This is a genomic window from Streptomyces griseus (assembly GCF_001715295.1).
Taxonomy (GTDB): domain Bacteria; phylum Actinomycetota; class Actinomycetes; order Streptomycetales; family Streptomycetaceae; genus Streptomyces; species Streptomyces griseus_G.
This window is the reverse complement of the sequence record NZ_MDKB01000004.1, coordinates 520131-565203: the sequence shown is the minus strand read 5'-3', so window position 1 is coordinate 565203 and position 45073 is coordinate 520131. Positions and strand designations below refer to the sequence as shown.

Genomic DNA, 45073 nt, shown 5'->3' with positions numbered 1-45073 from the left:
CGGCGGCACCATGCCAGCCATACCCAGGACCCCTGGGCCGCCGATCCTACGAATGACCAGCTCAGACCCACAACTAAGAAGGTAGGACGCATCATGAGATACCAGCCGAACCCGCCGCAGCAGCCCACCGGGCAACAGGACCGTGCTGTGGACGTGGTCGGGATGTGGGTGACCGCGGACGGGCACATCCGCCAGGACCTGCGCGCCGAAGGCCGCTACGACGAGGGCCGCGGATCCCGCCGCAGTGCCTCCACCGTGACGGGCAGCCACCTCGACTACGTCGACGACACCGGCTTCACCGGCACCGGCGACATCCGCGACTGCGTCCTCTTCCACGAGCACCTCCTCCTCCACAAGGCAGACCAGGCATGACCACGCTGAACAAGATCCTCCTGATCACCGGCGTCAGCAGCGGCCTCGGCCGCGCCTTCGCCACCACCGCCCTCGACGCCGGCCACACCGTCGTCGGTACCGTCCGCAAGGAGGCGGACGCGACCGCCTTCACCGCTCTGCACCCCGAGCGCGCGCACGCCCGCATTCTCGACGTCACCGACCACGCGGAGGTCCGCGCGACGGTGGACGAGGTGGAGCAGTCCGTGGGCCCGATCGACGTGCTGATCGCCAACGCCGGATACGGCCTGGAAGGCACCTTCGAGGAGACCCCGCTGTCCGCACTGCGCGCCCAGTTCGACGTCAACGTCTTCGGTGCCGCCGCCACCGTCCACGCCGTCCTGCCCCACATGCGCGCACGCCGCCGAGGGCACGTCCTGGCCGTCACCTCCATGGGCGGCCTGGCAAGCTTCGCCGGCGTCTCCGCCTACTGCGGCAGCAAATACGCCCTCGAAGGCATCCTCGAAGCCGTCGGCAAGGAAGTCGCCCCCTTCGGCATCCACGTCACCGCCGTCGAGCCCGGCTCCTTCCGCACCGACTGGGCGGGACGCTCGATGATCCGTGCACCGCGCACCATCTCCGACTATGACGACCTGTTCGAGCCGATCCGCGCCGCCCGTCAGCAAGCCAGCGGCCGACAACTCGGCGATCCGGCCAGGGCAGCAGTCGCTGTCCTGCACATCCTCGACACACCGAACCCGCCCGCCCACCTCGTCCTCGGCTCCGACGCACTGCGCCTGATCCGCGCCGGACGCGACGCTGTCGACCACGACCTGAACACCTGGGAAAACCTCGCCCGTTCCACCGACTTCCCCTCGGAGGGAAAAGCGGACGAGTAGACGCCCGGACCACACTTCCTCGACGGCCTCGGTGGCGACTTCGGGACCTACGGCGGAGACCGCGTAGAAGTGCCGTTCGTCCGCGTCACGGTGACCTCAGAGGCTGGCGGCACCTCGTACGACCTCGTGGGCGGACCATACAAGCGCCGGCTGACAGCGAGCCGTCATGTAGGCACGACCGCACACGAGTCGGCGGCCAACGCTGGTACGTCATGGGCGCCGCCCGAACAGGGCGGCGCCCGAGCCCGGGGAGGACCGCCCGCGCGGCGACAGGCGGACCGGATTCGTCATCCACGCGTCCGGATGCGGTCCGCCATCCCTGCGTGTGCGGGGAGCAGTGGTCGCCACCCGCGGATGGGTGATCGGCGTCGGGGCCATCCCCGCGTGCGCGGGAACCAGTCCGGGCTCCTCACCGACACCGCATCCCCTCCATCCGGGTAATACACCGCGCTTTCCCGACCCCGACGCACCACAACCACCATCGGGGTGAGTAAGGTAACCGCATGACCGTCCCATACTCCCCCGATGACAGGGAAAAGGTAGTCGCCAAGCTGCCGGCGGCCCTGCGGCAAGAACTCAAGGTCAGGGCAGCCGAGTTCGGCGTCGACATCAAAGACGCCGTGACCGAAGGCGTGCAGGCATGGCGTGCCGATGACGCCGAACGCTCCCCCGTGGACACCACGGGGGGCAGTTCGTTCTCCACCTATCTCCCCGCCGGGCTGTACGGGGAGTTCAAGGACGACTGCAAGCAGCGCGGCATCCCCTTCAACCAGGGCATCGCCCAGGCGATCCGCCTGTGGCTCGACGCGCACCCCTCCCCCCGCAGGCCCACGACGCGCCCCAGTTGGGCCCGTCGGCTCATCTTCGGCAACCAGAAGGGCGGGGTCGGCAAGACCGCCACGTCGTCCGGTGTCGCACAGGCGCTCGCCGAGGTCGGCAACCGCGTTCTCCTCATCGACTTCGACCCGCAGGGCCACCTCACCAAGCAGCTCGGCTACGAACTGTTCGACATCGAGGCGCCCAGCCTGGCCAAGCACATGCTGGGGGAGGCAAAGGGAGAGCTTCGTGAACTGCTCGTCCCGATAGAGGACGGTGCATTCGGGGGTCGGCTGTTCCTGTTGGCGGCCTGCAAGGACGCGTTCCTGCTCGACGCCAAGCTCGCCACGAGCCGCTTCGTCCGCATCAAGGAGACCGCGCTCGAGAAGGCGCTGGAGCCGCTGGAGAAGGAGTTCGACTACATCGTGGTCGACTGCCCGCCCAGCCTCGGGTACACCATGGACACGGCCCTGTACTACTGCCGCACACGCGAGGGCGAGACGGCGGGCCTGTCCGGGATCTTCATTCCCGTGCTCGCGGAGGACTCGTCCGCCGACGCGTACGACATGCTTTTCGACCAGATCCAGGACCTGTGCGCCGACATGGAAGTCGAGATCTCGATGCTCGGGTTCATCGTCAACATGTACGACAGCCGCAAGGGGTACATCGCCACGTCGTCGCTGAACAGCTGGAAGGAGATCGGCGACCCGCCGGTCGTCGGTGTCATGCCTGAACTCAAGGAGCAGCGCGAGTCCGTCCGTCTCAAGCAGCCTCTACTGTCGTACGCCCCGGACTGCGAGCAGTCCGAGATCATGCGCGCCATCGCCCGGAAGGTCGCGTCATGAGTGTTGCCGACCGGCTCGGCACGGGCTCGTCCTTCGGGGGCGTACCGCGCGGCCGAAGTGCCCGTGGCCGGGCGAAGGCCGTGGTGCAGGGCGATGTACCGGCGTACGAGCTGCGGCGCCTCCCCTTGGAAGACGTCGCGCCGACGCCTCTCAACCCGCGTCGCAACTTCGGGTCGGAGGAAGACCTCACACGCTTCGGTGAGGAGTTGCGTGGCGCCCAGCTCGCAGCGTGCGTGGCTGTCTCCCGCTCTGCCTACCTGCGGCTGTGGCCCGAGCACGAGGCGCAGATCGGTGCCTGCGCGTTCGTCCTGGTCAACGGCGAACGGCGATTCCGCAGCGCGGTGCACGTAGCCCTGGAGGCGTTGGACTTCGTCGTGCGCGACGACCTGGCCGCTTCCCGCGAGGAGTTCGTCGACCACCTGCTCAAGGAGAACCTTGAGCGCGAGGACTTCGATGTGGTGGAGCGCGCGCGCGGCGTCCTCGAGCTCGTGCGGGTGTGCAGCGAGGAGTCGGAGAAGGGCGCCCGTGCCCGGGCGGCCAAACGTCTGGGGCGGGACCGTTCCTGGGTCACCAACCAGCTCGCTCTCCTCGAACTCCCCGCTGAGCTCCAGATGATGCTCAGCTCCGGTGCTCTCGCCGAACGTGACGGCCGTCTGCTCGCGCGGCGCCTGAAGGAGGAACCAGCACTCGACGGGGCAGCTCTGCTGGCCCATCTCAAGGAGACCCGGGAGCAGGAGGCCCGCGCACGCGAGGAGGAGAAGCTTCTCCTCCAACGGGCCAAGCGGACGGCGGTGGCACCGACCTCTGATCCGGCCGACGGCGCAGGATCGGTGGACCACTCGCCCGCCCCCGGTTCTGTGGTGTTGTCCGCGGACAACACACCGCACGAGACGACGGCCGGCGCACCGACTCCGGCTCCGGGACCAGGAGCCGCTCTTCCGGAATGCGCTCCCGCCGGCGAGCGTCTGTTGTCCGCGGACAACACGAAGGCCCCCGAGGCGCCGTCATCGACGAGAACCGTCCCCGTTCCCGCGGCGGTGTTGTCCGCGGACAACACCGCCGACGTCGCCACGACTCCGCAGGAGACAAGACACCAGGAACGCGAGACAGGCGAACTGACGAACGCACGCAGCCTGCTCCTGGTACGCCAGCTCGGCGCGTCTGCCGAGGAGCAGGCGCGTACTCTCGCGTCCGGGCTTTCCCCCGAACAACTGACGCGTCTGATCGAAGAGCTCCGCACATACGTGTGAGGACGCTTCGTAACGGTGTGCGCCGGAGGTCTGTCGACCCCGGCGCACATCTGCTTCCAGAGCTGCGGGGGTGCAGGACCGGCGGCCACGCGATCCACTCCCGCGAGAGACACGGATCTGCGATCTCCTCCGACCTGACCGGTTCCGAACGGCGCGCCACATCGTCACAATGCAAAGGTGCTCTGATACGGCGCTAGAGGGTAAGTATGATCTTTCCCCGGGCGTGGCCGGTCTCGCTCAACTCGTGTGCTGCAGCCGCGCTCTCGAGGGTGAAGGCGGCCGCTACCGGCACAGTGAAGCGGCCCTGCTGGGCGAGAGCGGCGGCCGCGGCGAGTCCTTCGACGGCCTGCGGGTCGGCGCCGGGGCCCGCCGTGCGTGACAGGTGGACCCCGTACTTCGCCGCGTTCAGGTCGGCGACCGTCACCACCCGCTCGGGGCTTCCTGCGAGGTCCACCAGATCGGGCAGAGAGCCGGATCCCGCGCAGTCCAGGACGACGTCGACTCCGTCCGGCGCCAAGGCGGTGACCCGTTCGCCCAATCCGGGGCCGTAGGTGGTCGGTGTTGCCCCCAGTCCCGCGACGAACGCATGGTTGCGTGCGCTGGCCGTACCGAGGACACGCGCGCCGCGGGCCGCCGCGAGCTGGATGGCGACAGTACCGACCCCACCCGCGGCGCCCTCGATCAGCAGGGTCGTGCCGTCGGTGACCTTCAGCCGGTCGAGGGCGCGCGTGGCGGTTTCGATGTTCGCGGCGGCGCCGGCCTGCTCCCAGCTCAGCGCGCTCGGCTTCGGAGCCCAGGTTGCCAGGACGGCGTACTCGGCGTTCGCACCGCCACGCTCAGCGAGATCGACGATGCCGAAGACCTCGTCGCCCGGCCGGACACCGGTGACGCCTGGGCCGACCTCGTCGACCACACCCGCGGCGTCCACGCCGAGGACGTGGGGCAGGCGCAGCGGCATCATGTCGCGGAACCGGCCTGAGCGGAAGTAGCAGTCGGCGGGAGTGACGCCGGAGGCCTTTACGGCCACCCGGATGTGGCCTGGTCCCGCATGCGGTTCCGGCACGTCGGCGACCTCGAGGACGCTTGCGGGACCGTACTCGGAGAATTGCAGTGCTCTCATGGCGCCGGACGCTATCGGAGCAACCGGTCCGTTTAGCTAAAGTGAGAGCGGTGACGAACCGTTTGTCTCACTCCCTGCGCGCCGATGCCCGGGACAACCGTGAGCGCATCCTCGCTGTGACTCGCACGGTATTCGCTGCGGAGGGGCTGGACGTGGCGATGCGCGAGATAGCGCGGCGTGCCGAGGTCGGCGCCGCGACCCTCTACCGGCACTTTCCGACCAAAGAAGCGCTGGTCACTGAGGTTTTCACCGAGCAGATGGCGGCCTGCACCGCCATCGTCGACGAGGGGCTGGCCGATCCGGACCCATGGCGCGGCCTCTGCCGGGCGATTGAGAAAGTGTGTGAACTGCACGCACGGGACAGGGGCTTCACCGCTGCGTTCGTCTCGGCTTTCCCCCACGCGATCGACTTCACCGCAGCCCGGGAGCGGGCACTGCGCAAGGTCGCCGAACTCGCCCGCCGGGCCAAGGCGGCGGGCAAACTGCGCCCGGACTTCGTCCTGGACGACCTGATCATGGTGCTCATGGCCAACAGCGGCATCCGAACCACATCGCCGGCCGCTGCGGTGGTCGCCTCTCGGCGCTTCGCCGCGCTGCTCATGCAGGGCATGCAGACCGAGCCGGTTAAGCTGCCGCTGCCCCCCGCAGCGCGGCTGCCGCTGACAGTTGTGACCTAGTGCCGCGGCAGGCAACGTTTGCCCGTCAAGGAGCGGCGTCGGGTGCGTGCTCTCGGCGTGCCGGCCGGAAGTCCTTGTACTGGACGTACTTGGGCTTTCGGCCGGTGCGGCGAGAGTGCGTGCCGGGCGTCGCGACGGGGCGAACGTTGCCTGTTGCGGCACTAGCATCCACCGGGCGGGCACGCTCCGGGGGAGCGCCTGAGGGGGGCCCGCGTTTCCAGGCGGGGGCGCGACGACAGGTACGGCACCTCGCCGCCTTGGCGGACCCCCCTCCATCCCGTAAGCGGACGCCCCTCCGCCGTGCGACGCCCCGCATCCGACGCCGCGCACCGATCACCGGGAACTGCGGGGCAACCCTCAGGCACGGTCGCAACAGGGCAAACGTCGCCTGTTGGGACACTGGCAAGCGAGAGGCATTCCACTCGCTCAGGAGCCGCTCCCCGCCCCCTCGGGGATGGTCCCGATCTGGCCGGCAAGGGCTGGCCGACAACTGGGTCCTCCCCTCGCACGCGGGGGGACCTCTGATCACGGATCTGTTCGTCGAGAAGGGCCGCGTGCTCCCCCGCCCGTGTCAGGACCCCGGGCGTCCTGACACTGCGTAGGCCCATGCGCACAGACAGGGGCCTACCACGGGGGCGCCGCGCATCGTCTTGGCGTCCTGCTCCCCGCCCCCGTGCACCGCCCCACGGGGGCGGAAAAAAGAGCCTGCCGGGGGAGGGAGGAAGGGCCCTGGCGCCGGATCCCCCCAGCAGGCAGCCCGTAGACACGGGAGGGACCGTACTCCTTCGGTCCCTCCCCCCTTCAGTCCCTCCACAAAAGCCCAGGTCACAGCGATGTGCTCGAGACTGAAGGGACCGAAGGGACTCAAACTCCCTGTTCCACCTGCGTGCAGGCGCGCGTATGCGCGCGTACGTAAAACGTAGTACCTCTATCTCTGGTGCGCTCATAACTAGAGAAATGAGTCCCTTCAGTCCCTCCCTTCTGGCGTACAAGTGCTCTGACCTGCTGAAACAGCATGGGGACCGAAAGGGGACCGATGAGTCCCTCCGCCCCGGCAGGCTTTCAGTCCCTCGGCTGCCGGCCTGAGGGGCACGTCGCGCCGACCCCGCCCCGGTGTCTGTCGTGAGGGACCGAAGGGACTGACTCTGCAATAACCACTCATGCCTCCCACGGCGGCGCGTGCCCGTGCGCTAGGCTCTGGCCGCTATAAGGGAAAGTCAGTCCCTTCAGTCCCTCAGTCCCTCGTCCGGTCTTCTCTGACCAGGCGAAACGCACTGGAGGAAGCTGACGAACCGACCCTGGTCACCCAAGAAGGAACGGACCGACGAACAGTGCAGCGCCCCGCCGACATCGCCGCGTCCGGAGTCGCGCAGCCGCCGGCCCCCGTGGACGTGGCCCGCTGGCTCGCAAGCCGGCAGTGGCCGGTGCACCCGCTGGCCCCGGGACGCAAGACGCCGGCGGCCAACTGTGAGCGTTGCCGTGTGCGTAGACACGAACCCTCGCAATGCCCCTGCCACGAGCAGGGCCGGTGGTGTCACGGTTTCCACAGCGCGACCACGGACCTCGCCCTGATCGAGGCCTGGTGGCGCAGGGAGCCGCGTGCAGGCGTGGCCGTGTCGTGCGGGCCGGCCCATCTCGTGGTCCTGGACGTCGATGCCCACGCCGCGCAGGTACCTGACCGCAGCCGGCTCCTGCCGGGCATCCGTATCCCGGCACAGGTCGACCTCGCCGGGCTCGCCTCAGGCTTCGACACGCTGGCCCTTCTCGCGGCCTACCGCCGGGAACCGAATCCCGCGGAGGACTCCGGCACTCTGCGCGTCCGGACCCCGTCGGGGGGACTCCACATCTGGTACGCCAATCCCGAACCCGCCGTCCGTTATCGCTCCTCCGCCGGGTCGAGCCCCAGGACCGCGCTGGCGTGGCAGGTCGACGTACGGGCCCACGGTGGGTACATCGTGGCCCCCACCACGCGTACTACGGCGGGCGTGTACGCCCCTCTGGGCGCGGTGCGGGACCCTGCGCCCCTTCCCGCCTGGCTCGCCGCCGAATTGACGCGCACGGGGCACGTCACGCAGGCGCCATCGGTTCCCGTGCCCGTCCCGCGGTCGGGCGGACACGCCCGGGTACCTCGGAGCGGCGCCGCTCAGGCGCTCGTGCAGCCGCTCATCGAAACCGTTCGTGCTTGTGCCGCGTACGCCGAAGGCACCGGCTTCACGGAGAAGCTCAACCGGGCGGCGTTCACGGCAGGAGGACTCGCCGCGGCAGGTCATCTGAACCAGGCCGAAGCCCGTCAAGAGCTGGCAGAAGCCGCTCACTATGCTCGTCCCCACCAGACCCGCCGTAATGAGACGATCATCGACGCAGCCCTTTCCGCAGGCGCCCGCCGCCCGTTCCATCCCAAAGGACTCGCATGAGTAGCGCCGAGAGCAGCCGCTTCGATGCGGCCGCCGCCGCTCAGCAGATGCTCGACCTCGAGGGTGCGTCCCCCGCCTGGGTCCCTCCGCAACAGGTGCAGGCGCCTGTCCCGGTCGAGGCACCGGTCCTGCTGCCGCCCATGCTCACGGACCGGGGCAACGCAAAGCTCTTCGCCCAGCTCTACAGCGACCAGTTCCGTCACGTCGAAGGCCTCGGCTGGTACTGCTGGGACCAGTTCCGGTGGAAGCGTGTGGGCGGCGAGAAGGCCGCTCTGTGGGCCGCGGGCGACATGGCCGAGCAGATGTCCCCCACCGATCCCCGAGGCGTCTTCAGTGACCGGGAGATCGCCCAGCACCGCCGCCGCACCATGTCCACGAGCGGGATGAAGGCGCTGCTCCACCAGGCGAAGGCCGCGCCCGCACTCAGTCTCGACCCCGACGTGCTCGACGGGGACGCCTATTCGCTGTGTACCCCCTCAGGGGTCGTCGACCTGCGGAACGGCCGCCTGCGCAAGCCTGATCCGATGCGGGACCTCCACTCACGGGCCACTCAGGTGGCTCCCCAGGCGATGCCCACGCCGCGCTGGCAGGCTTTCCTCGAGGACACCTTCGGCGACGACGCCAAGGGGCAGGAGATGATCGACTTCCTGCACCTGCTGCTCGGGTACTCGATCACGGGCGATGTCGGCGCGCAGGTCCTGCCGTTCCTCTGGGGCAAGGGAGCCAACGGGAAGTCGGTCCTTCTGGACGTCATGATCCAGGTCATGGGGGACTACGCGGACGCGGCGCCGCCCGGCTTCCTGATGGACAAGGGCAACTTCGCCGAGCACTCGACGGAACTGACGGAGCTGCACGGCCGTCGCATCTTCGTCTGCAGCGAGCTCAAGCCCAACGACAAGTTCGACGAGGCCCGGGTCAAGCTGCTTACCGGCGGGGACAAGATCAAGGCCCGCCGCATGCGGCAGGACTACTTCAGTTTCACCCCGACCCACAAGCTCTGGCTGCTGGGCAATCACCAGCCCGAAGTCGGCACCGGGGGGCACGCGTTCTGGCGCCGAATCCGGCTCATCCCCTTCGAGCGCGTGGTCGCGGCCGACAGGAAGATCGACAATCTGGCCGGTGAACTCGTCGAGCAAGAGGGTCCCGGCATCCTGCACTGGCTGATCCAGGGTGCGATGCGCTACCTCACCACCCGCGACCCTCTGAGCGGGCCGTCCTCCGTGCGGCTGGCCACCGCCGCGTACGAGACGACGGAGGACCACATCGGGCGCTTCCTGGGGGAGTGCTGCCTGCGCCAGGGCCCGGACACCGGGGACCTCCGGGTGGAACAGGGCCTTCTCTACGCCACCTACACCGCCTGGTGCAGCTCCGAGGGCATCAGGGCCGACACCGCCCGGGCCTTCGCCGGCCGCATCAGGCAGGAGGTCGGGCTCGCGTCGCCCGCCGAGATGCTGAAGTCCAGCGGCAAGAAGTACTACCCCGCCCTGGCGTTGCTGAAGGACGACATCGTCCGTCCGGACGGTCCGGCGGGTGGGCGCTGATGAGGAACCACGGCTTTCTGCCCCGGATTTGGGCATCGTCATACCATGGGCACGTCCCGGATCACCGCACGGACCGGTCCGAACCGAGTATCCGCAAGCACCACCACATCACCGACAAGGAGCTGCGTCCATGAGCTCGCTGCTGCAGGAAAGCCAGCTCGCACACGAAGCGAACGTGGTGTGGCTGGAGGACCTCGACGAACTCGACTACGTCCGTCAGGCACTCGACAAGAGTGCTCGCCGCGCCGGGAAGCCCCGGTACGCACGCGACGGGCGCATGGTCGGTTATGCCGAGCTCGACAAGAACGCCGAGGCGAACCCCGACAGCGGCCTCTTCCAGCGCCGTACCTTCTTCCTTCTGCCGCACGACAGGCCGAACGACCCGGAGGGCCTCTACAAGGAGGGCGCCCCGGGCGAGGCGGTCGACCCGCGGACCATCGAGCCGAAGCGGGTGGGGGAGAAGACCCCGCGTTCGCAGGGGAAGCGCAGAACCGAGATAGTGCCTTCCTGACGCAGCTCTTCCCGTCCTGATCCGGCCGGCCGAAACGACCGTCGCCGGTGACACGTACCCCCTCGGGGACGGTACGTGTCACCGGCGAGGGCGTACTGGTCCCGCGGTCTACCGCGGTCTCCGCAGCTCTCCGACCGCGGCGACGGTAGTCAGGCACATGATCACCGTCCCACCGGAAGCGGACCCGCCGGACAGGGTCGCGTCCGCGAGCCCCACGCCACCGTGCGAGGGGTAGGCGTAGGTGTTCCGGCCGTCGACCCGGCGGTAGAGGGACGCGCCCGGGGTTGTTCCGGCCCGGGTGTCAGCCGGTGGCCGGGGCGGCGGCGTATTCCTCGTCGGTGACGGGGGTCATCCAGTGCACGACCTCGTGGTCGGCGTCCGCTTCGTTGACGGCGAGGTGGACCATGAGCCGGTTCGGGGCGGCGCCGTGCCAGTGCTCCTCGCCGGCTTCGAACAGGACACGGTCGCCGGGGCGGATCACCTCGACGGGGCCGCCGCGGCGCCGGCACAGGCCGACGCCTTCGGTGACGAAGACGGTCTGGCCCAGCGGGTGGCTGTGCCAGTGGGTGCGCGCACCGGGCATGAAGTGCACCAGGTTCGCGGTGACCCGGGACGGGGCGGGGGCGCCGGCGACGGCGTCGATGTAGACGTCGCCGGTGAACCAGTCGGCCGGCCCCTTGGCGGTGTCGATCGAACTCCGGGTGATCTGCACGATTGCTCCTCCTCTGTTCTGGGCGTCGTGGACGAACGGTGCGCGCCTGCGTCGGCGTCCTACGCGCCGACGCACGCGCAGGGTGCCTGGCACAGGACCGCCGTGTGCGCCGGTCAGGGCTTGAGAAGGGTCTTGATGGCGCGGCGCTCGTCCATGGCCCGGTAACCCTCGGCGACCTGCTCCAACGGCAGGGTGAGGTCGAAGACCTTGCCCGGATCGATGCGGCGGGTGAGGACGCGGTCGATGAGGTCGGGCAGATAGCGGCGTACCGGGGCGGGGCCGCCGCGCAGGCCGACGTGGGAGAAGAACAGCTCCTGCCCGTCGATCGCGACCTCGTGCGGGACGCCGACGAAGCCGACGTTGCCACCCGGGCGGGCCGAGTGCAGCGCCTGGCTCATGGCCTGGGCGGTACCGACGCACTCCAGCACGCTGTCGGCGCCGATTCCGCCCGTCAGGTCCTTGATCCTGGCTATGCCTTCATCGCCCCGCTCGGTGACGATGTCGGTCGCGCCGAACTCCAGGGCCAGCTTCTGGCGCGACGCGTGCCGGGACATGGCGATGATCCGCTCCGCACCCATCTCCTTCGCCGCGATCACCGCGCACAGGCCGACCGCGCCGTCGCCGACCACCACGGCGGTCGAGCCGGGCTTCACCTCGGCGGCGTCGGCGGCCCACCAGCCGGTGCCCATCACGTCGGAAACGGCCAGCAGACCGGGCCACAGCTCCTCGTCCGGAGTCTCGTCGGTGGCGACGAGGGTGCCCTGAGCGTGGGGGATCCGTACGTACTCGGCCTGGCACGTGCTCATGAACTCGCGGTTCAGGCAGTTCGACTGGAAGCCGTTGCGGCAGTTCGCGCAGGTGTTGTCCGAGGTCGCGAAGGAGCCGACGACGAACTGGCCGGGCTTCACCGACGTGACCTCGGAGCCGACCTCCTCCACGAAGCCGACGTACTCGTGACCCATCGGGTGCGCCTGCTCGGTCGGCTCCGCGCCCCGGTAGGGCCACAGGTCCGAGCCGCACACGCACGTCACAGCCGTGCGGATGACCGCATCCGTCGGCTTGAGGATCTTCGCGTCGTCCACCGTCTCGAAGCGCACATCGCCGGGGGCGTGGATCACTGCTCCGCGCATGGGGTAAGTCCTTTCGGTCGTTGCAGGGGCCCGAACCGAGGGCGCGCACGGAACTGCTGTCCTTCGCCTACTGCCTGGTCCGGCCCCGGGCGGCTGTGCCGCCTGGATGCCTTGTCTCCAGAAAACCGCTGATCAGGGCGGTGAGCGAGGTACTGGTGAGAGGTGTACCGGCAGTACATCCCTCTCGTGGTGGACAGGCCGTAGTGTCGAAGACATGGACAACCGCGAGGAAGTCCGCGAGTTCCTCACCTCGCGGCGAGCCAAGATCACCCCGGAACAGGCCGACCTGCCCGCCGGTTCCCGGCGCCGTGTGCCGGGACTGCGCAGGAGCGAGGTCGCAGCACTGGCCGACATGAGCGTCGAGTACTACGCGAAACTGGAGCGCGGCAACCTCGCCGGCGCCTCCCCCGCCGTCCTGGAAGCCCTCGCCCGGGCCCTGCGGCTGGACGACGCCGAACGCGCCCACCTCCTGCACCTGGCCCAGGCCGCCGCCGGCAGCGACGCCCTCACCCGCCCCCGTCGGCGTACCTCCGCCACCCGGCCGTGGAAAGCACACCGCAGCCTGCAGTGGACCCTCGACGCGATCACCGCCGGCCCCGCGGTCGTGACCAACGGACGCATGGACATCCTGGCCACGAACCCCCTCGCCCGCGCCTTCTACGCCGACCTGTTCGCCCACCCCGGGAACCAGGGAAATCTGGGCCGCTTCAACTTCCTCGACCCCGCCTCACGCAGCTTCTACCCCGACTGGGACCTGTTCGCGGACATGGCGGTGGCCATCCTGCGCCGCGAAGCAGGCCGTGACCCCCACGACAAGGACCTCCACGACCTCATCGGCGAGCTGTCCACCCGCAGCAAGGACTTCCGCACCCGGTGGGGCGCCCACGACGTCCGCCGCCACGGCACCGGCACCAAACGGTTCCGCCACCCGGCCATCGGTGACCTCACCCTTGCCTACGAATCCCTGGACCTGGCCGCCGAACCCGGTCTCGCCATGACCATCTACACCGCCGAACCCGGCTCGCCCTCCGAAGAGGGTCTACGCCTGCTCGCCTCCCTGGCCGCCACCGAGGAAGCCGCCACCTCGCCCTCACGGACGCCGTCGGCCGACTGACTTGCGGGCATGATCCGGACAAGCAGCGGCCTGCCACCTCGACCGGTGCGGGATCGGGCAACCTCTGCCCTGTCGACGGCGGTCCATCGCGGGACGGACCCGGCCGTGTCGCTTCTGTCGCACAGCGAAGCCGAGAATCTTGTGATGGACGCCGATCCGGGCCCCTAGCATCGACGCCATGGCAGACGACACGACGGGCAACGACCGCCACGGACAGTTCTGGAACGACGCACGGCGCCATCTGCTGCGCTACGGCGTCGCCTTCACCCCTGAGATCATCGCGAGCGCCGGTGGCAGCTTCGTCCACACCGCGGACGGCCGCAGGATCCTTGACTTCACCTCCGGTCAGATGAGCGCGATCCTGGGGCACAGTCATCCACGCATAGTGGAATGTGTCCAGCGGCAGGTCGCGAGCCTGGACCACCTCTACAGCGGCATGCTCAGCCGACCCGTGGTCGAACTCGCGCGGCGGCTGGCCGGCACACTGCCCGATCCGCTGGACAAGGTGCTGCTGCTCACCACCGGCGCGGAGTCGAACGAGGCGGCGGTGCGGATGGCGAAGCTCGTCACCGGCCGCCATGAGATCGTCTCCTTCGCCCGGTCCTGGCACGGCATGACCCAGGCCGCAGCGTCGGCCACCTACAGCGCGGGACGCAAGGGCTACGGGCCCGGCGCCCCGGGCAACTTCGCGATCCCCGTACCCCGGTCCCATCGCCCCGACATCACCCACGCCGACGGCACCCTGGACTGGCAGCGTCAGCTGGACCTCGCCTTCGACCTCATCGACGCCCAGTCCACCGGCAGTCTCGCCGCGTGCCTCGTCGAGCCGATCCTCAGCTCCGGTGGCGTCATCGAGCCGCCCGTCGGCTACTTCGCGGCGCTGCATCGCAAATGCCGCGAGCGCGGGATGCTCCTGATCCTGGACGAGGCACAGACCGGCCTGTGCCGCACAGGTACCTGGTACGCCTTCGAGCGCGACGGCGTCGTCCCCGACATCCTCACCCTGTCCAAGACGCTGGGGGCGGGACTCCCGCTCGCCGCGGTGGTCACCAGCGCAGAGATCGAGGAGCAGGCCCATGACCGCGGCTTCCTGTTCTTCACCACCCATGTGTCCGACCCGCTCGTCGCCGCGGTCGGCAACACGGTGCTCGATGTCCTCGAGACGGACCGGCTGGACGAACAGGCGCGTGCGCGCGGGGAGTTCCTCCACAAAGGGCTGACGGAACTCGCCACCCGTCATCCGGTGATCGGCGACGTCCGCGGCCGGGGCCTGTTGCTGGGTGTCGAGTTCACCGCCGAGGGCAGCGGCGCCGACTCGGAGGACGCCCTGGGGGCCCGCGTCACACGCCGCTGTCTCGACCTGGGTCTGCACATGAACATCGTGCAGTTGCCGGGGATGGGAGGGACCCTGCGTATCGCTCCGCCCCTGACCGCCACGGAAGAAGAACTGAGCCTCGGAGTGGCAATCCTGGATCAGGCCCTCACCGAGGTCGTCGCGGACGCGCCCTGAGGGTTTTCCCGCAATGCGCGGCGGGCGCGCGTCGACAGCTACGGCACCTCGCCGCGTTGCCGGGACGTCCTGCATTCAGTCTGCGGACGTCCCTCCGCCGTGCGATGCCCCGCATCCGACGCCGTGCGCCGATCCACCGGGAACTGCGGGACAACCGGTGGCGACGGCTCCGGGACCTTCTGCGGGGCCGCTCGGCACACGCGTTCGCACGTGCGCGGCTCCAGGCATCGCCCAGGCCACCGCACCGGTCACGGCGCAGCTGGAGCAGCGCGGCGGCGCCTTCGAGGTGCACACCTACGCGGACGAAGCCGCCGCCCGCACCGCCGTCGAGGAGCGCGAGATCTACGGCGCCGTCGTGGTGACCAGACAGGGTCCGTTGCTGCTGACCGCCTCCGCCGCCGGCCCGGCCGTGGCGCAGTTGCTCACCGACGCCGTCGGGAACAGGGAGGCCGGCCCGTGCCGACGAAGGATGTCGTCGCGCTGCCCGAGGAGGACCCACGCGGCGCCGCGCTCAACGCCGGCGTGCTGCCCATGGCGTTGGCCGGGATCGCCACGGGCGGTGCCGTCACCGCACTCGGCCTGCGTGGTGCCCGCGCAGCGACCGCCGTCCTCGGCACCGCCACCGCGATCGGGCTCGTCGCCGCCGGCATCGCGCACAGCTGGCTCGGCGTGCTGGCCGGTGACTGGTGGGCGGAGGCCGGTGCCTTCGCCCTCGTCGCCGGCGCCGGCGGTGCGACGGTCGCAGGACTGGCCGCACTGCTCGGCACCGGCGGAGTCGGCCTGGGCGCACTGCTGCTGATGCTGCTCGGCAACCCGTTCTCCGGCGTTTCCACCGCCCCGGAACTCCTGCCCGAACCCGCCGCGACTCTCGGCCGGTGGCTGCCGCCCGGCGCCGGTGGCCAGCTGCTCCGCTCGGTCTCCTACTTCGACGGCAACGCCGTCGGCGTACCTCTCGTCACTCTCGGCATCTGGACTCTGCTGGGGCTGTGCCTGATCTGGCTCGGCGCGCTGGTCGAGCGCCGCCGCGCCACGGGCGGGCCCGACTCGGTCGCCGAGCTGCGGCCTGCGGGAAGCCCCGTCTGACGCTTACGAGGGCCTCGGGCCTGGCAGGCGCGCCCGCTGAGGTGTCGCGTATGCGGCGCCGACGCGGCAGGAAGGTCACTCTGCGGGCTTGCCGTCCCATCGCGTCGTCCGGGAGCGCCTGTTCACGCTCCTGACTCGCCATGGCCGTTGACGCACCCGATGGCGGCCGGGCCACGCAGGGGCGTGAGGAGGCAGGGGGCTGCGCGGCGACCGGTCTCGGGAGCCGGTCAGCCCTGGATCGAGAAGAACAGCGTGTCCGCGGTGTGTCCGTGCCGGAGAGCGCTCCGCCATTCGTCGTGCTCGACCCGCATCTTGTCGATGAGCCTCTGGGCCTCATGGCTGAAGGCGCTGTCCATGCGATCCAGGACTGCGGTGTAGGCGTCGGCGAGTGGCTCGGCCCTGGCCAGCGGCAGACGGCCGATGGCCGGGTATCCGTCGACGGGCGCCGGTACGTGGAAGGGGATCTCGTCGGGTGGCCCGGCGAACAGGAAGTCGAGCGGCAGCAGGCCGGCGGGGACGCCGAGGCGTCGTAGCTCGTCGCCCATGCGCCCGAAGAACGTGGAAGGTTTGGAGTACACACCGACGTCGATGGGGTCGGACCCGCACCAGTCGATGATGTGCTGGAGCGCCTTGTAGTACGCGTTGCCCACGTGCGCGCCGTCCGCGTCGGCGTGGCCCGCGAGGAGGTGGTCGAGCGCCTCCGGGACGGTCAGGCCCAGATCGATGCCTTGGCGTTCGAGGCCGAGCTGGTCGGCACGGGCGTCCTTGCGTATGTGATCGTGGAGCATGCGCTCCTGGGTCGCGTCGAGTTCGCCCTGCAGATAGGACACGACGCGGCTCCGGTCGGCGGTGGTCATCGTGATGATGTGGCTCATGGGGCCTCATCGTGGCAGCGGGTGCCGACAAGGCGCCCTGCGGGGTGACGGCGGACCGGTGGGCTCGCAGGGTGAGGTGACGTGTCTTCGCCGCGCGTTCGTTCCCGACCTCGCTCCGGCGCGTAGCCGGTTCAGGGTGGTCTTTGTCGGCGTGCACCTGCACGCTCACAGCCGCGCACGGATTGCGTCGTATGCGATTCCGCCCCGATCCGGGGCCGGGAAGCGTGCTGGACCCATGGCGCCCTGCGCGCGTGGGAACCGACCCGGGGCCGTCGGTCAGCTCCGCACTCACCTCGGTCCCGGCACGGAGCGGAGCTGGACCGAGCACCGCCGGGGTCAGGGGGCAGCCGGGGCGAGCGTGCGGAGCGGTCCCGGAGTGGAGCAGGCGCGCCCCGGTAGGACCGAATCCGGCGGAGACTCGCTGACGCTCCTTGCCGGTGTGCTTGGGTCCTGTGCATGAACGTGCAGATGAGCCCGGAAGAGTACGAGCGGATGTTGCCGCGGAAGCGGGTGGCCGCGGGTGTTCTGTTCTTCGATCCGCGGGGGCGGGTGCTCCTGGTGGACCCGGTCTACAAGCCATTGTGGGAGATCCCCGGTGGTGCCGTGGAACAGGACGAGTCGCCCCGCGCCGGTGCGGCAAGAGAGGTCGCGGAGGAACTCGGGCTGGAGTGGGAACCGGGCCGGCTCCTGGGTGTGGACTGGCGCGGTCCGCGGCCGGGACGCAGCGAGAGTCTGGCCTACGTGTTCGACGGCGGAGTACTCGGCGAGGATCGGCTGGCGGGGGTCCGCTTACAGGCGGAGGAACTCGGAGCGATGGACTTCGTAGCGGTCGACCGGATTCGGGAGCGTGTGCCCGAGCGGCTCGCCATGCGGGTGGAGGCGTGTGTGCGGGCCCGCGAGCAGGGACTGACGGTATACCTGGAGTACGGAGTGCCGGTGTAGGAAACGGCTCCCCGGTGATCAGCCGGGGCGCCCCGTCCTGCTGCTGCTGCGGCTCGCCGAACGGCGGAGGCACCGACACCTGCCACCTGATCACGACCGTCCGCCTGCCCCGGGCGCCGCCTCAGGGCTGTCCCGCACTTCCCGGCGGGCGCGCGACGACAGCTACGGCACCTCGCCGCCTTGTCGGAACGTCCCCATACATCCGGCATGCGGACGTCCCTCCGCCGTGCGATGCCCCGCATCCGATGCCGCACGCCGATCCACCGGGAAGTGCGGGACAGCCCTCAGCGCCACGACGGCTCCCGGGCGAACCGCCCGCACCGGCTGTCGGACGATCGCCCGACGACAGGCGGCCGAGCCGGCCGAGGCGTCCGAGGAGCCCGTGCGACCCGGGGGTGGAGCCGACGCGCACCGCACCCCGAGCCCGCTGCGGGTGGGAGGCCGTCCCGCGGTGAGGGCGCGTCCTACAGGTGCGGGTAGTCCGTGTAGCCGCGGTGGTCACCGCCGTAGAAGGTGGCGGGGTCCGGTGTGTTGTACGGGCCCTCGGCGGCCAGGCGGGCGGGCAGGTCCGGGTTGGCGAGGAACAGGGCACCGAAGGCGATCAGGTCCGCGGTGCCGTCCTGGACGAGGCCGAGTGCGTCCGGGCCGGTGGACTGCGGGTGGGTGAACGGGTTGAGGATGAACGTCGAGGGCCAGAGCTTGCGCATGCGTGCGGTCAGCTCTCGGTCGGCTCCTTCGATCATGTGCAGGTAGGCCAGATCCAGCTTGCCGAGCTGGGTGACCAGCGTGGTGTAGGTGTCCTCCACGTCCGCCGCGTCGTGTTCGGCGATGTCGTTGTAGGGGTTACCGGGCGAGATGCGGAAACCGGTGCGGGCGCCGCCGATCGCTTCCGTGACGGCTGCGGCCACCTCCAGAGCGAAGCGGACCCGGCCCCTCGCGTCACCGCCCCAGCCGTCCGTGCGCCGGTTCGTGTGGGGGGCGAGGAACTGGTGGATCAGGTAGCCGTTCGCGCCGTGGATCTCGACCCCGTCGAAGCCCGCGGAGATCGCGTTGCGGGCTGCGTCGGCGAAGTCGGCGACGGTGCGGGCGATGCCGTCGGCGTCCAGTTCCCGCGGCGTGACGAAGTCCACCGGCCCCTGGTGGGTGAAGAGCTGGCCCTTCGCGGCGACGGGTGAGGGCGCGACGGGGTGCAGACCGGCGGGGAGGAGACTGGGGTGGCCGATGCGGCCGGTGTGCATCAGCTGCGCGAAGATCACCCCGCCCTCGGCGTGGACCGCGTCGGTGACCGTGCGCCAGGCGCTGACCTGTTCCGGCGAGTGCAGGCCCGGTGTGTCGGGGTAGCCCTGGCCGACCGGCGAGGGCTGTACGCCTTCGGTGACGATGAGGCCGGCGCTCGCGCGCTGGCTGTAGTAGGTCGCCATCAGCTCGGTCGCGGTGGCGCCCGGCCCGTAGGCCCGGCTGCGGGTCATCGGCGCCATCACGATGCGGTTGGCCAGCGACCGGCCGGCCACATCGACCGGGGCGAATACGTTCGTCATGAGAATCTCCCTGCTGTCACAAAGGGTGGAGGGGAAAGGGGGCATCCGCTGCGCCGCCGGCGTGCGGGTCGTCTCCGACCGCAGAGGCCCCCATGGGCGTGTTCATGCGTTCCCGCCGCGCTGATACGCCGATCACGGGCGGAGCCGAAGCGTGGCCTCAGGGTTCCTGGGCCTCTGTGGAGCGAGGGCTGCCCTCGCTCCACCACAGGGGCACGGTGGTGCCGGCACGTCAGCCGGCTCTCCCTGCCCGCCTATGGGCCAGGCGGCTGTCGGCTGTGGTCCCTGACCGACTTCTCGATGACGCCCGCGCATGTGGTGAAGGTGTGGATCTGGTCAGGAGTCAGATCGCGTACGGAAACCTGTTCCAGGGTCCGCCACATGTCGGCGATGGGCTCCTGGAGGGCACGCCCGGCGTCGGTGAGGTGGACCACCATGACCCGCCGGTCGTGGGAGGCGGGCTCCCGGGTGAGCAGCCCGGCCTCCTGCATGCGGCGCAGGGACTTGGACACGGTGGAGTGGTCGAGACCGGCCCGCTCCAGCAGTTCCGCCTGGGTCCGGCCGTCGTGGTCGAAGAGCTGCATCAGCAGCAGCTCCTGGCCCGGGTGCAGGTTCATCGCGCGCAGCATGCCGGCGGCATGGGCGCGGTGGGCGCGGGCGAGCTGGAAGATGGCGTAGCTCAACGGTCCCGCTTCCGCCGTGCTCGGAAGCTCCGACGGGGTGGGGTCTGACATGGTTTCTCCCTCGTCACCCAGCAAGTGGGCGGGCCGGTGGACTAGTTGACGGTGAGGACGATCTTGCCGCGGTTGTGGCCGGCGTCGCTGGCCTGCTGGGCCTCGGCTGCTTCTGCGAGGGGGTAGGCGGCGCTGATCGTGGTGACGAGGGCGCCGTCGGCGGCCTGCTGGGCCAGTTCGGCGAGGCGGGCGGCGGAGCGGCGCTGGGGACCCTCGGCGAAGACGACGCCGAGCTCGGCGGCGCGGAAGTCGGCGGTGGTGACGATCCGGTCCGTGCCGCCGCGCAGACTGATGGAGTCCTCCAGTGCGCCCTTGCCCGCGGCGTCGAGGACGGCGTCCACCCCTTCGGGGGCGAGCGCCCGGACCCGCTCGACGAGGTGGTCGCCGTAGACCAGGGCGGTGGCGCCGAGGGAGGTGACGTACTCCTGGTTGGCCGGGCCCGCGGTGCCGATGACGCGGGCGCCGCGTGCGACGGCCAGCTGGACGGCGATGGTGCCCAGGGCCCCGGATGCGCCGTGGATCAGCAGCGTCTCGCCGGACGTGACAGCGAGCAGGTCCAGGACACGCTCGGCGCCGTCGGTCGCCACGGGCAGGGCGGCGGCGTGCGTCCAGCCCAGACCGGCGGGCTTGGGCGCGAGGACGGCAGCGGACGCCAGGGCGTACTGGGCGTAGGAGCCGGTGTCGGACCACCCGAGCACCTCGTCGCCGGCCTCGAGGTGGTCGACGCCCTCACCGACGGCGTCGACCACTCCGGCGATCTCGCCGCCGGGCACGGCGGGGAAGGTGGTGGGGAAGACGGCCTCCATGCTGCCGGAGCGGATCTTGCCGTCCACAGGGTTGACGCCGACAGCCTGTATGCGCACACGGACCTGGCCGGGGCCGGGCTGCGGGGTGTCGATCTCCGCCTGGTGCAGAACCTCGGTGCTGCCGAACGAGTCGAAAACGATGGCCTTCATGACTGCTCTCCTCGAGGCGGGATGCCGTACCGACCAACTTCCGTGGCCAGCCACTTAAAAGTAGCACCGATTGTGTGGCTGGCCAAGTAATCGCTCGAGGGGCTCCCGCAGGTGAGCCCGCCGGGGCAGGCGATCGTCTGCCGACAGGTGGTCAGCGTGCTCAACGGGCCATGCGATCCGGGGGTTTTCCGCGACGGCTCGAATCCCATCAGATCCGGTGGTGGTCGACGGCAGGGCTTGACGGCGGTGGAGGGGGCGGATCGCGTGCCGGCTGCTGCGGGTCCTGTTCGGCCTGGGCGCGGACGGGGGGATCGAACGGGTCGCGGCGACCGGCGAGCACGGCGGGTCGGAGGCGATGCTGCGCGGGGTGCGGCACCTGTTCGTCTACCGGGCCGCCATGCGTGCGGCCCTGCGGAAGCCGGTGGACGCCACCTTCGCCGTCCGCGACCAGATGGGGCGGGGCAACCGGCGCGGCGTGCCCCTCCGGCAGCCGCACGTGCGGTGCCTGGTCCAGCAATCCGACGGCTGAGGGGTACCCGTGCGACGGGGCCGGGGGTGGTGGTCTGGGGCCGGTTGTGAAAGTCCCGGGTGCCGCTATGGGGCGGCGAGTCATTCACGGTGGCACCCCCAGGCAGGCGCGGTCCCCTCCCGCCGCCTGGTCGAGGCCGGGCACAGCGTCGTCCTTCTCGGCCGGAACGCGTCGCGCACCCGGGACGCTGCTGAACGCCTGCGCGGCCTGGCCCCGTCGGACAGCGGAGCGGCCCCGCCGAGGACGTACACCTCCGACCTGGAGCAGTGGCCGCAGGTACGGGCACCGGCCGCAGAACTGGCGGCCGACGGTCCTGCGGCCGGTCTTCGGCGTCACACTCTGCCTGCCTGTGCGCGGCCGGGCTCTTCCGGGGCCGGCACGTCGGAGGTAACGCCGGGGCGCGGCCCGCCGGTCGGCGCCGGTGAGCCGCCTCCGACCCTCCTCCTCGCTCGAAATGTCCTGAAGGAGCAGGGCGCCGACGTGCACCGAAGCGGACCGGAGCAGGTGCGGGACGAGCATCGAGATCTCCCCTCCGGCGCTTGAGGAGACGCGGCTGGGGCTGGTAGTAGGACTTACCAGCCTCCAGGGTGACCTCACGGCACGCCCACCGGCCCGACGACGTGCGGCGCCGGTACAAGTGCGTCGTGATCACCGATGCCGCGCGCGGCCCTGCCGCCGCCCTCACCCTTGTGTCCCCGCCGGCCGCCTCTCCTGTCCAGGCTGCCGACATCTCCCCCCTCGTTCCGCGCGACGAGGCGGTCGAGAGGCGTCACGCCGTCGAGGGCGGCCGGCAGACCCGGAGCAACCTGGTTGCCTACGCCACCGAGAGCGTCCGGAAGGGGGCGGAGGGCTGATGGCGGGGAAGGTGTTCTTCAGTGTGTCCATGTCGCTGGACGGCTTCATCGCGCCCGGTTCCCTCGGAGAGCTGATGGGGCGGCAGTGGATGGAGCTCCAGCGGTGGATCTTCCCGCTGCGGTTCTTCCGGGAGAACCTGCAGCTCGGCGGCGGCGGGGAGGAAGGGCGCGACAACGACATCGTGCGGGAGACGTTCGAGCGCACCGGCGCGAGCGTGATGGGTAAGCGCATGTTCGACGCCGGCGAGAAGATGTGGCCGGAGGAGGCGCCGTTCCACACGCCGGTGTTCGTGGTGACGCACGAGAAGCGTGACCCCTGGGAAAGGCCCGGCGGAACCACCTTCCACTTCGTCAACGACGGCATCGAGACCGCGCTCGACCAGGCCCGCGAGGCCGCCGGCGATCGTGACGTCCGCATCGCGGGCGGTGGCGCGACGATCCTGGAGTACGTGAACGCGGGCCTGGTCGACGAGTTCTCGATCGCGCTGTCCCCCGTGCTCCTCGGCTCCGGAATCCGCCTGTTCGAGGGCGTGGACGCGGGCCGCGTGGCCCTGGAGCCGATCAGCGCGGAGCCCTCCCCGCGGGTGACGCACCTGACCTACGCCGTCCGGCAGCGGTAACCGTTCCGGCCTCGGCGCTCTTCCACCGAGGCCGGCCGCCCCCGGACGGCCGGCCCGCCCCGACGGCGACGACGGATGGCGGTACGTGCTCGTCCAGGGGAGCCGGCCATGGGTACGCGACACGATGTCCGACCGCTGTCCGCAGCCCGCTGGTAACCCTCGGCAATGCGGGATGCACCGACCGCTGCCGGATTCGCGGCTTGCGGCCCCTGCGCGGCACGGACGCAGCCGACGAGGAGCGAGAGACGCTCATCCTGATTCCCGCAGATCACCGGATGGGCGGGCGGTGGTGATCTCGCCGGGCCGAGGAGATCCGGACCAGGTCGCCCTCGTCGTCGGCGTACCGGCGTACACATCAGTTCAGCTGCTGACCAGCTCCGGTACACGGTCGTCGCTCAGCGGTCCGCCGAACCACCGGTGCAGCGCGGCCCGCAGACCGCTGACGGCGCTCGGCTCGTATCCGGTCCACGCCACGTGGCAGTCGGGGCGCAGCAGCAAGCCGGTCGCGCTCGTGCCCTCCGCCGTGCCCCGTATGACATCGACCCGGTCGCGCCAGGGCTTCGCTGCCCCGGCGAAGTCGCCGCCCAGGTCCAGCAGCAGGGGCCGGGCGGTGGTGGTCAGGTCGGCCAGCCGGCGGGTGCCTTCGCCGGTGTGGACCACGAGGTCGGGGGCGAAGCCCTCGGTGGTTCCCGCGAGCAGGTGGGCGATGCGTTCAGTGCCGCCCGGTGAGGCGAGCAGGTCTCCGAAGACGGTCCGCAGGGCACTGACTTCCGGTCCGGGGCGCATCAGTGCCGACTGGGAAAGGGTCGAGGCGACGACGCGTTCTGCGACAGGCCGGCGTTCCCCGTCGTAGGTGTCGAGCAGACCTCCGGGGGCCCACCCCCGCACTGTGGCGGCCAGCTTCCACCCGAGGTTGACCGCGTCCTGCAGACCGAGGTTGAGCCCCGGGCCGCCGATCGCCGCGTGCACGTGGGCCGCGTCGCCCAGCAGCAGGACCCGTCCGTCCCGGTAGCGCTCCGCCAGTCGGGTGTTTCCCCCGACAAGCCGTCGAAGCAGGTGCGGTCCCTCCCCTTGCGGCGGACCCAGCGGGACGGGCACGCCCAGCACACGTTCGGCGCTCGCCCTCATCTCTTCGAAGGTCATCGGGGCGGTGTGCTCGTCCGGCCCGCAGGTTTCGGTGGTGTTGAGGATCGGCACCCGGCCGGGCAGCCGGCCCCACGTGATCGTGCCGTGTTCCGTGCGCACATACAGCAGGGGTGGCAGGCTCCCGTAGCCGGGAACGCGCAGGCTGCCGTCCGGGCTCAGGTGTTCGTCCGCCACGGACACGTTCGCGGTGCGGGTGACGAAGTCGTCCGTGGTCACGCCCGGGAAGCCGATGCCGGACAGGCGCCGCACCGTGCTGTGTCCCCCGTCGGCCCCTACCAGGTAACGGGCGGTCAGAGTCTCACCGTCGGCAAGGGTGACCCGGACGGCGTCGTCGTCCTGGTGCAGACCGGCCACCTCCTGCCCCCTGCGGAGGTCGACGCCGAGTTCCACGGCGCGTTCGGCGAGGACCTTCTCGATCTGCTCCTGCGGCGCCGGGAGAAGGCTCACGGGATTGTCGTCGAGACCTGTGAGGTCCAGCGTGAACGCGCCGAACATGTAGCGGGGCGCGGGTCGGGGCGGCTCGCTGCTTCCGCTGATGCGTGCGTGCAGACCGCGTCGGTCGAGCATGCGCACCACCTGACCGACCAGACCGTTCGCCCGGGGCTCGGTCTTCGGGCCGGTGAGACGCTCCAGTACGACCGGACGCACCCCCGCCAGCGCCAGCTCGCAGGCGAGCATCAACCCGTTCGGACCGCCACCGACGATTACTACATCAAGCATGACAAATCACCCTTCTAGGGAATGGAGGGGTAGGGGCTGCAGGTGGCAGCCCCTGTTCACGGCGGAAAGGAGGGACCTACGCAGTGGGCAGTCCGGTGGCCACCATGCGCAGGGCCCGGGGCAGCAGAACCTCGATCGGCTCGCCCGTGCCGCCTTGCACGAACAGCTCGAGGGCGACGTTGTTGGCGGCCATCACGCTCGCGGCCACCAGGCGAGGGTAGAGATCGGACCCGGGATCCGTGCCCGTACGGTCGGCGATCGCCGCGGCGAGTTCCTTCTCCGCGATCTTGCTCGCGCGCAGCATCTCGGCCTCCAGTGCGGGTTCGGCCAACATCACCCGCAGGCCGGCCGCCCACTCGTCGGGCGCCCGAGGCGGCATGTGCCCCACCTCGGGACCAGGTTCCAGCTGCCGGAGCGCCGCACGAGTGACGGCCTCCCACAAGGGCTCACCGTGCGGTCCGTGGCGCAGCTCGGCCGCGAGCCGCAAGGAGCGCTCGAGGTAGCGGAACGCGATCGCCTCGGCCTTGCTGGAGAAGTAGTTGTTGTACGTGCGCGGAGACACGCCGACCGCTGCGGCGATGTCTTCGACCCTGACCGCATTCCACCCGTGCTCGATGGTGAGCCGGATCGCGGCCCAGCTCAGCGCTGTGCGCGTGGCTTCCTTCTTCCGTTCCCGAAGTCCACTCATGCCCTGCACGCTAACAGAAAGTGCGTGCCACGCAAAAGTTCGTGGAACGCAACTTTCCTGCGGTGGTTGATACCGGTGGCGCGGCGGCGGTATCAAGCGGTGGGGGCCTCCAGGACCTGCGGCCGGATCGGCGGACCGCACGAAGCGTCGGTCCCGCGGGCATGCCGGCACGGCCCGCCTCCCTCGCCTCGGCGACGCCGCAGGTGACGGTGGAGCGCGCAGCGGAGACGTAGGAGGTGCGCTTGCGCGAGGCAGGAGGGAGGCGGCGCCTGCTCGACGCCAGGACGTCGGCCGCCTCCTGCGCAGCCGGCGGCCCTCACCGAAGGTCATCCCTGCTGTCGGCGTCCGGCAGGAACCGGGGCCGGGAATCGCCTGTGAACCGTCCGGTGACGCGGCCCATCGGAGCCTCGAACACGTCCTGGCGGGCCGGTATCCATGCTGCGATCCGCAGCCGCTGCTTGATCTTCCGTCCTCACACACCGATGATCAACGGTGGCCGTATGCGCCGCTCGCCCCCTGCCATGCGGGGGCAGAGGGCGTACACGCGCCGACAGGGGGTTGACCATGTGCTCGATCGCTTCACGGCCGGTGTTTCGGCGCTTCGCAGGTACCGTCGTGGCCGGCGCCGCCTTGGCCGCGACCTCGGGATGCACGGTTCCCGTCGATGCCGTCGCCGGTATCTCCGTGACGGGCGACGGCCATCTGCTCGGTGTCATGGCGGTCTGCGGACATCGGATCGACGGCGCGACCCTGTACGTGGACGGCGGCGATGTGAACAAGACGGCGACGGTCGCTTCATGGACCGCCGACCGTTCCCTCGGGCCCGGTCTCACCACGTGGACCCTCGATTCCCCAGCCGCCGGTTGGACGGCGACCTCCTCTCCGGCTCACCTCAGCGCCCAGGCCACGTACGTGTTCTACGGCTGGACCGAAGACCACTCGTGGTCATCGCGAGAGGTCTCCTTCACCCTGGCCGACCGGGACCGGCTCACCCCAGGACGGGTCCGCTACGACAGCGTCCAGGACAACGGCGACGACCAAGAAATAACGGTCTCCATAGCCGAGTTCACGTCCAGGGCCTGCCGGAACCCATAACACGAGACCGCGTCCGGCCAGGCCGAGGCACTGCCGCCACGGGCGCACGTGCTCGGCCCTCGTCGTCAGGAGACGCAAGATCGCGACCCACAGCTGGAGTACCAGCGGCACGGTCCGTGCACGGCACACAACGCCTCAATCGTCACAGAGCGTGCCGGGTCGCGGTCGGCCGAGGTGCTTCGGAGTGATGACGAGGGCGTCAGTGCCCTGGTCGCGAGGGATGAGCCGTGCTGCCGGCCGGGGTGAGGCAGCGGCGTACGAGGGCGAGAGCCCGTTCCGTGACCGTGTCGAGTGGGGCGCCGTTGTCGACGGCGGCCAGGGCGGTGTGCAGCATTCCGGCGATCAGGTCGGCCGTGAGGGCGGGCTCGGGGGCGCCGAGCTCCCGGACGGCGGCGCGGAACGGTTCGACCTGTTCCAGGTGGAGTTCCATCAGCCGCTGTTGGCAGGAGGGAGGGAGGCCGGCGTTCACGAGGGCGGCGGCGGGCCGGTGTGCGCCTTCGGCGCCGAGGCGGAGGCTTTCCCTGAAGAACGCCTCGACGCGTTCCAGCGGCCCGTTCGCGGTGGCCAGGGCGCGGGCGAGTGCCTCGTCGGAGCGGCGGAAGGCCTCTTCCGTGATGGTGGCAAGGAGGGCTGCCGAGGAGTCGAAGTACTGGTAGACGCTGGAGCGGGCCAGGCCTGCGCGGGCGCCGACCGCCGCCGGCGTGACGGCGGTGGCACCCTCGTTGACCAGGATGTCGATTGCGGCCCCGATCAGTGCCTCGCGTTGCTGGGCGCGGTGCTCGGCGACGGTGGAGGCCTTGATCTTCGGCATGCGGGGCGGGCTCCTGGAGGGTGGACGGGGCCGGGAGCGAGGTTCCGGCCCGCGGCCGCCGGTCAGGACAGGCGGCCGTCGACCATCTCGTGGACCCGGTCGGCTGCGTCCATTATCGCCGTGTCGTGGGTGACCATGACCGTGGCCGTGCCGCGCTCGTGGGTCTGCTCGGCGATCAGCCGTACCGCCTCGGCCGAGCGCACCCGGTCCAGTGCCGAGGTGGGCTCGTCCACCAGCAGGACGGCGGGGGAGGCCATCAGGGCCCGGGCCAGGCCCGCGCGCTGGCGTTCGCCTCCGGAGAGCTGGTGCGGGCGGGAGCCGGCGCGGTGGGTGAGTCCGACCGCCTCGACGAGTTCGTCGGCGCGGGCCCGGGCGGCGGCGTCGAGGCGGCCGTCGATGTGCAGGGGCAGCAGGAGCTGTTCCCTGACCGTGAGGGAGGCCAGCAGGTTCGACTGCTGGAAGACGAAGCCGATGTGGCGGCGGCGCGCTGCGGTGCGTTCCTTGTCCGACAGGGCGGTCAGTTCGGTGCCGGCGAGGTGCACGGTGCCCGAGGTGGGCCGCTGGAGGCCGCCGGCGACGGCGAGGAGGCTGGACTTGCCGGATCCCGACGGGCCGACGACGGCGACGAACTCGCCGGGGGTGACGGTCAGGCCGACGTGGTCCAGGGCGGTGACGGCGGCATCGCCGTCCCCCAGGGTGAGGGTGACGTCGTCCAGGCGCAGTCCGCCGGAGCCCGCGGTGTTCGCGGCGGCCTGGTGGTCGGTGGTGGGTGTGGTCATCGGGTGGCTCCCAGAGCGGTCAGGGGGTCGACGGCGGTGATGCGGCGGACGGCGACGACGGCGCCCACCGTCCCGAGGACGATGAGGAGGCCGGAGGAGGTGGCGATGGCCGGGGCGGAGAGGGAGAAGGGGGCCTTGCCGATCATCGCGCTACCCAGGGCCAGGCCCACAGCGGTGCCGGCGGCCGTCGCGCCGACGAGCACGGCGACGACCTGGGCGAGCGCGTCGCGCAGGATGTACCCGGTGGGGGCGCCGAGCGCCTTCAGCAGGGCGATCTCGGCCTTGCGCTGCACGGTCCAGACGGTGAAGAACGCGCCGACGACCAGGGCGGAGATGGCGTAGAGGAAGCCCTTGATCAGGGCCATGGTGCTCGACTCGGCCGTGTAGCCGGGGGACGCGCCGAAGGTGGTCTCCTTGGTGTCGGCGCGGGTGGCGGTCGCCTTCTCCACGGCGGCGATGTCGGCGCCCGGTTCCAGGGTCAGGGCGACGGCCGTGGCCTGCCGGCGCGCGGCCTCGGGCAGGTCGCCCGGCAGGCCGTAGTGGAGGTGACGCCAGGTGTCGAGGTCGGTGTAGGCGACGCCGATGTGGCCGTAGGAGACGGTCTCGTCGACCAGGCCGACCACCTTCAGTGGCACCTCGCTCCTGTCCGCCGTCAGGACGTCCCCGACCTCCACACCGAGGTCGGCGATCTCCCGGGTGATCACGATGCCCGTGCTTCCCTCCTCCAGGCCCGCACCCTCGGCGGGGCCGGGGGCCAGGGGGGAGTCCGGTGCCATGCCGAAGACGGCGAGGTTGACCTGCTCGCCCTTCTTGGCGCCCTGGGTCACCTGGGCATTGGCCAGGGTGTTCCCGAACGGCTCCGCCCGCTTCACCCCCGGCGCCTCGGCCCACGCCTGCCAGTCCTCCTGCTCCACGGTCGAACGGGAGAACTGCTCGCTGGTCGCCTTCTCGTCGAAGGCCATGTGGGTGACGGGCAGCGCGCGCAGTCCGGATATACCGGCATCCGCCAGACCGGAGGCGAGTCCGGACAGAAGGACGCCGAGCACGGCGATGAGCGCGACCACCGCGCCCATCAGGGCGAAGCGACCGCGGGCGAAGCGCAGATCGCGTAGGGCAAGGAACACGGAACTCTCCGAGCGATGAAGGGGATGAGGGCACGCCGGACGGGACACCCCGCCTTTTGCCTGAACTTGACGACGCGAGTGTCGGCATCTTATCGAATGTTACCGACACGTCCGTCGGTACGTTGCGCCGCCCAGGACGGCCTTCTTCGGTGCCCTCGTCCTGCGGCACGTCCTGTTGGCCAACGGCACCGGGGATGCCGGTGACGCGTCGGCCTGCGGCCACGCGGCGCTCACCGCGATGGGGATGCTGGACCAGAACCTGGTGGGTGCCGGTTTCTGCGCCGAGGAGCAGCGGCTTCAGTCCCGCTCTGCGACCGGCGACGCCGCAGGTCTGTGGGAGGCCGGCGTGACAGCGGGACGGGAGCGGTTCCGCGCCGTGCTGGGCCGTATCGGGAGCGGCGGAGGCTGAGCGCCGTAGTCGGCCGCACGGGCCGAGTAGGCCGCTCAGCCGCTCCGGTGCCCGGCCCGCGCAGTGCGCAGGATGAACCTGGATCTCGGTGCGCCCACACGCGGCTCGACGCCTTCGGACTGGGCGTAGGCACACACATCCGTCAGCGTCCGAAGGCGCAGGCCAGGACGGTCAGGAACCGCGCACACCCGCTCCGCCAGGAGCGTGCGCACCTCTGCGATCGCCCGGGTGACGGTCAGCAGGTGCTCGCCGAGCCAGACCTGGGCGAAGAATCCGAGCGAGGAGGACCGGCGCGGGCCGACCGCGCTGTTCTGGCCGAACGTCAACCCGTACGGCACCTTCCGGCCTGGACCTGGACAAGCGGCTCGACCTGCCGGCCGCTGCCGTGCCACGTCCCCGCACCCCGGTGGACATCGCCGACCGATCGAGTACGGGGACACGATGAAGGGCTTCGCCGATCTCACCGGCCCCCGGATGAGCGAGGCCGTGCGGCCGGACGCTCGACCCGGCGGCCGGCGGTTGCGAGGTGCTGTCCTGGCCGGATGGCGGCCGGTGCGGTCAGGCGTCGATGGTGTCGGTCGGTGTCGCCTCGCCGAGCATGGCGAGGGTCAGCACGTTGCCGGAGATGCCCCAGCCGCCGTCGGCGACCTCTTCGACCAGCACCATGGTGTTGTTGCGGGCGCGCTCGCCGTAGATCTCGACGTACAGCTCCGTGGTGCGGGTGACGATCTCCTCCTTCTGCTTCGGGGTGAGGGTCTTCTCGGGGACCTTGAAGTTCGCGAAAGGCATGGCTGGTCGTTCCTTCTCTCAGTGGGGCGTTACAGGGAGCTGCCTGCGGTGAGCAGGCTGTCCAGTCCGAGGCGGCGGAAGAAGTCGGCGCGGACGCGGTCGGCGACCGCGGAGACGACTTCGCTGCCGTCTCGGCTGGGGTCTATGTGGGTGCGCAGCGGCCGAGTGCCATGTGCCATCGCGACCAGGTGCACGACGGCCTCAGCGACGTCGGCCACATCGGCGTCCGAAGGGACGAGCGCGGCCAGGCGCTTGCCCAGATCGCCCATCAGGGGGCGGTGACGCCGGTCGTAGGTTTCCGCACGGTCGGCGTCGGCGGGGGCGCCGGCGTTGGTGAAGTGGCTGGTGCCGGTGGTGAACGCACCGGGCACCACGATCGCGCTGTCGATGCCGAACGGGAGCACCTCGGCGGCGTAGCTGACTGCCAGGGCGTCCATCGCGGCCTTGGCGGCGAAGTACGGGGCCAGGAACGGGGGGCAGCCGCCGCGGGTGCTGGAGCTGCCTATCCACACCAGTAGCCCCGAGCCCTGCTCACGCAACGTCGGCAGGGCGGCGCGGTTGACGCGTTGCGTGCCCAGGACGTTCACGTCGTACAACTCCGCGAGTTGCTCAGCGGTGAACGCCTCGGCGGCGCCCAGGACCATGTGCCCGGCGTTGTGCACGACCACATCCAGCCGGCCGCGCTCGGCGAGGATCCGGTCGACTGCGGCGTCGGCGGAGTCCTCGGAGGTGACGTCCAGCTCGACGGCCTGTACGTCGACCTGGTGGTCGGTGCCGTAGCGCGCCAGGTCGGCCACCGCGGTCGCGTTACGGGTCGCCATCTGGCGGATGCCCGCGTACACGGTGTGCCCGGCGAGGGCCAGCGCACGCACGGACAGCGCCCCGATGCCGCTGGAGGCCCCGGTGACCAGGATGGCCTTTCCGGTGCCGTCGTTCCTCATGACAAGGCCCTACTTTCTTGGTCGTTGGTTCGAACTGGTCACTCGTAAGATCAGCGGGACGCGGGGGCCCTGGGTATGGCTGTCATGGCTGCGCCGTGAGGTGGCTGGAAAGGCTTGGCCGCCCGGAGCCCCGCGACGACTCGACCGCCAATAGGGAGATGCCTTTCGTCGATCGATGGGGTGGCTGCGGGCGGTTCAGACGATTCCGCCGTTGGCGCGGACGACCTGTCCGTTGATCCAGTGGCCGGCCGGGGAGGCGAGGAACGCGACGACCTCGGCGATGTCGGACGGGGTACCGAGGCGTTCCAGCGGGGGCAGGGCGGCCAGACGGGCGATGGTCTCGTCGTCCTTTCCGTCCAGGAACAGGTCGGTGGCCGTGGGGCCGGGCGCGACGGCGTTGGCGGTGACGTCCCGGCCCCGCAGCTCCCGGGCCAGGATCGGCGTCAGCGCCTCGACCGCGCCCTTGCTGGCGGAGTACGCGCCGTAGTTCGGGAAGGCCAGCCCCACCACGGACGTGGAGAACGTCACGATCGCCCCGCCGGGGCGCACCCGACGTGCGGCCTGCTGGACGACGACGAACGTGCCGCGGATGTTGGTGCGGTGCAGGTCGTCCAGGACGGCCAGGTCCAGCTCGGCGATCGGCGCCGTGTGCGCCCGCCCGGCTGCGTGCACGACGACGTCGACGCCGCCGAACTCTGCCTCGGCCGCGTCGAACAGAGCCGCGACGGCGTGTTCGTCGGCGACGTCGGCGCGTACCGCGAGCGCCCGGACGCTGCCGACGGCGGCGGCCTCCTTCACGGCGGCTTCGGCGCCGTCCTGGTTGCCGGCATAGCCGACCACGACGGCGTACCCGTCGGCGGCCAGCCGGCCGACGGTCCGGCGGCCGATGCCGCGCGAGCCGCCGGTGACGATCGCGACACGGGGTGAGACGGAGGGCCGGGCCGGGGCGGCGAGCCCGTCGAGGGAAGGGGGGGTAGGCATTACTGACTCCTGTGGTGGATGCGTGTCGGGTCGCGGTCTCGCCGTCGCCCCGCTGCGCCCTCCACAATCGGCCGGTCCCCCACCCCTAGCCAGGGCTGCGTCTACCCAGGGGATGCCACCCCCTGGCTACGGCTCGGCGCGCGAGCGACCATGGAGGGGTGAACCTTCCAGAACTCGGCGCCTTCCTCAGGACACGCCGCGACCGCGTCCGACCCGCCGAGGTCGGTCTCCCCCAAGGCCCGCGCCGGCGCGTCCCCGGGCTGCGCCGCGAGGAAGTCGCGCAGCTGGCAGGGCTGTCGGCGGACTACTACACGGAGCTGGAGCGCGGCAGCGCAAAGAACGGCGTGCAGCCCTCGGCCCAGACCCTGGCCGCCCTCGCCCGAGCCCTTCGCCTGAACGGCGACGAGCGCGACCACCTGTTTCACCTGGCCGAGCGGCCGGTCCCGCCGTCAGCACACGGACCCTCGGCACACGTGCAGCCCGCGCTTCTCGGACTCCTGGACCGGCTGTCCAACACCCCCGCGCGCGTCATCACCGACCTGCACGAGACCCTGGTGGAAAACGACCTGGCCCGAAACCTGCTCGGCACGTCCCCGGCGCACCGCGGCCCGGCGGCCAGCTTCGTGTACCGCTGGTTCACCGACCCTCATGCGCGCGAGAGGTACCCGGTCGAGGATCATCCGCACCACTCCCGGGTCTTCGTGGCCGACCTTCAGGCAGCGGCCGCGCGGCGGGGCCGGGACGCGGAGGTCACGAAGATGGTCACCGTGCTACGCCGCCGTAGCCAGGAGTTCGCAGCTCTCTGGGACACCCACGACGTCGCGGTGCGCCGCATGGACCACAAGAAGATCGTCCACCCCACGCTCGGCATCATCGAACTCGACTGTTACAACCTGCTCAGCGAGGACGGACGCCAACGCCTGCTGTGGTTCACCGCGCCGCCCGGAAGCCGGGGAGCCGAGCAGCTGGAACTGCTGGCCGTCGTAGGAACTCAGGACCTGAGCGTCACCGACGGCACGGCACCGGAGGGTGTGTCCGCGGCCGAATCCACATCGCAGCGCTGACCCGCGCCGCAGAGGGGGACCACCTTCCCAACAAGGCGTGGCCGTCCTCCGGCCCAGGGTTCACGCTCACCCCCTTGATTCCCGTTTCCCGACAACCGAGGCGCCGGCACCGCCCGATCGACCATGATCGCCACAGCGGACTCATGCCATCCACCTGGCCAGACACCTCACCCGCTGACACGCACCACCTCGTCACTCGAAACACGCGCCTGAAGCTCCGGAGTGGGCAGCTCTCCGTCCCGAGGCCACGGCTCCACCTGCGCGGCCCGACCTCGGCCGACGCGGTGCCCTCCGTAGCGGTGGCGGTCAAAGGCTTTTCAGCGCAGCGGCGCTGGGGCTGCCGGCTTCTGCTGTGTACATCACCAAGGAAAAGCCCGAGCCGGGCAGACCGAGGGTGTGCCGGTCTATCTCCAGTTCGCCCAGTACGGGGTGACGCAGGATTTTTCGCACACTGGGCATGGGGTGCACCGTGTGATTACGCCAGTGGCTCGCAAATTCCGGATCGTGGGCTGCGAACTCGTTGACGAGTTCTGCGAGTACGTTGTCCGTGGGGTGCCGAACGCCGGCTGCGCGCAATTGAGCGGCTGCCTGCCGAGAGAAATCGGATTCCGAACCGGGCGCGCCGGTGCAGAGGGTGGCACGGAATCTCGTCGACATGCGCGTGACGTTGCGCTCGTCAGGTGTGAGACGGGAGAAGTCGGTGATCAGAGCTGCGGCTGCTGCGTTCCAGGCGACGATGTCCTGCCGGTCGTTGACGATGTAGGCAGGGATGCCGTCAAGTCTGCCGAGTAGCTGCCGGGCCTCCTCGGGTACGCGCTCCGCCGCGCCGCCGTTCTCTGCCGGCAGCACTTGTCCGGCCAGGCGGGCCAGATGGTCACGCTCCGCTTCGGTGAGCCGGAGGGCCGTCGCCAGCGCGACCAGCACCTGCGGTGAGGGCCGGGGTGCCCGTGCCTGTTCCAGCCGTTCGTAGTAGCTCACCGACACCTGTGCCAGGGCGGCTACCTCCTCGCGCCGCAGTCCAGGTGTGCGACGGGCGCGCCGGCCTGGTGGAGACGTCGCTTCGACCGGCACATCTTCCGGTCGCAGTTCCTCGCGGCGCCGGCGGAGAAAGGCTGCGAGTTCCTGACTGCTCATTCTTTCATCCTGTCACAGCAGGGACGGCTGATCCTCGCACTGTCGGTCCGGGGCTCAGCTGTCCGTTCCGCGCCCACGCATCTGCTGTGCAGGGTGGCATGGCCGGTCTGTTGACTACGAGGAGAAATGGTGTCCAGGACCCCTGAGGAAACTTTTCGCCGCATGATCGATCTGATGCTGGTCAAAGACATGAATGCCGTGGCAGATCTGTGGGCGTCTGACGGAATTGCGGAATTCCCCTTCGCGGCCGGGAGTTCCCCCCGCGTTCTCCGCGGACGTGAGGAGGTACGTGCCTACCTCGCCCACTATCCGGAGCTGATGGACATGAAGGAGGTGACCGCACTGACCGTGCGACCCACGGATCGAACGAACACCGTCGTCGTGGAGTGGACGGCCACCGGCCGCACCGTGGCCACCTCCCGGCCTTACCGCCTGGACTACATCGTGGTTCTCACGGTCCGCGACGGGCTGATCGCTCTGTTCCGGGACTATTGGAGCCCGCTGTCGGCGGCCGCCGCTGCCGGGGGTCTCGCCGGGCTGATCGACTCACTGGAAAGGGAGGACGTCTGATGGCCGGGGTGCTGGTGACCGGGGGCACCGGCCGGACGGGCAGGACGCTGGTGCGGGAGCTCCGCAACGCCGGTGTGCCGGCTCGGGAAGCCAGCCGGAACCCGACCGCGGCCGATCCTGATGCGATCCGCTTCGACTGGAGTGACCCGACCACATTCGGACCCGCGCTCGACGGGATGGACCGGGTCTTCCTGCTTCCGCCGGTGGAGAGCGTGGACCCGCTGCCGCTGGTCGACCCCTTCCTGCGCCGAGCGCAGCGAGCCGGTGTCCGGCGAATCGTGATGCTCGGCTCCGCCATTGTGCTGCCGAATGCGCCCAGCGCTCTGGAGGTGGCCGCTCAGGTTCGGGCTCAGCCCGGAGGTGTCGTACTCCGCGCGTCCGGGTTCATGCAGAACTTCCTGCGCCCGCACCCCCTGGCCGAGGGGATCCATCGACTCGGCGAGATCCGCACCGCAGCCGGTGACGGCAAGCTGGGGTGGGTCGATGCGCGGGACATCGCGGCCGGTGCTGCCGCGCTGTTGGCCGACCCGGGGGTGGACGCTCGAAGCGACTACCTGATGACCGGACCGCACGGGATGAGCTACCCACAGGCCGCGCAGATCATCACCGCGCGGACCGGCAGACAGGTTCGGGTGGAGCGTGTTACGGAGGAGGAACAGGCTGCCGCCTACCGCGCCTCCGGAATGCCGACCGAGTTCGCCGCCGCGCTTGCCGCCGTCGAGCGCGGCATCAAGGAGGGGCGCGAAGACCAGGTCAGCACCGCGGTGCTCGAACTGACCGGCCGTCCGCCGCGCGCTTTCGCCGAATTCGTCTCCGATCACGCGTACGAGTGGATGCAGTAACGCCTGAACAGCAGCGATAGGCGGTCGAGTAGGCACCACGCAGAGAGTGCAGTGTGACATCGGGTGCGTACCGACGCGCGGGATGTTCGGCCCTCGGCCGCCGGCTGTTGCACGGGCAGGGTGTCCGGCTCGTGATCAGGGGGTGATCTGTCGTCAGGGCGCGCAGATGGTCAGGCTGCTGGTGCGAAGGCCGTAAGGGCATCGACGAGGGCGGCCGGAGCTTCCAGCGGGATCAGGTGACCGGTGGCCGGTATCACCGTGAACTCGGCCTGGAAGAGGTAGGGAACAAGGTTGTCGCGAAGCACGTCGACGGGCTCGACCTGGTCGTTCTCTCCGGCGACGACGAGGGCGGGAACGCCGACCATGCGGGTGTGCTCGGTGATGTCCTCCGCGATACCGCGGAGCGGCCACTCGGTGCGGCCGGCGTCGACGCCGGCTCGCGAATCGGTCGCGACCTGTGCCTTGATCGACGGGGGCAGCTCGGTTGCGGTGAGGATGTGGTCCCGTGCCGCGGCTACGGACTCGTCGGAGTCATAGGCGTGGGAAAGGGCTTCCCGGTACTCAGAAGTGATCTGTGCGGCGGGCTTCGCCGGGCCGGAGCCGACGAGGACGATGCCGCGCAGGCCGGCGGGCCGGGTTGCCGCGACCAGTTGCGCGACCTTGCCCCCCATCGAATGCCCGACGAGGACATGGTCGGTGATGCCCGCGTCGGCGAGTACGGCGAGCGTGTCGTCGGCGAGCTGACCGAGAGTGTAGGGGCCGGGGAGACGGCTGGACCGGCTCCATCCTCGGAAGTCGATCGTGAGTACGTCACGGCCCGGGAGGCGGTCGACGACGAGGTCCCACGTGCGCGCGGAACCACCCCAGTAGTGCAGGAACACCAGGGTGGGTCCGGTCCCCGTCCGGTGGTCGTAAACGGGCAGTGGCGTCGGCTGCGTTGCAGTCATCGTGGCTCTCCTGGTCACTGTTGCGGGTGATTTCCCTGTGCATCCATTGAAACTTCCGCACCCAGGCGGGGCATCGGTGTGACTGCTCTCCTGATGGTGGAAACTGGACACATGACCGCGATCCGGCAGATGGCCTACGAGCCCGCAGAGCGCCGTGCCGCCACGGTCGAGACGATGACGTTCGGGCGCCTGCGCGATCTGAACGACGGCGGTACGCAGCGTGCCGACTTCCATGTCCTCGCCCTCATCGACGCCGGGCACGGCTCCGTCACGGTGGACTTCCTCCAGCACCGGCTCGAGGAGCGGTCCGCGGTATGGATCCCTCCCGGCGCGGTGCACCGATGGGATGACATCGCAGACGTGACGGGACACCTCGTGCTGTCCGTGCCGACCGCTCCGGTCACCCACGCCACCCGTGAACTCGTCGCGTCCCCGGACCTGGTCGCGCAATGGAGCATTCCTGACGCCGACTGGCCGTTCGTGGACGCCGCACGCAACCACCTCCTCCTTGAGACATCCGCCCCACCTGGGGACCTCTCGGGGGAGCTGCCCGACATCCTGCTCTCCGCGCTGATCGCCCGGCTCCGGCCACCGCACGCCCAAGCGCAGATCTCACATCCGGCGTTCCGGCTGTTCCAGCTGTTCCGGTCCAGCGTCGAAGCGCACTTCCGGGAACATCACGACGCCGGCTACTACGCACGTGCGCTGGGATACGCGCCCCGCACCCTGTCACGAGCGGTGCAGCAGGTCAGTGGCCGCACGGCGAAGGGGTACATCGTCGACCGGATCGTCCTGGAAGCCAAACGGCTCCTCGCGCACGACCGCCTCACAGCGGCCCGCTGCGCCGACAGGCTCGGCTTCTCCGACGCGTCCAACTTCTCCGTGTTCTTCCGGAAGGCGACACGTATGAGTCCAGGCGCGTGGCAGGCGACGATGGCCCTCACATGAGTAGGTGCAGTGATGAAGGTGGGTCGGTGCGCGGACGAAGGGCACTCGCATCCACGATCACAGACGGGCCGAGCGGGACGAACTCGCTGTCGCCGGGCGAGTCCTTGAACGTTGCGTTGAGTGGATGACCGGGCCGCTCGCCGAGGAACGCGCCTCCGCCGGGTCGGCACCCGGGCAGGTGGGTGATCGGCTCGCGATGCTTCTCATGATCAAAACCTAAGGGCTGTCCCGCAATTCCCGGTGGATCAGCGTGCGGCGTCAGATACGGTGCATCGCAAGGCGGAGGGACGTCCGCATACTGGATGTATGTGGACGTCCTGACAACGCGGCGAGGTGCCGTAGCTGTCGTCGCGCGCCCGCCGGGAATTGCGGGACAGCCCTTAGACGCGGGGGGCCGGAGTGTTCTGCTCCAGGTGGGCGCTCAGAGTGGCGGCGAAGTCCTCGGCGCGTTCCAGCTGGACGCGCAGTTTCTGCACCTGCTCGGCGGCGGCCTGCCGGTAGGTCTGCACCCGCTCCAGCAGCGCCTCGCGCTCGCCGGCATCGAGAGGGTCGCCGCTGTCCAGGCGGTCGGTGGCGTCCAGGAGGTCGCGCATCTGCTCCAGCGTGAAGCCGAGCGGCTTCATCCGGCGGATCACCATGAGCCGGGCGACGTCGGTCTCGGTGTAGAGGCGGAACCCGCCCTGGGACCGGGCGGAGGGGATGACCAGGCCGGTCTCCTCGTAGTGCCGGATGGTGCGCAGCGACAGCTCCGTCCGTGCGGCGACCTCGCCGATCTGCATGTGTGTGTCGTCCACGTCCGTGTCCTTGGCCCTTCCCGTCGTGGCGAGCCGCGTCCCGTGCGACCGACCAACCTCTACCCTAACGTTAGGGTAGAGTTGATGATGGTGAGGCGGCCCCTGCCGCCCGCTGCTGCCGTTCCGGGGCCGATGGCGCCCCCGGCGAAGATCCGATTCTTGCAGGAGAAAGCGTGCGCGAGCCCATGACGCTGATCGCCGCCCCCTGCCCGCCGTGATCCTTCGCCCTCGGATGTGACCGCCCGGCCGGGCACCGCCCAGGCCCCGAGGCTCGCGTCCTCCACGACTTCCCGGCCCGCCCTCGGGCCGCCCGCAGGATGCCGGACGGTCTCCCGCGCCCCTTCCCGCACGCCCCGGCCCATGTGGCGGTGTGCCCGAGCACGACAGGTACGCGTCTCCTTGTCTTCTGCTGCTGTGACTCCCGCCGCGCGACTGCGCGGCCTCAAGCCCGACTGGCTGAACAACCCCAAGGTCTGGCGCACCGAGGTCCTGGCCGGCCTGGTTGTCGCTCTGGCCCTGATCCCGGAGGCGATCTCGTTCTCGATCATCGCCGGGGTCGACCCGGCCATCGGTCTGTTCGCCTCGTTCACCATGGCCGTGGTCATCTCGATCGTCGGTGGCCGCCGCGCGATGATCTCCGCCGCCACCGGCGCCGTCGCCCTCGTCATCGCCCCCCTCAACCGTGAGCACGGCCTGGGCTACCTGATCGCCGCGGTCATCCTCGCCGGCGTCATCCAGGTCGCGCTCGGAGCGCTCGGGGTGGCGAAGCTGATGCGGTTCGTGCCGCGCTCGGTGATGGTCGGCTTCGTCAACGCGCTCGCGATCCTGATCTTCATGGCCCAGGTCCCCGAGATGCACGACGTGCCGTGGGCGGTGTATCCGCTGATCATCGGCGGGCTTGCGCTCATGGTGTTCTTCCCGAAGGTCACCAAGGTGATTCCGGCCCCGCTCGTCTCGATCGTCATCCTCACCGTCATCACGGTCTCGGCCGGAATCGCGGTGCCGACCGTCGGCGACAAGGGCGCCCTGCCGTCCTCCCTGCCCGTGCCGGGACTGCCGGACGTGCCGTTCACCCTGGACACCCTGACGACGATCGCCCCGTACGCGTTCGCGATGGCGCTGGTCGGCCTGATGGAGTCACTGATGACGGCGAAGCTGGTCGACGACATCACCGACACCCACTCCTCCAAGACCCGGGAGTCCATCGGCCAGGGCATCGCCAACATCGTCACCGGCTTCTTCGGCGGCATGGGCGGCTGCGCCATGATCGGCCAGACCATGATCAACGTGAAGGTCTCCGGCGCCCGCACCCGTGTCTCGACCTTCCTGGCGGGCGTGTTCCTGATGGTGCTGTGCATCGCCTTCGGCCCGGTCGTCTCCGACATCCCCATGGCCGCCCTGGTCGCCGTCATGGTCATGGTGTCCTTCGCCACCTTCGACTGGCACTCCGTCGCGCCGAAGACGCTCAAGCGAATGCCCGCCGGCGAGATCGCCGTCATGGCCGTCACCGTGATCGTGGTGGTCGCGACCGCCAACCTCGCCATCGGCGTCGTCATCGGCTCCCTCACCGCCATGGTCATCTTCGCCCGGCGCGTCGCCCACCTCGCCCGCGTGCACAGCGTCCTCGACCCCGACGGCACCACGGTCGTCCACCGGGTCACCGGCGAGCTGTTCTTCGCCTCCTCCAACGACCTCGTCGGCCAGTTCGACTACGCGGGCGACCCGGACAAGATCGTCATCGACCTGTCCGAGGCCCACGTCTGGGACGCCTCCTCAGTGGCCGCCCTGGACGCGATCGAGACCAAGTACGCCCAGCGCGGCAAGACCGTGGACATCACCGGGCTGAACGACCTGAGCGCCGACCTCTACGGCAAGCTCACCGGCGAACTCGCCGGCAGCCACTGACCCCAGGCACCCCACGTCCCGGCACAGGACCCCGGCCCCACCGGCCGGGGTCCTCCCGTCTCTTCCCGGCGCCCTGCTCCGGCGAAGCCCCGGTAGGTGCCGAACGTCCACAGGTTGCCCTCCGGGTCCTGCACCGTGCACACGTAAGCGGCAGCGCCCGACCGATCGGGTTTCGTGCGGTGCTACGCCACCACGGAACTGACGGTGCGGCCCGCCGCCTTCGACCCGCACCCGGACGTCGAGTTCGAGGCCGAGGAGGAATGCGCTGCCGCAGCCTGACAGCCCGGGGCGGGGGCCGGGTCAGGCGGCTGTGACGGCACTGGTCAGGGTGCCGATGGCCTTGCCGAGGGTGTTCTGTTCGTCTTCGGGCAGCCACCGGGCGGCGTGGACCATGTGCAACGCCGTAGCAAGCCGCAGGCGGTCGTCCTCCGTCCCGAGATCTGCGAGGTAGGCGGGCAGGACCAGCCCCAGGGCCTTGAGGTCACCACGTTCGCAGAACGTGGTGAACAGAGCTGTCAGAAGACCGTCGGCGGGGCGATCCCCAGTTGCCCCGGTGGAACGCAGTCCCTCGGCGATGGCTATGCGGGTCCAGTCGGCGTACTGCCCTGGCGGAACCTCATCGATGTGGGCGGCGGCCAGCTGGTAGTGCTCGCGTGCTCTGCCGGGCTCGTCAAGATCCCCGTACGCCTTGGCCATGTTCACGTGCAGAGAGGCGTAGAAGCCCGTAACCCGGTCGTCGCCCACCAGGTCCGCACGGTTGAGACACTCCTGGTTCCAGTGCAGGGTCTGTTCGGGCGTCGGCTGGTGCCGCGCCAGGTAGTGGGCGGCGACACATGCCTCGTAGTCGTCACCGGCGGTCTCCCAGGCCTGCTCGAAAAGGCTGCGGGCGTCGATGTCCCGGCCTTCGGCCTCGGCCTGCATGCCCTGGGAGCACAGCCTGACGACGGGGTTACTCGGGTCCATGATCTCGCTCTCTCGATCGATCGGTCGAAGGGTCATGCGTCCGTCGAGGTGTCGCGGACCGGCATGACCAAGGTGGTGAAACTGCCCTGGTCGGCGGAGCGGACAACGACGGGCTGGGCCGGCGAGGAGATTTCCAGCAGCACGTCGGGGCCGACGCCGACGTCGAGCGCCGGAAGAAGCACTCCCGGGTCGAAGGCAATGCGCACGGACGCTCCTGTGCAGACGGCGGAAAGCCTGGATATGACCGGTCCGCGGGACGCGAGGATGAGCTGCTGCTCGTCGGTATGCAGGGTGAGTGGCCCGTCGTGTCCGGCATCGGCGATGGCCGCGCGAAGAGCGGTCCGGTCCGCGATGATCCGGTGCCGGGTGGCCGGCAGGCTGTCCAGGATCATCCGGTAGTCGGGAAACGTCTCGTCGACGGTGGGGAGGACACGTTCCGCACCGTCGACGTGCAGCCGCACCCTCTGCCGCTCCACCTCGATGCTGATGTCTGGGAACCGCATGGCCCAGGACGCGATGTCCTTCAGCTCCGTGACACCGGCCAGGACGCGACAGTGGGCGCCCTCGAAAGAGGAGGGCCGCAACGCGCGGACCGCCAAACGGTAGCGGTCCGTGGCCACCAGCCGCACTTCCTGGCGTTCGAGTTCGATCAGGACGCAGCCGAGTACCGGGAACTCCTCCCGCACAGGAGCGGACGCCACTGCTGGGGCGACCTGGCGTACGGCGCTGGCCAGCTCCGCTCCGCCGAGTCGCACCGTGACCCGGCGCTCACCCAGGAGATCGCGGAGGATCTCCTCGATCGCCGACTGGGCCGACGCCGCCGTCTCGCGTGCCTTTCCGGCATGCCCTTCCAGAATGGCGCGGGCCTGCTCGCGGGTACCGTCGAGTACCACTGGGACATCGGTCAGTGGCATCCCGGCTTCGCGGAGCCGACGGACCAGGACCGCGCGGGCTTGCTGGCCGTGGGCGTAGTAGCGATACCCGGTCACAGCGTCCACGTAGGCGGGACGCAGCATGTCGCAGTCGTCGTAGAACCGCAGGGCGCTCGGCGCCAGTCCCACCCGGCGTGCGAAAGCGCCGATGCTCATCAGCGCGTCGGTGTCGTCCATGCCTGCGATTGTCGAGGTTCAAGCGGCTTGAAGGTCAAAACGACGACTCGGACTCCGAGAGGCCGACGGTGCGGGTGTGGGCTGACGGTTCGGCGTCCTCCCGGGGGCCGATCCGGCCGGCACCGTAGAACTTGCCGTACGGCACTGTAATAACTATTGTTACGACTGGACCGGAGGAACTGGGGAGGTGGAGTCCGACGTGAGCGCGAACAGCAGACTGACCATTGCGGCGCACGCCCTGACATGGATCGGGCTCTATCAGCGGCGCGGCCACGAGGTCGCCACCTCCGAGCAGATCGCGACGAGCGTCAACACCAACCCGGTGGTGATCCGCCGTCTGCTGGGCGAGTTGCGCAAGGCCGGCCTGGCCGATTCACGGCGGGGGGTTGGGGCGGGCTGGATGCTCGGGCGGGACCTGGCGGCGATCACCCTGCTCGACGTCTACCAGGCGATCGAACCGGGACCGGTCTTCGCCCTGCACCGCGCGACACCGAACCCTGAGTGCGTCGTGGGCCACGGCATCGGGCCGGCGATGAGCGCCGTGTACGACGACGTGGAGGCCGCCCTGCGCAGGGAACTGGCCAAGACCACGCTGGAGGACGTGCTGCGGGACGTCTTGCAAGCCGCCTGAAAAGCCCGGGGTCGTCAACTTCCCCTGACCGGGGGAGGTTGCCTTCTACGCCCGTAAATGTAACAACAATGATTACATCAAGGATCGGAGAATCTCATGGGACAGCTGGACGACAAGATCGCCCTGGTCACCGGGGCCTCGAGCGGCATCGGCCTGGCGATCGCCCGCCGTTTCGCCGCCGAGGGGGCGACCGTCTACCTGACCGGGCGCCGCAAGGCCGAGCTGGGCGCCGCCGTAGCGCAGGTCGGCGCCCGAGGCGTCGCCGTCCAGGGCGATGTCTCGGACCTCGGTGACCTCGACCGGCTCTTCGCCGAGATCACGAACCGCAGTGGCCGCCTGGACATAGTGGTGGCCAACGCCGGGGTGGGGGAGTACGGCCCGCTCGGTGCGATCACCGAGGAGGAGTACGACCGCACCGCCTCGATCAATTTCAAGGGCACGGTCTTCACCGTCCAGAAGGCGCTGCCACTGCTGACGGCCGGCGCCTCGGTGGTGCTGCTCTCCTCCAGCTCGGCCCTACGGGCCACCCCGGGCCTGGGCGTCTACGCCGCCACCAAGGCCGCGATCCGCAGCCTCGCCCGTACCTGGGCCGCCGAGCTGACCGGCCGGGGAATCCGCGTCAACGCCCTGACCCCCGGCCCTGTCGAGACCTCCGGCCTGGACGAGCTCCTCGCCGCCTTCCCGCACGGCGATCAGCCCACCGCGGCCGAGCTCGCCCCACCGACCCCGCTCGGCCGCCTCGGCCGTCCCGACGAGGTCGCCGCCGCCGCCCTCTACCTGGCCGGCGGTCAAAGCAGTTTCACCACCGGCGCGGAACTGTTCGTCGACGGCGGCGTCACACAGCTCTGAGGGCTGTCCTGCACTTCCGAACAAGCACATCCTGTTCCCGGGCTGAGGCCCGACCGACACCTCAAGCAGACGAAGGCACAAAGGACGAAAACGGATGGCAGAACTCGCCCCGGCCCGTCGCTGGCGGTCAGCACGGTGGGGTGATCGGCCTTCGGCGCTGACTGCCGATCGGATCCCCCGGCGTCGCCAGGCCGTCGGCCGGTGGCGCCTTGTCCACCGGCGTGCCGCCCGTCGGGTCTGCCGCACCGGGGACCTGATCGGCGCCCCGAACTTTCGGGGTTGACGCTCATAAGCAGGTGATCACGGCCTTCAGCACAGGTGGGAGGCCGGGCAGCGTCGTTCGGCAGAAGCTCCCTGAGCGGCTTCGGGCGCCGATAGCTTCACGCTCATGCCAGTGGAGTTCCTGACCGACGAGCAGGCGTCGTCATACGCAAGTTCGATGAGGAGCCGACTCGGCCGGAGCTGGAGCGGTTCTTCTTCCTCGACGACGAGAACCGCAAGCTGAACCCGCTCGGCCGTTACAGGTTCATCGTCCCCACCCCGGCGGCCGGCGCCCTGCGTCCGCTGCGCGGTCCGGACGCGCAGGAGCTGGACGAGGACGACGGCGGACCGGGGTGAAGCGGCGCCGGTTTCATCGGGTGCTTTCGGCGGACGCCAGGGGTGGTGCGGGGCCGGAGGAGGGCTGCGGCTCGGTCTCGTGTGCGTGTCAGCCGGTGCGACGGACGGCGATGACGTTGTCGGTGACGGTCGCGGTCCGTCCTTCGGGTCCGGTGGCGGTGCGCTGGGGTGCCTCGCCTCGTTCGACGGCCCAGGTGTCGTCGAGCTGGAGCGAGGCGA

The 45073-nt window shown here is 70.1% G+C and carries 45 protein-coding genes and 1 pseudogene (1 of these 46 running past the window's edge); 24 read left to right on the top strand and 22 right to left on the bottom strand.

Annotation, left to right across the window (positions count from 1 at the left end; all coding sequences use genetic code 11):
- The first annotated feature begins 93 nt into the window (after positions 1 to 93).
- From BA175_RS24140 to BA175_RS24125, 4 genes are all read left to right on the top strand, one after another.
- Positions 94 to 372 (top strand): Atu4866 domain-containing protein, encoded by a 279-nt coding sequence (locus tag BA175_RS24140; protein ID WP_069173581.1) that lies wholly within the window; start codon positions 94 to 96, stop codon positions 370 to 372.
- Entirely contained in the window at positions 369 to 1229 is an 861-nt protein-coding gene (locus BA175_RS24135; RefSeq protein WP_069173580.1) for an oxidoreductase, read from the top strand. The genes BA175_RS24140 and BA175_RS24135 overlap by 4 nt, the downstream gene beginning before the upstream one ends.
- 503 nt (positions 1230 to 1732) lie before the next feature.
- A complete protein-coding gene (locus BA175_RS24130) occupies positions 1733 to 2890 on the top strand; it encodes a ParA family protein (RefSeq protein ID WP_069173579.1) in 1158 nt (385 codons plus the stop codon).
- Positions 2887 to 4140: a ParB/RepB/Spo0J family partition protein gene (locus tag BA175_RS24125; protein ID WP_069173578.1), complete on the top strand. Its 1254-nt coding sequence runs from the start codon at positions 2887 to 2889 to the stop codon at positions 4138 to 4140. The genes BA175_RS24130 and BA175_RS24125 overlap by 4 nt, the downstream gene beginning before the upstream one ends.
- A gap of 193 nt (positions 4141 to 4333) precedes the next feature.
- Here BA175_RS24125 and BA175_RS24120 read toward each other — a convergent pair whose 3' ends face one another.
- Positions 4334 to 5260, bottom strand: a complete 927-nt coding sequence (locus BA175_RS24120) for an NADP-dependent oxidoreductase (RefSeq protein ID WP_069173577.1) — start codon at positions 5258 to 5260, stop codon at positions 4334 to 4336.
- A gap of 50 nt (positions 5261 to 5310) precedes the next feature.
- Between BA175_RS24120 and BA175_RS24115 the strand changes: the two genes are divergently transcribed.
- The 4 genes from BA175_RS24115 (at position 5311) to BA175_RS24100 (ending at position 10403) form a co-directional block, all read left to right on the top strand.
- On the top strand, positions 5311 to 5937 hold the full coding sequence (locus BA175_RS24115; RefSeq protein ID WP_069173576.1) for a TetR/AcrR family transcriptional regulator: 627 nt from the start codon (positions 5311 to 5313) through the stop codon (positions 5935 to 5937).
- A 1391-nt stretch (positions 5938 to 7328) separates the two neighbouring features.
- Positions 7329 to 8351, top strand: coding sequence for a bifunctional DNA primase/polymerase (locus tag BA175_RS24110; RefSeq protein ID WP_069173740.1), 1023 nt, complete (start codon positions 7329 to 7331; stop codon positions 8349 to 8351).
- Positions 8348 to 9892, top strand: coding sequence for a DNA primase family protein (locus BA175_RS24105; RefSeq protein WP_069173575.1), 1545 nt, complete (start codon positions 8348 to 8350; stop codon positions 9890 to 9892). The genes BA175_RS24110 and BA175_RS24105 overlap by 4 nt, the downstream gene beginning before the upstream one ends.
- A gap of 130 nt (positions 9893 to 10022) precedes the next feature.
- On the top strand, positions 10023 to 10403 hold the full coding sequence (locus tag BA175_RS24100; RefSeq protein ID WP_069173574.1) for a DUF6009 family protein: 381 nt from the start codon (positions 10023 to 10025) through the stop codon (positions 10401 to 10403).
- 301 nt (positions 10404 to 10704) lie between these two features.
- Here BA175_RS24100 and BA175_RS24095 read toward each other — a convergent pair whose 3' ends face one another.
- Both BA175_RS24095 and BA175_RS24090 read right to left on the bottom strand, forming a co-directional pair.
- The gene (locus BA175_RS24095) at positions 10705 to 11115 is read right to left on the bottom strand and encodes a (R)-mandelonitrile lyase (RefSeq protein ID WP_069173573.1); all 411 of its coding nucleotides are present in this window, start codon (positions 11113 to 11115) and stop codon (positions 10705 to 10707) included.
- Positions 11116 to 11228: 113 nt separating this feature from the next.
- Positions 11229 to 12245: a zinc-dependent alcohol dehydrogenase family protein gene (locus tag BA175_RS24090; protein WP_069173572.1), complete on the bottom strand. Its 1017-nt coding sequence runs from the start codon at positions 12243 to 12245 to the stop codon at positions 11229 to 11231.
- A 214-nt stretch (positions 12246 to 12459) separates the two neighbouring features.
- Between BA175_RS24090 and BA175_RS24085 the strand changes: the two genes are divergently transcribed.
- The 3 genes and pseudogenes from BA175_RS24085 to BA175_RS24075 all read left to right on the top strand — a co-directional run.
- Entirely contained in the window at positions 12460 to 13359 is a 900-nt protein-coding gene (locus BA175_RS24085; protein ID WP_069173571.1) for a helix-turn-helix transcriptional regulator, read from the top strand.
- 178 nt (positions 13360 to 13537) lie between these two features.
- On the top strand, positions 13538 to 14869 hold the full coding sequence (locus tag BA175_RS24080) for an aspartate aminotransferase family protein (protein WP_069173570.1): 1332 nt from the start codon (positions 13538 to 13540) through the stop codon (positions 14867 to 14869).
- Between the two features lie 223 nt (positions 14870 to 15092).
- Positions 15093 to 15952 (top strand): annotated as a pseudogene (locus tag BA175_RS24075) (ABC transporter permease); the annotation flags it as partial.
- A gap of 227 nt (positions 15953 to 16179) precedes the next feature.
- Here BA175_RS24075 and BA175_RS24070 read toward each other — a convergent pair.
- Positions 16180 to 16827: a DUF7691 family protein gene (locus BA175_RS24070; protein ID WP_069173568.1), complete on the bottom strand. Its 648-nt coding sequence runs from the start codon at positions 16825 to 16827 to the stop codon at positions 16180 to 16182.
- Positions 16828 to 17295: 468 nt separating this feature from the next.
- On the opposite strand from BA175_RS24070, the gene BA175_RS24065 reads away from it, so the two are divergent.
- Positions 17296 to 17769: an NUDIX domain-containing protein gene (locus BA175_RS24065; protein ID WP_069173567.1), complete on the top strand. Its 474-nt coding sequence runs from the start codon at positions 17296 to 17298 to the stop codon at positions 17767 to 17769.
- Positions 17770 to 18233: 464 nt separating this feature from the next.
- On the opposite strand, the gene BA175_RS24060 is transcribed toward BA175_RS24065, so the two are convergent.
- The 3 genes from BA175_RS24060 to BA175_RS24050 form a co-directional block, all read right to left on the bottom strand.
- On the bottom strand, positions 18234 to 19307 hold the full coding sequence (locus tag BA175_RS24060; protein WP_069173566.1) for an alkene reductase: 1074 nt from the start codon (positions 19305 to 19307) through the stop codon (positions 18234 to 18236).
- A 251-nt stretch (positions 19308 to 19558) separates the two neighbouring features.
- Positions 19559 to 20038 carry a MarR family winged helix-turn-helix transcriptional regulator gene (locus tag BA175_RS24055; protein WP_069173565.1) on the bottom strand — a complete coding sequence of 160 codons (480 nt, stop codon included), beginning with the start codon at positions 20036 to 20038 and terminating at the stop codon, positions 19559 to 19561.
- 41 nt (positions 20039 to 20079) lie between these two features.
- On the bottom strand, positions 20080 to 20994 hold the full coding sequence (locus BA175_RS24050) for an NADP-dependent oxidoreductase (protein ID WP_069173564.1): 915 nt from the start codon (positions 20992 to 20994) through the stop codon (positions 20080 to 20082).
- A gap of 367 nt (positions 20995 to 21361) precedes the next feature.
- Here BA175_RS24050 and BA175_RS31285 point away from each other — a divergent pair, with 367 nt between their 5' ends.
- The 3 genes from BA175_RS31285 to BA175_RS24035 all read left to right on the top strand — a co-directional run bounded on the left by BA175_RS31285 (position 21362) and on the right by BA175_RS24035 (position 22997).
- The gene (locus tag BA175_RS31285) at positions 21362 to 21523 is read left to right on the top strand and encodes a hypothetical protein (RefSeq protein ID WP_175420909.1); all 162 of its coding nucleotides are present in this window, start codon (positions 21362 to 21364) and stop codon (positions 21521 to 21523) included.
- Positions 21524 to 22110: 587 nt separating this feature from the next.
- Positions 22111 to 22377 (top strand): hypothetical protein, encoded by a 267-nt coding sequence (locus BA175_RS31450; RefSeq protein ID WP_069173562.1) that lies wholly within the window; start codon positions 22111 to 22113, stop codon positions 22375 to 22377.
- A complete protein-coding gene (locus BA175_RS24035) occupies positions 22377 to 22997 on the top strand; it encodes a dihydrofolate reductase family protein (RefSeq protein WP_069173561.1) in 621 nt (206 codons plus the stop codon). The genes BA175_RS31450 and BA175_RS24035 overlap by 1 nt, the downstream gene beginning before the upstream one ends.
- Before the next feature lie 360 nt (positions 22998 to 23357).
- Here the strand turns inward: BA175_RS24035 and BA175_RS24030 are convergent, their stop codons facing one another.
- Both BA175_RS24030 and BA175_RS24025 read right to left on the bottom strand, forming a co-directional pair.
- Positions 23358 to 24863 (bottom strand): FAD-dependent monooxygenase, encoded by a 1506-nt coding sequence (locus BA175_RS24030; RefSeq protein ID WP_069173560.1) that lies wholly within the window; start codon positions 24861 to 24863, stop codon positions 23358 to 23360.
- A gap of 76 nt (positions 24864 to 24939) precedes the next feature.
- Positions 24940 to 25551: an acyl-CoA-like ligand-binding transcription factor gene (locus BA175_RS24025; RefSeq protein ID WP_175420908.1), complete on the bottom strand. Its 612-nt coding sequence runs from the start codon at positions 25549 to 25551 to the stop codon at positions 24940 to 24942.
- A 615-nt stretch (positions 25552 to 26166) separates the two neighbouring features.
- On the opposite strand from BA175_RS24025, the gene BA175_RS24020 reads away from it, so the two are divergent.
- On the top strand, positions 26167 to 26646 hold the full coding sequence (locus BA175_RS24020) for a hypothetical protein (protein ID WP_254667958.1): 480 nt from the start codon (positions 26167 to 26169) through the stop codon (positions 26644 to 26646).
- Positions 26647 to 26845: 199 nt separating this feature from the next.
- On the opposite strand, the gene BA175_RS24015 is transcribed toward BA175_RS24020, so the two are convergent.
- The 3 genes from BA175_RS24015 to BA175_RS24005 all read right to left on the bottom strand — a co-directional run bounded on the left by BA175_RS24015 (position 26846) and on the right by BA175_RS24005 (position 29360).
- Complete coding sequence (locus BA175_RS24015) at positions 26846 to 27457, bottom strand: TetR/AcrR family transcriptional regulator (protein WP_069173559.1); 612 nt, start codon at positions 27455 to 27457, stop codon at positions 26846 to 26848.
- 62 nt (positions 27458 to 27519) lie between these two features.
- Entirely contained in the window at positions 27520 to 28236 is a 717-nt protein-coding gene (locus BA175_RS24010; RefSeq protein ID WP_069173558.1) for an ABC transporter ATP-binding protein, read from the bottom strand.
- A complete protein-coding gene (locus tag BA175_RS24005) occupies positions 28233 to 29360 on the bottom strand; it encodes an ABC transporter permease (protein ID WP_069173557.1) in 1128 nt (375 codons plus the stop codon). Before BA175_RS24005 ends, BA175_RS24010 begins: the two co-directional genes overlap by 4 nt.
- A gap of 175 nt (positions 29361 to 29535) precedes the next feature.
- On the opposite strand from BA175_RS24005, the gene BA175_RS24000 reads away from it, so the two are divergent.
- On the top strand, positions 29536 to 29769 hold the full coding sequence (locus BA175_RS24000) for a hypothetical protein (RefSeq protein ID WP_175420907.1): 234 nt from the start codon (positions 29536 to 29538) through the stop codon (positions 29767 to 29769).
- Between the two features lie 35 nt (positions 29770 to 29804).
- Here the strand turns inward: BA175_RS24000 and BA175_RS32320 are convergent, their stop codons facing one another.
- From BA175_RS32320 to BA175_RS23980, 4 genes are all read right to left on the bottom strand, one after another.
- On the bottom strand, positions 29805 to 30095 hold the full coding sequence (locus BA175_RS32320; RefSeq protein WP_069173556.1) for a hypothetical protein: 291 nt from the start codon (positions 30093 to 30095) through the stop codon (positions 29805 to 29807).
- A gap of 232 nt (positions 30096 to 30327) precedes the next feature.
- Positions 30328 to 30558 carry a tautomerase family protein gene (locus BA175_RS23990; RefSeq protein ID WP_069173555.1) on the bottom strand — a complete coding sequence of 77 codons (231 nt, stop codon included), beginning with the start codon at positions 30556 to 30558 and terminating at the stop codon, positions 30328 to 30330.
- Between the two features lie 29 nt (positions 30559 to 30587).
- On the bottom strand, positions 30588 to 31499 hold the full coding sequence (locus BA175_RS23985; protein WP_069173554.1) for an SDR family NAD(P)-dependent oxidoreductase: 912 nt from the start codon (positions 31497 to 31499) through the stop codon (positions 30588 to 30590).
- Between the two features lie 195 nt (positions 31500 to 31694).
- Positions 31695 to 32480, bottom strand: a complete 786-nt coding sequence (locus BA175_RS23980; RefSeq protein WP_069173553.1) for an SDR family oxidoreductase — start codon at positions 32478 to 32480, stop codon at positions 31695 to 31697.
- A gap of 158 nt (positions 32481 to 32638) precedes the next feature.
- Here BA175_RS23980 and BA175_RS23975 point away from each other — a divergent pair, with 158 nt between their 5' ends.
- Positions 32639 to 33544: a helix-turn-helix transcriptional regulator gene (locus tag BA175_RS23975; protein ID WP_069173552.1), complete on the top strand. Its 906-nt coding sequence runs from the start codon at positions 32639 to 32641 to the stop codon at positions 33542 to 33544.
- 306 nt (positions 33545 to 33850) lie between these two features.
- On the opposite strand, the gene BA175_RS23970 is transcribed toward BA175_RS23975, so the two are convergent.
- Positions 33851 to 34678 (bottom strand): helix-turn-helix transcriptional regulator, encoded by an 828-nt coding sequence (locus BA175_RS23970; RefSeq protein ID WP_069173551.1) that lies wholly within the window; start codon positions 34676 to 34678, stop codon positions 33851 to 33853.
- Positions 34679 to 34804: 126 nt separating this feature from the next.
- Here BA175_RS23970 and BA175_RS23965 point away from each other — a divergent pair, with 126 nt between their 5' ends.
- Both BA175_RS23965 and BA175_RS23960 read left to right on the top strand, forming a co-directional pair.
- Positions 34805 to 35248: a nuclear transport factor 2 family protein gene (locus BA175_RS23965; RefSeq protein ID WP_069173550.1), complete on the top strand. Its 444-nt coding sequence runs from the start codon at positions 34805 to 34807 to the stop codon at positions 35246 to 35248.
- Complete coding sequence (locus BA175_RS23960; protein WP_069173549.1) at positions 35248 to 36090, top strand: NAD(P)H-binding protein; 843 nt, start codon at positions 35248 to 35250, stop codon at positions 36088 to 36090. Before BA175_RS23965 ends, BA175_RS23960 begins: the two co-directional genes overlap by 1 nt.
- 170 nt (positions 36091 to 36260) lie before the next feature.
- Here BA175_RS23960 and BA175_RS23955 read toward each other — a convergent pair whose 3' ends face one another.
- Positions 36261 to 37037, bottom strand: a complete 777-nt coding sequence (locus tag BA175_RS23955; RefSeq protein ID WP_069173548.1) for an alpha/beta fold hydrolase — start codon at positions 37035 to 37037, stop codon at positions 36261 to 36263.
- A gap of 111 nt (positions 37038 to 37148) precedes the next feature.
- On the opposite strand from BA175_RS23955, the gene BA175_RS23950 reads away from it, so the two are divergent.
- On the top strand, positions 37149 to 37985 hold the full coding sequence (locus BA175_RS23950; RefSeq protein ID WP_069173547.1) for an AraC family transcriptional regulator: 837 nt from the start codon (positions 37149 to 37151) through the stop codon (positions 37983 to 37985).
- Between the two features lie 380 nt (positions 37986 to 38365).
- Here the strand turns inward: BA175_RS23950 and BA175_RS23945 are convergent, their stop codons facing one another.
- Positions 38366 to 38779, bottom strand: coding sequence for a MerR family transcriptional regulator (locus BA175_RS23945; RefSeq protein WP_175420906.1), 414 nt, complete (start codon positions 38777 to 38779; stop codon positions 38366 to 38368).
- A gap of 360 nt (positions 38780 to 39139) precedes the next feature.
- Here BA175_RS23945 and BA175_RS23940 point away from each other — a divergent pair, with 360 nt between their 5' ends.
- Positions 39140 to 40684 (top strand): SulP family inorganic anion transporter, encoded by a 1545-nt coding sequence (locus BA175_RS23940; RefSeq protein WP_069173546.1) that lies wholly within the window; start codon positions 39140 to 39142, stop codon positions 40682 to 40684.
- 300 nt (positions 40685 to 40984) lie between these two features.
- Here the strand turns inward: BA175_RS23940 and BA175_RS23935 are convergent, their stop codons facing one another.
- Complete coding sequence (locus BA175_RS23935) at positions 40985 to 41683, bottom strand: hypothetical protein (protein WP_254667957.1); 699 nt, start codon at positions 41681 to 41683, stop codon at positions 40985 to 40987.
- Positions 41680 to 42756 (bottom strand): MerR family transcriptional regulator, encoded by a 1077-nt coding sequence (locus tag BA175_RS23930; RefSeq protein ID WP_069173545.1) that lies wholly within the window; start codon positions 42754 to 42756, stop codon positions 41680 to 41682. Before BA175_RS23930 ends, BA175_RS23935 begins: the two co-directional genes overlap by 4 nt.
- A gap of 199 nt (positions 42757 to 42955) precedes the next feature.
- Here BA175_RS23930 and BA175_RS23925 point away from each other — a divergent pair, with 199 nt between their 5' ends.
- A complete protein-coding gene (locus BA175_RS23925; RefSeq protein WP_069173735.1) occupies positions 42956 to 43387 on the top strand; it encodes an Rrf2 family transcriptional regulator in 432 nt (143 codons plus the stop codon).
- 96 nt (positions 43388 to 43483) lie between these two features.
- The gene (locus tag BA175_RS23920; RefSeq protein WP_069173544.1) at positions 43484 to 44236 is read left to right on the top strand and encodes an SDR family NAD(P)-dependent oxidoreductase; all 753 of its coding nucleotides are present in this window, start codon (positions 43484 to 43486) and stop codon (positions 44234 to 44236) included.
- Positions 44237 to 44942: 706 nt separating this feature from the next.
- On the opposite strand, the gene BA175_RS23915 is transcribed toward BA175_RS23920, so the two are convergent.
- On the bottom strand, positions 44943 to 45073 hold the final stretch of the coding sequence (locus BA175_RS23915) for a class I SAM-dependent methyltransferase (protein WP_069173543.1). 502 nt of this gene lie beyond the right edge of the window; only the last 131 of its 633 coding nucleotides appear in the window; its start codon lies beyond the right edge, outside the window — the gene reads right to left on this strand; it ends in the stop codon at positions 44943 to 44945.

Excerpts from the sequence above, each read along its gene's own strand:
- BA175_RS24140 (WP_069173581.1), top strand. The coding sequence starts at position 94 with ATGAGATACCAGCCGAACCCGCCGCAGCAGCCCACCGGGCAACAGGAC.
- BA175_RS24135 (WP_069173580.1), top strand. The coding sequence starts at position 369 with ATGACCACGCTGAACAAGATCCTCCTGATCACCGGCGTCAGCAGCGGC.
- BA175_RS24130 (WP_069173579.1), top strand. The coding sequence starts at position 1,733 with ATGACCGTCCCATACTCCCCCGATGACAGGGAAAAGGTAGTCGCCAAG.
- BA175_RS24125 (WP_069173578.1), top strand. The coding sequence starts at position 2,887 with ATGAGTGTTGCCGACCGGCTCGGCACGGGCTCGTCCTTCGGGGGCGTA.
- BA175_RS24120 (WP_069173577.1), bottom strand. The coding sequence starts at position 5,260 with ATGAGAGCACTGCAATTCTCCGAGTACGGTCCCGCAAGCGTCCTCGAG.
- BA175_RS24105 (WP_069173575.1), top strand. The coding sequence starts at position 8,348 with ATGAGTAGCGCCGAGAGCAGCCGCTTCGATGCGGCCGCCGCCGCTCAG.
- BA175_RS24100 (WP_069173574.1), top strand. The coding sequence starts at position 10,023 with ATGAGCTCGCTGCTGCAGGAAAGCCAGCTCGCACACGAAGCGAACGTG.
- BA175_RS24090 (WP_069173572.1), bottom strand. The coding sequence starts at position 12,245 with ATGCGCGGAGCAGTGATCCACGCCCCCGGCGATGTGCGCTTCGAGACG.
- BA175_RS24085 (WP_069173571.1), top strand. The coding sequence starts at position 12,460 with ATGGACAACCGCGAGGAAGTCCGCGAGTTCCTCACCTCGCGGCGAGCC.
- BA175_RS24080 (WP_069173570.1), top strand. The coding sequence starts at position 13,538 with ATGGCAGACGACACGACGGGCAACGACCGCCACGGACAGTTCTGGAAC.
- BA175_RS24070 (WP_069173568.1), bottom strand. The coding sequence starts at position 16,827 with ATGAGCCACATCATCACGATGACCACCGCCGACCGGAGCCGCGTCGTG.
- BA175_RS24065 (WP_069173567.1), top strand. The coding sequence starts at position 17,296 with ATGAGCCCGGAAGAGTACGAGCGGATGTTGCCGCGGAAGCGGGTGGCC.
- BA175_RS24060 (WP_069173566.1), bottom strand. The coding sequence starts at position 19,307 with ATGACGAACGTATTCGCCCCGGTCGATGTGGCCGGCCGGTCGCTGGCC.
- BA175_RS24055 (WP_069173565.1), bottom strand. The coding sequence starts at position 20,038 with ATGTCAGACCCCACCCCGTCGGAGCTTCCGAGCACGGCGGAAGCGGGA.
- BA175_RS24050 (WP_069173564.1), bottom strand. The coding sequence starts at position 20,994 with ATGAAGGCCATCGTTTTCGACTCGTTCGGCAGCACCGAGGTTCTGCAC.
- BA175_RS24035 (WP_069173561.1), top strand. The coding sequence starts at position 22,377 with ATGGCGGGGAAGGTGTTCTTCAGTGTGTCCATGTCGCTGGACGGCTTC.
- BA175_RS24030 (WP_069173560.1), bottom strand. The coding sequence starts at position 24,863 with ATGCTTGATGTAGTAATCGTCGGTGGCGGTCCGAACGGGTTGATGCTC.
- BA175_RS24025 (WP_175420908.1), bottom strand. The coding sequence starts at position 25,551 with ATGAGTGGACTTCGGGAACGGAAGAAGGAAGCCACGCGCACAGCGCTG.
- BA175_RS24015 (WP_069173559.1), bottom strand. The coding sequence starts at position 27,457 with ATGCCGAAGATCAAGGCCTCCACCGTCGCCGAGCACCGCGCCCAGCAA.
- BA175_RS24010 (WP_069173558.1), bottom strand. The coding sequence starts at position 28,236 with ATGACCACACCCACCACCGACCACCAGGCCGCCGCGAACACCGCGGGC.
- BA175_RS23990 (WP_069173555.1), bottom strand. The coding sequence starts at position 30,558 with ATGCCTTTCGCGAACTTCAAGGTCCCCGAGAAGACCCTCACCCCGAAG.
- BA175_RS23985 (WP_069173554.1), bottom strand. The coding sequence starts at position 31,499 with ATGAGGAACGACGGCACCGGAAAGGCCATCCTGGTCACCGGGGCCTCC.
- BA175_RS23980 (WP_069173553.1), bottom strand. The coding sequence starts at position 32,480 with ATGCCTACCCCCCCTTCCCTCGACGGGCTCGCCGCCCCGGCCCGGCCC.
- BA175_RS23970 (WP_069173551.1), bottom strand. The coding sequence starts at position 34,678 with ATGAGCAGTCAGGAACTCGCAGCCTTTCTCCGCCGGCGCCGCGAGGAA.
- BA175_RS23965 (WP_069173550.1), top strand. The coding sequence starts at position 34,805 with ATGGTGTCCAGGACCCCTGAGGAAACTTTTCGCCGCATGATCGATCTG.
- BA175_RS23960 (WP_069173549.1), top strand. The coding sequence starts at position 35,248 with ATGGCCGGGGTGCTGGTGACCGGGGGCACCGGCCGGACGGGCAGGACG.
- BA175_RS23955 (WP_069173548.1), bottom strand. The coding sequence starts at position 37,037 with ATGACTGCAACGCAGCCGACGCCACTGCCCGTTTACGACCACCGGACG.
- BA175_RS23950 (WP_069173547.1), top strand. The coding sequence starts at position 37,149 with ATGACCGCGATCCGGCAGATGGCCTACGAGCCCGCAGAGCGCCGTGCC.
- BA175_RS23940 (WP_069173546.1), top strand. The coding sequence starts at position 39,140 with ATGTGGCGGTGTGCCCGAGCACGACAGGTACGCGTCTCCTTGTCTTCT.
- BA175_RS23935 (WP_254667957.1), bottom strand. The coding sequence starts at position 41,683 with ATGACCCTTCGACCGATCGATCGAGAGAGCGAGATCATGGACCCGAGT.
- BA175_RS23930 (WP_069173545.1), bottom strand. The coding sequence starts at position 42,756 with ATGGACGACACCGACGCGCTGATGAGCATCGGCGCTTTCGCACGCCGG.
- BA175_RS23920 (WP_069173544.1), top strand. The coding sequence starts at position 43,484 with ATGGGACAGCTGGACGACAAGATCGCCCTGGTCACCGGGGCCTCGAGC.